58 protein-coding genes, 3 tRNA genes and 1 pseudogene (2 of these 62 cut by a window edge) are annotated in these 57,671 nt (G+C 38.4%); 29 read left to right on the top strand and 33 right to left on the bottom strand.

Annotation, left to right across the window (positions count from 1 at the left end; genetic code table 11):
• Nucleotides 1-595: the 5' portion of an aspartate ammonia-lyase gene (gene aspA, locus F896_RS11190; RefSeq protein ID WP_016163456.1), read on the bottom strand. Its footprint begins 854 nt before the window's first position; only the first 595 of its 1,449 coding nucleotides appear in the window; it begins with the start codon at nt 593-595; the stop codon falls past the left edge of the window.
• Between the two features lie 473 nt (nt 596-1,068).
• Here aspA and putP point away from each other — a divergent pair, with 473 nt between their 5' ends.
• A complete protein-coding gene (gene putP / locus F896_RS11195) occupies nt 1,069-2,565 on the top strand; it encodes a sodium/proline symporter PutP (RefSeq protein ID WP_016163455.1) in 1,497 nt (498 codons plus the stop codon).
• Nucleotides 2,566-2,609: 44 nt separating this feature from the next.
• On the opposite strand, the gene F896_RS11200 is transcribed toward putP, so the two are convergent.
• Complete coding sequence (locus F896_RS11200) at nt 2,610-3,101, bottom strand: Lrp/AsnC ligand binding domain-containing protein (protein WP_004807694.1); 492 nt, start codon at nt 3,099-3,101, stop codon at nt 2,610-2,612.
• A 120-nt stretch (nt 3,102-3,221) separates the two neighbouring features.
• Here F896_RS11200 and putA point away from each other — a divergent pair, with 120 nt between their 5' ends.
• The 4 genes from putA (at nt 3,222) to F896_RS11220 (ending at nt 9,232) form a co-directional block, all read left to right on the top strand.
• Nucleotides 3,222-6,983 carry a trifunctional transcriptional regulator/proline dehydrogenase/L-glutamate gamma-semialdehyde dehydrogenase gene (gene putA, locus F896_RS11205; protein WP_016163454.1) on the top strand — a complete coding sequence of 1,254 codons (3,762 nt, stop codon included), beginning with the start codon at nt 3,222-3,224 and terminating at the stop codon, nt 6,981-6,983.
• A 122-nt stretch (nt 6,984-7,105) separates the two neighbouring features.
• On the top strand, nt 7,106-7,576 hold the full coding sequence (locus tag F896_RS11210) for a GrpB family protein (RefSeq protein WP_016163453.1): 471 nt from the start codon (nt 7,106-7,108) through the stop codon (nt 7,574-7,576).
• 93 nt (nt 7,577-7,669) lie between these two features.
• A complete protein-coding gene (gene trmA, locus F896_RS11215; RefSeq protein WP_016163452.1) occupies nt 7,670-8,755 on the top strand; it encodes a tRNA (uridine(54)-C5)-methyltransferase TrmA in 1,086 nt (361 codons plus the stop codon).
• Between the two features lie 249 nt (nt 8,756-9,004).
• Entirely contained in the window at nt 9,005-9,232 is a 228-nt protein-coding gene (locus F896_RS11220) for a hypothetical protein (RefSeq protein ID WP_004653128.1), read from the top strand.
• Nucleotides 9,233-9,283: 51 nt separating this feature from the next.
• Here the strand turns inward: F896_RS11220 and F896_RS11225 are convergent, their stop codons facing one another.
• Nucleotides 9,284-10,021 (bottom strand): phosphodiester glycosidase family protein, encoded by a 738-nt coding sequence (locus F896_RS11225; RefSeq protein WP_032882170.1) that lies wholly within the window; start codon nt 10,019-10,021, stop codon nt 9,284-9,286.
• A 166-nt stretch (nt 10,022-10,187) separates the two neighbouring features.
• Here F896_RS11225 and F896_RS11230 point away from each other — a divergent pair, with 166 nt between their 5' ends.
• The 3 genes from F896_RS11230 (at nt 10,188) to F896_RS20395 (ending at nt 12,388) form a co-directional block, all read left to right on the top strand.
• Complete coding sequence (locus F896_RS11230) at nt 10,188-10,721, top strand: lecithin retinol acyltransferase family protein (protein ID WP_016163450.1); 534 nt, start codon at nt 10,188-10,190, stop codon at nt 10,719-10,721.
• A 233-nt stretch (nt 10,722-10,954) separates the two neighbouring features.
• Nucleotides 10,955-11,212: a YjhX family toxin gene (locus tag F896_RS11235; protein WP_016163449.1), complete on the top strand. Its 258-nt coding sequence runs from the start codon at nt 10,955-10,957 to the stop codon at nt 11,210-11,212.
• 105 nt (nt 11,213-11,317) lie between these two features.
• Entirely contained in the window at nt 11,318-12,388 is a 1,071-nt protein-coding gene (locus tag F896_RS20395) for a bifunctional HD family hydrolase/N-acetyltransferase (RefSeq protein ID WP_016163448.1), read from the top strand.
• Nucleotides 12,389-12,475: 87 nt separating this feature from the next.
• Here F896_RS20395 and F896_RS11240 read toward each other — a convergent pair whose 3' ends face one another.
• From F896_RS11240 to F896_RS11270, 7 genes are all read right to left on the bottom strand, one after another.
• Nucleotides 12,476-12,895: a hypothetical protein gene (locus tag F896_RS11240; RefSeq protein WP_016163447.1), complete on the bottom strand. Its 420-nt coding sequence runs from the start codon at nt 12,893-12,895 to the stop codon at nt 12,476-12,478.
• A gap of 99 nt (nt 12,896-12,994) precedes the next feature.
• Complete coding sequence (locus F896_RS11245; RefSeq protein ID WP_016163446.1) at nt 12,995-14,032, bottom strand: hypothetical protein; 1,038 nt, start codon at nt 14,030-14,032, stop codon at nt 12,995-12,997.
• A gap of 51 nt (nt 14,033-14,083) precedes the next feature.
• Nucleotides 14,084-14,632, bottom strand: a complete 549-nt coding sequence (locus F896_RS11250; RefSeq protein ID WP_016163445.1) for a hypothetical protein — start codon at nt 14,630-14,632, stop codon at nt 14,084-14,086.
• 60 nt (nt 14,633-14,692) lie between these two features.
• Nucleotides 14,693-15,088 carry a hypothetical protein gene (locus F896_RS11255; RefSeq protein WP_016163444.1) on the bottom strand — a complete coding sequence of 132 codons (396 nt, stop codon included), beginning with the start codon at nt 15,086-15,088 and terminating at the stop codon, nt 14,693-14,695.
• Between the two features lie 116 nt (nt 15,089-15,204).
• Complete coding sequence (locus F896_RS11260; protein ID WP_016163443.1) at nt 15,205-15,957, bottom strand: hypothetical protein; 753 nt, start codon at nt 15,955-15,957, stop codon at nt 15,205-15,207.
• A gap of 225 nt (nt 15,958-16,182) precedes the next feature.
• Nucleotides 16,183-16,734, bottom strand: a complete 552-nt coding sequence (locus tag F896_RS11265) for a hypothetical protein (protein ID WP_016163442.1) — start codon at nt 16,732-16,734, stop codon at nt 16,183-16,185.
• Nucleotides 16,735-16,793: 59 nt separating this feature from the next.
• Nucleotides 16,794-17,201 (bottom strand): hypothetical protein, encoded by a 408-nt coding sequence (locus F896_RS11270; protein WP_016163441.1) that lies wholly within the window; start codon nt 17,199-17,201, stop codon nt 16,794-16,796.
• Nucleotides 17,202-17,335: 134 nt separating this feature from the next.
• Here F896_RS11270 and F896_RS11275 point away from each other — a divergent pair, with 134 nt between their 5' ends.
• Nucleotides 17,336-18,013, top strand: a complete 678-nt coding sequence (locus tag F896_RS11275; RefSeq protein ID WP_016163440.1) for a LexA family protein — start codon at nt 17,336-17,338, stop codon at nt 18,011-18,013.
• 124 nt (nt 18,014-18,137) lie between these two features.
• On the opposite strand, the gene F896_RS11280 is transcribed toward F896_RS11275, so the two are convergent.
• Nucleotides 18,138-18,716: a YceI family protein gene (locus F896_RS11280; RefSeq protein ID WP_016163439.1), complete on the bottom strand. Its 579-nt coding sequence runs from the start codon at nt 18,714-18,716 to the stop codon at nt 18,138-18,140.
• A 227-nt stretch (nt 18,717-18,943) separates the two neighbouring features.
• Here F896_RS11280 and F896_RS11285 point away from each other — a divergent pair, with 227 nt between their 5' ends.
• Nucleotides 18,944-19,354, top strand: coding sequence for an OsmC family protein (locus tag F896_RS11285; protein ID WP_016163438.1), 411 nt, complete (start codon nt 18,944-18,946; stop codon nt 19,352-19,354).
• A gap of 36 nt (nt 19,355-19,390) precedes the next feature.
• On the opposite strand, the gene F896_RS11290 is transcribed toward F896_RS11285, so the two are convergent.
• Complete coding sequence (locus F896_RS11290; RefSeq protein WP_016163437.1) at nt 19,391-20,029, bottom strand: hypothetical protein; 639 nt, start codon at nt 20,027-20,029, stop codon at nt 19,391-19,393.
• Nucleotides 20,030-20,168: 139 nt separating this feature from the next.
• The gene (gene tkt, locus F896_RS11295; RefSeq protein WP_016163436.1) at nt 20,169-22,157 is read right to left on the bottom strand and encodes a transketolase; all 1,989 of its coding nucleotides are present in this window, start codon (nt 22,155-22,157) and stop codon (nt 20,169-20,171) included.
• Nucleotides 22,158-22,539: 382 nt separating this feature from the next.
• Between tkt and metK the strand changes: the two genes are divergently transcribed.
• Entirely contained in the window at nt 22,540-23,706 is a 1,167-nt protein-coding gene (gene metK, locus F896_RS11300) for a methionine adenosyltransferase (protein ID WP_004653111.1), read from the top strand.
• A gap of 59 nt (nt 23,707-23,765) precedes the next feature.
• On the opposite strand, the gene F896_RS11305 is transcribed toward metK, so the two are convergent.
• Nucleotides 23,766-24,023 carry a hypothetical protein gene (locus F896_RS11305; protein WP_004807761.1) on the bottom strand — a complete coding sequence of 86 codons (258 nt, stop codon included), beginning with the start codon at nt 24,021-24,023 and terminating at the stop codon, nt 23,766-23,768.
• A 241-nt stretch (nt 24,024-24,264) separates the two neighbouring features.
• Between F896_RS11305 and F896_RS11310 the strand changes: the two genes are divergently transcribed.
• On the top strand, nt 24,265-24,450 hold the full coding sequence (locus F896_RS11310) for a hypothetical protein (RefSeq protein WP_016163435.1): 186 nt from the start codon (nt 24,265-24,267) through the stop codon (nt 24,448-24,450).
• Between the two features lie 46 nt (nt 24,451-24,496).
• On the opposite strand, the gene F896_RS11315 is transcribed toward F896_RS11310, so the two are convergent.
• The 9 genes from F896_RS11315 to F896_RS11345 all read right to left on the bottom strand — a co-directional run bounded on the left by F896_RS11315 (nt 24,497) and on the right by F896_RS11345 (nt 29,647).
• A complete protein-coding gene (locus tag F896_RS11315; protein WP_016163434.1) occupies nt 24,497-25,057 on the bottom strand; it encodes an FxsA family protein in 561 nt (186 codons plus the stop codon).
• 186 nt (nt 25,058-25,243) lie between these two features.
• Nucleotides 25,244-25,678: a putative hemolysin gene (locus tag F896_RS11320; protein ID WP_016163433.1), complete on the bottom strand. Its 435-nt coding sequence runs from the start codon at nt 25,676-25,678 to the stop codon at nt 25,244-25,246.
• Between the two features lie 155 nt (nt 25,679-25,833).
• Nucleotides 25,834-25,995, bottom strand: coding sequence for a hypothetical protein (locus tag F896_RS21005; RefSeq protein WP_016163432.1), 162 nt, complete (start codon nt 25,993-25,995; stop codon nt 25,834-25,836).
• Nucleotides 25,996-26,162: 167 nt separating this feature from the next.
• Nucleotides 26,163-27,581 (bottom strand): NAD(P)/FAD-dependent oxidoreductase, encoded by a 1,419-nt coding sequence (locus F896_RS11325; RefSeq protein ID WP_016163431.1) that lies wholly within the window; start codon nt 27,579-27,581, stop codon nt 26,163-26,165.
• Nucleotides 27,582-27,803: 222 nt separating this feature from the next.
• Entirely contained in the window at nt 27,804-27,935 is a 132-nt protein-coding gene (locus F896_RS21330) for a hypothetical protein (RefSeq protein ID WP_262758204.1), read from the bottom strand.
• Nucleotides 27,936-28,160: 225 nt separating this feature from the next.
• A complete protein-coding gene (locus F896_RS11330) occupies nt 28,161-28,373 on the bottom strand; it encodes a cold-shock protein (RefSeq protein ID WP_016163430.1) in 213 nt (70 codons plus the stop codon).
• A 458-nt stretch (nt 28,374-28,831) separates the two neighbouring features.
• Nucleotides 28,832-29,041, bottom strand: coding sequence for a cold-shock protein (locus F896_RS11335; RefSeq protein ID WP_004653101.1), 210 nt, complete (start codon nt 29,039-29,041; stop codon nt 28,832-28,834).
• A gap of 110 nt (nt 29,042-29,151) precedes the next feature.
• Nucleotides 29,152-29,385, bottom strand: a complete 234-nt coding sequence (locus tag F896_RS11340; RefSeq protein WP_004807776.1) for a hypothetical protein — start codon at nt 29,383-29,385, stop codon at nt 29,152-29,154.
• Nucleotides 29,386-29,570: 185 nt separating this feature from the next.
• A tRNA-Met gene (locus F896_RS11345) sits at nt 29,571-29,647 on the bottom strand.
• Between the two features lie 297 nt (nt 29,648-29,944).
• Here F896_RS11345 and ruvC point away from each other — a divergent pair.
• Nucleotides 29,945-30,490 (top strand): crossover junction endodeoxyribonuclease RuvC, encoded by a 546-nt coding sequence (gene ruvC / locus F896_RS11350; RefSeq protein ID WP_004807778.1) that lies wholly within the window; start codon nt 29,945-29,947, stop codon nt 30,488-30,490.
• Here ruvC and F896_RS11355 read toward each other — a convergent pair.
• Nucleotides 30,487-31,980 carry a bifunctional ADP-dependent NAD(P)H-hydrate dehydratase/NAD(P)H-hydrate epimerase gene (locus F896_RS11355; RefSeq protein ID WP_016163429.1) on the bottom strand — a complete coding sequence of 498 codons (1,494 nt, stop codon included), beginning with the start codon at nt 31,978-31,980 and terminating at the stop codon, nt 30,487-30,489. The genes ruvC and F896_RS11355 overlap by 4 nt on opposite strands.
• A 23-nt stretch (nt 31,981-32,003) precedes the next feature.
• Between F896_RS11355 and queG the strand changes: the two genes are divergently transcribed.
• Together queG and bioB are read left to right on the top strand one after the other, a co-directional pair.
• Entirely contained in the window at nt 32,004-33,128 is a 1,125-nt protein-coding gene (queG, locus tag F896_RS11360; protein WP_016163428.1) for a tRNA epoxyqueuosine(34) reductase QueG, read from the top strand.
• Nucleotides 33,129-33,219: 91 nt separating this feature from the next.
• A complete protein-coding gene (gene bioB, locus F896_RS11365; protein ID WP_016163427.1) occupies nt 33,220-34,209 on the top strand; it encodes a biotin synthase BioB in 990 nt (329 codons plus the stop codon).
• Nucleotides 34,210-34,252: 43 nt separating this feature from the next.
• On the opposite strand, the gene F896_RS11370 is transcribed toward bioB, so the two are convergent.
• The gene (locus F896_RS11370) at nt 34,253-34,465 is read right to left on the bottom strand and encodes a hypothetical protein (RefSeq protein ID WP_016163426.1); all 213 of its coding nucleotides are present in this window, start codon (nt 34,463-34,465) and stop codon (nt 34,253-34,255) included.
• 131 nt (nt 34,466-34,596) lie between these two features.
• Nucleotides 34,597-34,944 (bottom strand): hypothetical protein, encoded by a 348-nt coding sequence (locus tag F896_RS11375; RefSeq protein ID WP_004807786.1) that lies wholly within the window; start codon nt 34,942-34,944, stop codon nt 34,597-34,599.
• Nucleotides 34,945-35,433: 489 nt separating this feature from the next.
• Between F896_RS11375 and F896_RS11380 the strand changes: the two genes are divergently transcribed.
• The 9 genes and pseudogenes from F896_RS11380 to F896_RS11415 all read left to right on the top strand — a co-directional run bounded on the left by F896_RS11380 (nt 35,434) and on the right by F896_RS11415 (nt 47,878).
• Entirely contained in the window at nt 35,434-35,967 is a 534-nt protein-coding gene (locus F896_RS11380) for a fimbrial protein (RefSeq protein ID WP_004807788.1), read from the top strand.
• Nucleotides 35,968-36,047: 80 nt separating this feature from the next.
• Nucleotides 36,048-36,779 (top strand): fimbrial biogenesis chaperone, encoded by a 732-nt coding sequence (locus F896_RS11385; RefSeq protein WP_004807790.1) that lies wholly within the window; start codon nt 36,048-36,050, stop codon nt 36,777-36,779.
• Nucleotides 36,780-36,845: 66 nt separating this feature from the next.
• Nucleotides 36,846-39,419: a fimbria/pilus outer membrane usher protein gene (locus F896_RS11390; RefSeq protein ID WP_016163425.1), complete on the top strand. Its 2,574-nt coding sequence runs from the start codon at nt 36,846-36,848 to the stop codon at nt 39,417-39,419.
• Nucleotides 39,416-40,444 carry a fimbrial protein gene (locus tag F896_RS11395; RefSeq protein ID WP_016163424.1) on the top strand — a complete coding sequence of 343 codons (1,029 nt, stop codon included), beginning with the start codon at nt 39,416-39,418 and terminating at the stop codon, nt 40,442-40,444. The genes F896_RS11390 and F896_RS11395 overlap by 4 nt, the downstream gene beginning before the upstream one ends.
• Nucleotides 40,445-40,601: 157 nt before the next feature.
• A complete protein-coding gene (locus F896_RS11400; protein WP_016163423.1) occupies nt 40,602-41,504 on the top strand; it encodes a DUF4882 family protein in 903 nt (300 codons plus the stop codon).
• A gap of 359 nt (nt 41,505-41,863) precedes the next feature.
• Nucleotides 41,864-42,157: a hypothetical protein gene (locus F896_RS11405; protein ID WP_016163422.1), complete on the top strand. Its 294-nt coding sequence runs from the start codon at nt 41,864-41,866 to the stop codon at nt 42,155-42,157.
• 319 nt (nt 42,158-42,476) lie between these two features.
• A pseudogene (locus F896_RS0119770) lies at nt 42,477-45,502 on the top strand (LodA/GoxA family CTQ-dependent oxidase).
• A complete protein-coding gene (locus F896_RS11410; protein ID WP_016163418.1) occupies nt 45,503-46,609 on the top strand; it encodes an FAD-dependent monooxygenase in 1,107 nt (368 codons plus the stop codon).
• Between the two features lie 117 nt (nt 46,610-46,726).
• Nucleotides 46,727-47,878 carry a catalase family protein gene (locus tag F896_RS11415; RefSeq protein WP_016163417.1) on the top strand — a complete coding sequence of 384 codons (1,152 nt, stop codon included), beginning with the start codon at nt 46,727-46,729 and terminating at the stop codon, nt 47,876-47,878.
• Between the two features lie 185 nt (nt 47,879-48,063).
• On the opposite strand, the gene F896_RS11420 is transcribed toward F896_RS11415, so the two are convergent.
• From F896_RS11420 to F896_RS11440, 5 genes are all read right to left on the bottom strand, one after another.
• Nucleotides 48,064-48,273, bottom strand: a complete 210-nt coding sequence (locus tag F896_RS11420; RefSeq protein ID WP_004807805.1) for a cold-shock protein — start codon at nt 48,271-48,273, stop codon at nt 48,064-48,066.
• 98 nt (nt 48,274-48,371) lie between these two features.
• Nucleotides 48,372-48,605 carry a hypothetical protein gene (locus F896_RS11425; protein ID WP_004807806.1) on the bottom strand — a complete coding sequence of 78 codons (234 nt, stop codon included), beginning with the start codon at nt 48,603-48,605 and terminating at the stop codon, nt 48,372-48,374.
• A gap of 185 nt (nt 48,606-48,790) precedes the next feature.
• Nucleotides 48,791-48,867 (bottom strand) — tRNA-Met (locus F896_RS11430).
• A 285-nt stretch (nt 48,868-49,152) separates the two neighbouring features.
• A complete protein-coding gene (locus F896_RS11435; RefSeq protein ID WP_016163416.1) occupies nt 49,153-49,551 on the bottom strand; it encodes a hypothetical protein in 399 nt (132 codons plus the stop codon).
• A gap of 679 nt (nt 49,552-50,230) precedes the next feature.
• Nucleotides 50,231-50,307, bottom strand: a tRNA-Ile gene (locus F896_RS11440).
• Between the two features lie 277 nt (nt 50,308-50,584).
• Here F896_RS11440 and F896_RS11445 point away from each other — a divergent pair.
• Together F896_RS11445 and F896_RS11450 are read left to right on the top strand one after the other, a co-directional pair.
• Nucleotides 50,585-51,130 carry a 1-acyl-sn-glycerol-3-phosphate acyltransferase gene (locus tag F896_RS11445; RefSeq protein ID WP_032882164.1) on the top strand — a complete coding sequence of 182 codons (546 nt, stop codon included), beginning with the start codon at nt 50,585-50,587 and terminating at the stop codon, nt 51,128-51,130.
• 142 nt (nt 51,131-51,272) lie between these two features.
• A complete protein-coding gene (locus F896_RS11450; RefSeq protein ID WP_004807814.1) occupies nt 51,273-52,022 on the top strand; it encodes a YebC/PmpR family DNA-binding transcriptional regulator in 750 nt (249 codons plus the stop codon).
• Nucleotides 52,023-52,064: 42 nt separating this feature from the next.
• Here the strand turns inward: F896_RS11450 and F896_RS11455 are convergent, their stop codons facing one another.
• A complete protein-coding gene (locus F896_RS11455; RefSeq protein ID WP_004661600.1) occupies nt 52,065-52,535 on the bottom strand; it encodes an Lrp/AsnC family transcriptional regulator in 471 nt (156 codons plus the stop codon).
• 456 nt (nt 52,536-52,991) lie between these two features.
• Nucleotides 52,992-53,762: a glutathione S-transferase family protein gene (locus F896_RS11460; protein WP_016163414.1), complete on the bottom strand. Its 771-nt coding sequence runs from the start codon at nt 53,760-53,762 to the stop codon at nt 52,992-52,994.
• 358 nt (nt 53,763-54,120) lie between these two features.
• Here F896_RS11460 and F896_RS11465 point away from each other — a divergent pair, with 358 nt between their 5' ends.
• The 3 genes in view from F896_RS11465 to F896_RS11475 are tightly spaced (at most 13 nt apart) and all read left to right on the top strand, a layout consistent with a single transcriptional unit that may run on beyond the window.
• Entirely contained in the window at nt 54,121-55,332 is a 1,212-nt protein-coding gene (locus F896_RS11465; RefSeq protein WP_016163413.1) for an SfnB family sulfur acquisition oxidoreductase, read from the top strand.
• A gap of 13 nt (nt 55,333-55,345) precedes the next feature.
• Nucleotides 55,346-56,569, top strand: coding sequence for an SfnB family sulfur acquisition oxidoreductase (locus F896_RS11470; protein WP_016163412.1), 1,224 nt, complete (start codon nt 55,346-55,348; stop codon nt 56,567-56,569).
• Nucleotides 56,569-57,671, top strand: partial view of an LLM class flavin-dependent oxidoreductase gene (locus F896_RS11475; protein ID WP_016163411.1) — the 5' portion only. Its footprint extends 310 nt past the window's final position; the window shows 1,103 of its 1,413 coding nt (coding positions 1-1,103); it begins with the start codon at nt 56,569-56,571; the stop codon falls past the right edge of the window. The genes F896_RS11470 and F896_RS11475 overlap by 1 nt, the downstream gene beginning before the upstream one ends.

Below are 57,671 nucleotides of genomic sequence, written 5' to 3'. Positions count from 1 at the left end.
GCTGAGTACGCCCCATCTTTAATACATAGCGGAATTCAATTGCTTTATTTTCAAATGACGTGATTAACTTGTCCATCTGCGTGAATAAAGCATCCAAAGAACAGTAAGTTGATAGACGGATCGCTGTTGGATAGACATCATTGGTAGACTGAGATTTATTGACATGGTCATTCGGATGGATCACCTCATATTTCCCTTTTTGATGGCCTAATGACTCAAGTGCAATGTTGGCAATCACTTCATTAGTATTCATATTAATTGAAGTGCCTGCTCCACCTTGATAAACATCAATTGGAAATGAGTCTTGCCATTTTTCTGCTTCATTGATTAAAGCATCACATGCGTGTTGAATCACCAAGCTTTGTGTTTCAGTGAGTTTACCAAAACTTAAGTTCGCTTGTGCCGAGGCTTTTTTTACCTGTGCTAAAGCACGAATAAAATAGCTATTTTGTCCAACCTTTTGTGAAGAAATCCTAAAATTTTCAATGGCGCGTAAAGTATGAATTCCATAATAACAATCTGCTGGAACTTCTTTCGCACCGAGCAAATCATGCTCTATTCTTATCGTTGCCGTTTGAACCGTTTCCACTTCCATTTCTCTCAGACAATGCACCCTTATAGTGCAATAAACTAATATGAGAGATTCAACGCAATTTTTCATTAGCAAAAGCGCTTAACATTATATTTTTTTATAATCAAATTTCGCTGAATTGTTGCCAGTGTAACATTATGTGTCATAAATTCTGCTTAGTTTTTAGCTCAAAAATCTTAATCTACAGATGTACATTTTATAAATTGTAACTTTTAAATACATTTTGAGGTTTTTTTGAGCACAAGAACCTTGTCTTTTGATGGAAAAAAAACCTATTTTTTAGATTAAAAAATTAATATTCATATACTTATTTTAAATTACACAAAATAAACAATAATAATACACAAACATAACAGTGTTTTAAAAATCATTTGTGCTTGAATCTGTGACCTTATCAATCCCAAGAATAGTAAATCATTTTTTTGGCTATTCAGGTGTGATTGCAAATTATGGATATGTAAGGACAGGCATCCATTATGAATTTTTCTAATCCCACAGTTGTTGTATTCGTGGTATATATCCTGGCCATGCTTGGCATCGGTTTATACGCCTATTTTTCTACCAAAAACCTTGACGATTATATTCTTGGAGGCCGAAGTCTAGGCAGTTTTGTAACCGCTTTATCTGCGGGCGCATCAGACATGAGTGGTTGGTTACTCATGGGTTTACCTGGCGCTATTTACTTAACTGGCTTATCTGAATCGTGGATTGCCATCGGTTTAATTATTGGTGCATGGCTAAACTGGTATTTGGTCGCAGGACGTTTACGTGTACATACTGAAGTACAAAACAATGCCCTCACCTTACCGGATTATTTTACTGGCCGTTTTGACGATCAGAAGAAAATCTTACGCGTCACATCTGCATTGATTATTCTTGTATTCTTTGCAATCTATTGTGCTTCTGGCATGGTCGCTGGTGCACGTTTGTTTGAAACGCTATTTCATTTGCCTTATCAAACTGCATTATGGCTAGGTGCATTTGCAACGATTGGTTATGTTTGTATTGGTGGTTTCCTTGCAATTAGCTGGACCGACACCTTCCAAGCAGGCTTGATGATTTTCGCGTTATTACTGCTTCCTATCGTAACGTACATGTCTCTAGGCATTGGTATGGAAGAGTTTACCGCAGTGGTTGAATCTGTTCGCCCACACGCTTTTGATTTTGCGACAAACTTAAGTGTTGTTGCGATTCTTTCAGCAGCAGCTTGGGGTTTAGGCTATTTCGGTCAACCTCATATCCTTGTCCGCTTCATGGCAGCTGACTCTGTAAAATCAATTCCAGCAGCTCGCCGTATCGGTATGACATGGATGGTTTTATGTTTGGCAGGTGCAGTCGGTTCAGGCTTTATCGGTATTGCTTATTTCCAAATGCATCCTGAGTTTGCTGCTGCAGTAACGGCTAACCCTGAAACTGTATTTATGGAACTCACCAAAATCCTATTCAACCCTTGGGTTGTTGGTGTGATCCTTGCTGCAATTCTATCTGCAGTTATGAGTACACTAAGCTGCCAGCTTCTGGTTTGTTCTAGTGCTTTGACAGAAGATTTGTACAAAGGCTTTATCCGCAAAAATGCATCTCAAAAAGAACTTGTTTGGATTGGACGTGGAATGGTACTTGCTGTTGCAATGCTTGCCCTCTCTCTTGCTCAAAATCCAGAGAGTAAAGTTCTTGGCTTAGTTGCTTATGCTTGGGCTGGTTTTGGTGCGGCATTTGGCCCATTGATTATTCTTTCATTGTTCTGGAAACGTATGACGTTAAACGGTGCATTGGTGGGTATGGTTGTTGGTGCTTTGACTGTAATCCTATGGAAAAACTTCTTCGGTTACACTGGCATCTATGAAATTATTCCTGGCTTCATTTTTGCCTTGATCAGTATTGTGGTGGTGAGCTTACTTGGTAAAGCACCAAATGCAGCGGTGACAAGTCGCTTCGAACAAGCTGATGAAATCTATGCACGTGAAATGAAATAATTCTGATAAAAATTCAAGGGGCTTTCGAGCCCCTTTTCTTTTGCTTAAAATTTTGTTTTTGATTTAATTTTTATTTTAGAGCTATCTTTTACCACCTGCATGACTGGGTAGCTTCGTGTTTCCTTCACACCAGGGAGCTGCCATAAAATCTGCCCCGCAATCCTGCGAAACTCCTCCATCCCCGCACTCCGCAGTTTAATCAAGAAATCAAAGCCACCACTGACCATATGGCATTCCACGATCTCAGGATATTGCGTCACTGCATCGATAAAATCATCCAGTACATGTGGTGTAGTCTTATCGAGCAACACTTCCACAAAGACCAAAAAACTGGCATTGAGCTTATTTGGATTGAGTTTTGCCTCATATCCCAAGATAAACTCATCCTTGGTCAGCTTCTGGACGCGGGCCATCACCGCAGTCGGTGATAGGTTCACTAATTCTGCTAATTTACTATTAGAAATTCTCCCATCTGCTTGAAGAATATCCAGAATTTTCAGATCAGTTCGATCTAATGTATAAATAGGGCCATTCAACTGAATTTTCCTCTAAAAAATAAGTAAATTATAGTGAGTTACTCGGGATTCATTCTGTAATCATAAATTATCTAAACCTCTCTACTCAATATGTTCTAGAGATTGTTATTGGAATTTAGTATGAATACATTGGATACTCCCGCACAAATGGAAACAGCTCACATCGACGGTTATATTACCGAATTTAAAGAAAAAAGTGAGTTTGAGCAACGCATTAATACAGCATGGCGACGTGCTGAGCCTGAAGCAGTCGCTGTACTTGCTGAAGCCGCAAACATTTCCCCTGATCTTGACCACAAAATTTATGAACTTGCATTTAGCCTAGCGCATAATTTACGTGAACGTAAAAGCTCGGCTGGTAAAGCAGGTATTGTTCAAGGTCTTCTACAAGAATTCTCACTTTCTTCACAGGAAGGTGTAGCGTTGATGTGTTTGGCAGAAGCTTTGCTTCGTATTCCAGATACAGCAACTCGTGATTTATTGATTCGCGACAAAATCAACCAAGGTAACTGGAAAGATCACGTCGGTCAAAGCAACCTGATGTTCGTAAATGCTGCTGCATGGGGCTTAATGTTAACTGGCAAGTTAATGGAAACACCGAAGCAAACCAGCTTATCGAGTGTCTTGACTGGTCTTTTGGCGCGTAGCGGTCGCGGCATCATCCGTAAAGCGGTCGATGTTGCAATGCGTATGATGGGTGAGCAATTCGTTACGGGTGAAACCATCGAAGAAGCACTTGATCATGCAAAACCATTTGAACACAAAGGTTTCCGCTACTCATACGATATGTTGGGTGAAGCTGCGCTGACTGACCATGATGCTGAGCGTTATTATAACGACTACACGCAAGCGATCCATGCCATTGGTAAAGCATCAAATGGTCGTGGTGTTTATGATGGCCCTGGTATTTCAATCAAGCTATCTGCTTTACACCCACGCTATCAACGTGCACAAATTGATCGTGTTCATCACGAACTTTACAACAAAGTCTTCGAACTCGCGTGCTTGGCAAAACAATATGACATCGGTTTAAACATCGATGCTGAAGAATCTGAACGTTTAGAAATTTCCCTCGAGTTGCTTGAGCGTTTATGTTTCGAGCCAAAGCTTGCGGACTGGAAAGGTATTGGCTTCGTTATTCAGGCTTATCAAAAACGTTGTTTCTACGTTGTTGATTATATCGTTGATCTTGCAAAACGCAGTAACAAACGTCTCATGATCCGTTTGGTGAAAGGTGCGTATTGGGATAGCGAAATCAAGAAAGCGCAAATTGATGGTATGACTGACTACCCTGTGTTTACTCGTAAAGTTCACACTGACTTGTCATACATTGCTTGTGCGAAGAAACTTCTTGCTGCACCAGATCAAGTCTATCCGCAATTTGCAACACACAATGCGCAATCACTTGCAACAATCTATACTTTGGCTGATCCAAGCAAATATTACCCAGGTCAATATGAATTCCAATGCTTGCACGGTATGGGCGAACCATTGTACGAACAAGTGGTTGGATCTAAAGAAGATGGCAAGTTAGGCGTACCATGTCGTGTTTACGCACCTGTGGGTAACCATGAAACTTTATTGGCTTATTTAGTCCGTCGTTTACTTGAAAATGGTGCAAACACCTCATTCGTAAACCGTATTGCTGATAAAACATTAAAAGTTGAAGACTTGATTCAGTCTCCAATCAAAGATATTCAAACTTCTGCGAAAGACGAAGGTCAGCTTGGCTTAAAACACCCTGCGATTCCACTTCCGCATGACCTTTATCCATTACACCCCAACTCAAATGGCTTTGATCTAAATAACGATCAACCATTAACAGACTTAGATGCAACTGCACAAAAACTTCGTAACCACGTGTGGAAAAGTACACCATTGCTTGGTTTTGAATCGACAGTTCATGATGAAAGTAATGCACTTGCAATTACAAACCCTGCACAGAACAGTGAAGTTGTAGGCTATGTCAATGAAGCAACTAGTGCGGATGTACAACTTGCACTTGAAGCAGCAGTACAAGCACAACAAAGCTGGGCTGCGACAGATAAAGCAGAACGTGCAGCTTGCTTAAAACGCGCTGCAGATTTGATGGAAGCTCGCATTCAAGAGTTGATGGTATTACTTTGCCGTGAAAGTGGTAAAACCTATGCCAATGCGATTGCAGAAGTTCGTGAAGCCGTCGATTTCTTGCGTTACTACGCGACACAAATCGAAAACTTGCCTGCAAATGCACAAGTAAAGCCACTGGGTACCGTATTGTGTATTAGCCCATGGAACTTCCCTCTTGCGATTTTCTCTGGTCAGATTGCAGCAGCATTGGTCAGTGGAAACTGTGTGATTGCCAAACCTGCTGAACAAACACCATTGATTGCAGCACAAGCGGTTCAAATGCTTTGGGAAGCTGGCGTGCCACATGGCGTTGTTCAACTTCTTCCTGGTCGTGGTGAAACCGTTGGTGCGCAATTGAGCCAAGATGATCGCGTTCAAGGCATCATGTTTACTGGTTCGACTGAAGTTGCAAAAATTTTGCAAAAGACTGTCGCAAAACGCTTGTCTCCAAACGGTCAACCAATTCCGTTAATCGCGGAAACGGGTGGTCAAAACGCGATGATCGTAGATTCTTCTGCGCTAACTGAACAAGTGGTTCTCGATGTCGTCAGCTCTGCATTTGACAGTGCGGGTCAACGTTGTTCTGCACTTCGTATCTTATGTGTGCAAGAAGACAGCGCTGCAACAGTCATCAAAATGTTGAAAGGCGCAATGCAACAGTTGATCGTAGGCAACCCTGCAATCTTAAAAACTGACATTGGTCCTGTAATTGATACTGAAGCAAAACAAACCATCGATACGCATATTCAAAAGATGAAATCTAAGGGCTACCCTGTTCATCAATTGATGTTTAACGATGCGGTAAGCCAACAAGCGCTTGCACAAGGTACATTTGTTCCGCCAACAGCGATTGAATTACCAAACCTTGACGACCTAGAACGTGAAGTCTTTGGTCCTGTATTGCACATCATCACTTATAAATATGGTGAGCTTGAGCAATTGATCGATCGTATCAATGCTAAAGGCTATGGCTTAACCATGGGTCTACACACACGTATTGATGAAACCATTAATACAGTGATCCAACGTGCTGAGGTGGGTAACTTATATATCAACCGCAACATCGTGGGTGCAGTTGTAGGCGTGCAACCATTTGGTGGTGAAGGCTTATCGGGTACTGGTCCTAAAGCGGGTGGTCCGCTTTATATGTACCGTTTGATGGAGCATTGTTCAGAGAAAGTATTGGCAACCCCATTTGCGGTGAAAGCTGAAATCTCTAACTTTGATGCAGTATCAAATGTTGCTTATCAAAGCTTATTGGCTTGGGCAAACCAAAATATGCCTCAAGCAATTCCAACGATTCCAGCATTTGGTGTAGGTAAGTTCTACGAGTTGCAAGGCCCTACTGGTGAAAGCAACCAATACATTATCTTGCCTCGTCATCGTGTGCTTTCGATTGCGAATGATGAAGCAAGCCAGCTTCAACAATTACTTGCAATTTTCTCCGTCAGCAGTACTGCGGCTGTGTTGAAAGATAATGTGTTCTTAGTAAAACACAAAGCGTCTTTACCAAAAGATGTTTTAGATGCAATCACTGTGATTTCAAGTGTTGAAAAAGATGCGTTTGATGCAGTGCTTCATCACGGTTCTGTTGAACAGTTGCAAGACTTGCAAACTAAAGTTGCGAATCGTTCAGGTGCGATTGTCGGGATTACCCAGTTACAAGCAAATGAACAAATTCCTTTAGAACGCCTAGTCATTGAACGAGCAATTAGCGTAAACACTGCTGCTGCAGGTGGTAATGCGAGTTTAATGACTTTATCTGAAGACTAATTTTCCGTCTCTTGCGGAACTTCAAACGTTCCTCATCCTAGCCCGAATCATGTTTACATGGTTCGGGTTTTTTATTATTTTTTAGATCACCTTATTCCTATTATAAAAATGAGACCATTTAGATGCATTTTTTCTCGGCTCCTGAATATCAACCCAACTGCGCTCAGCTTTTTGAGGATTATAAAAATAAGATCCAGCAGCTTGTTCCTTATGCCATTATTGAGCATATTGGTTCATCCGCCATTCCCAATGCAATTTCAAAAGGTGACCTAGATATTTATATTGAAGTACCCGCCCATCAATCTTTAGATTCAATTGAAAAATTACAACAGCTTAATTTTAAAGAAAAACTTGATACACTACGTACTCATGAACTTTGTATGCTGGAATCAAAACAACATAATGTGGCATTGCAAATCGTGGTGACAGGTTCAGAATTTTGCAATTTCATCACCTTTCGGGATCGATTAAGAAACTCACCCAGCCTGACCCAGCAATATAATCAGCTCAAACAAAGATGTGTTGGCTTATCTCAAGACCAATATCGGCAAATTAAAGCAGACTTTATCCAATCTGTACTCGCCTTAGGCTAAGCATATAAATAAGTGAATATCATAATTTCCTGCACCTTAGCGCGCTTTTTTGATACCATTCCCGTTTAGATTTCACCTGTAGTTTTCTTTTTTATGACCGTATCTTACCAACAGCAACTTCAAGAGAAAGTTGAACGTATTACCACACAGTTTGCATCGTTCAATCCACCTGCTTTAGAAGTGTTTCAATCGCCTGAACAACATTTCCGTATGCGTGCAGAATTTCGTATCTGGCATACCGAAGATGATTTGTTCTATGCCATGTTTGAACGTGCTGGAGATGGAAAACAAAAAGAAGTTATCCGCGTGGATGCGTTTCCGATTGCGGATCAAAGCATCAATGACTTGATGCCACGTCTATTAGATGAATTAAAAGCAGTTCCTATTTTATCGCAACGTGTTTTTGAAGCAGACTTTCTCTCAACCTTAAGTGGAGAGATGTTGGTCACCCTGATTTACCACCGTAAATTAGATGCTGAATGGGAAACAGCGGCTAAAGCACTAGCTGAAAAACTGAATATTAAAATCATGGGACGTAGCCGTGGCCAGAAAGTGATTATTGGCGATGACTACGTGGTTGAACAACTTAATGTTCAAGGTCGCACGTTTAAATACAAACAAATTGAAAGCAGCTTTACCCAGCCTAATGCGCAAGTGTGTCAACATATGTTGGAGTGGGCTTGTGATGCTGCACAAAAGTCCGAAAAAGACCTTTTAGAATTGTATTGTGGTAACGGTAACTTTACTTTGCCACTCTCTTTGAAATTTAAGCGTGTTCTCGCAACTGAACTTGCTAAATCTTCAGTCTACGCAGCGCAATGGAACATTGAGCAAAACCAGATTGAGAATATTCAGGTGGCACGTTTATCTGCCGAAGAGTTTACTCAGGCATATCAAGGTGAACGTGAATTTAGGCGTTTACAAGAAGCTGAAATCGACATGCAAAGCTACGATTTTGACACGGTTTTTGTTGATCCACCGCGTGCAGGCATCGATGATGAAACGCTCAAACTATTACAAGGTTTTGAACGTATTCTCTATATTTCATGTAACCCAGATACCCTACATGACAACTTAAAAACACTTAGCCAAACCCATCGAATTGTGAAGTTTGCAATGTTCGATCAATTCCCTTTTACCCATCATGTGGAATCAGGTGTTTTGCTTGAAAAGATTTAAACAAATTATTTCAACGTAACAGTAATTTATAAAGGGTTCGAGTAACCCTTTATTTTTGCTCAAAGTATATTTATAAAAAAATGATATTTTTCAAAGGTCAAGTCATTCAAATGTCATAATTTCGTTAAATTTTAAAAGGCTAATCGAAAAAATTGAAGTTTAACTGCTGCTTTTATCACTTAAGCTGACTTGTATTTTATTTTAAAGCGGCTATATTTCGAGCTATGTTAGGTTGTATATGAAGGCTCTATGAGTTTTTGGCAAAAACTGTTCAATGCAGATGAACAATATAACGAACACAAGAACCAAACTTCTTGCGTTGAAAATGATTGTTCATGCAAAACCAATGAACAACTGTTGGATGCTTTAGTTAAAGCAACAGATGAAGATGTCATTAAAGGCATTAAGAAAGTACTGATTTCTCGAGGTTACAGCCGCAAAGAATTACTTGCGATGATCAAGCCACCAATCCAATAAAAATAAGCTCACCCCTGATCTCTTTTTATTAAGAGATTAGGGTCATCAGCATTATATGCACTTCTCTCTATTCACTTCTGCGACAATTGGCCCTAAATTAAAAGTTTTATCATGGCGTTTGGTTTGTGCTGAATACACACTGGAAATTGAACCATCTAAATACAATGCATTGTCTATTTTCAACTGCTGCTTAAAAAACTGGGCAAATTGATAAAAACTGACACGTTGCTGTGAAATCACAAAATATAACTGATTAGCTTTAACCCCAACCCCATTTCTAATTTTTAATGAATTCGAGTCAGCGAGAAACTGGCTGTTGATTTTACCTTGATAGACCAACATTGGTCCTGACTGCGTTGCAAACTCAGCTTTAAATTGATCATGCTTATAATCAGCAGTGGTTTTAATCACAGCATGATGATCATTCCAAGCAACTACGCCATTGGGCTGCATAAAGAAATTACCAAAGCCCTTCGCGACATTAAGCTTAGCTAGCTCCTTGCCATTTTCGATATACAAACCCACGGGTTGAAAATCAGCATGATACATTCCCGCATTCATTGCAAAATTGAGTTTCTCACAAGCAGGTAGCGCTTTTTGGATAGCTGCAAACTTCTGATAATAACGATTGCTCTGAGGTTGCTTTAAAAATAGTTGCAACTGATTTAGATGCTCGACTTTAATCACATCATATTTCTGCTGATTCAATTGCAAGGTTTCATGCTGCATCGCATGCACAGCCGAGCTCGCTAAAAATGCAGATGTTAGGAAAAACCATTTTTTCATCATAAATACGAAGTTTAAGCATAGATTTGCGTCATTGTCCCATAGCAAGGCATACCGCAAAAATAGCAGATACAAACGCCACACATAATCATGAACTTGGTGCTGCAAATAGGCTCGATTGATTCACATTTTTTCACTAAAATACCAGTGTAAACATCATAGTATCGACATGCAGCAAAAACACCCACGCTATTCAATTGGCGCTCACCTCATCGTAAAAAACTTTGGCTATAGCCATCATGGTATCTATGCAGGTCGTGGACGGGTTATTCATTATTCTGGGTTTGCTCATATTTTTAAAAAGCATCCGATTGAAATGACGTCTATCCAGCGTTTTGCCCGTGGTAAACCAATTTATACGAGACATTATCAATCCCCACGCTACAAAGCCAAAGCTGTTGTACGGCGTATGCGCTCACGCATGCATGAAAATCACTACCACCTCATTATTAATAACTGCGAGCATTTATGCACATGGGCAATCACTGGGATTGAATCAAGTACACAAGTTGAACGTATGCAGCGTCGTCTAGCAACCATAGGCTACGTTAGCTCAGTCATGAGCTATATGAACAGCCTGATGCTCACCGTTGCCACCGCATGTTTTGCCATCGTGTTATACATTAAAGTTATGCTACGTCGGCAAGCAAAGAAATCTGTACCGGCCTACTTGCGACTCAAAGAAAAACGACCGAAAAAATAAGACTTGACTCTGCGTCAAAATGTTATTTTTAACGCAATTATTGCTTTTTAATTTATCTTGCTTTAGTATTTCTAGCGATACACATCGTATCCCATCCATATTGAGGGTTTTATGTTGGAGATAGCAGTAATCTGGTAACTACATTTCAATCACATATTGAAATTGGTTATCTTCGCGAATTTTTTGGCTTCAAGCCTAACTTTGCTTCTGATTACTTATATCTGGATAACAACATGAACTTATCTAAGTCCGAACAACGGACACTTCACGTCTTGGCTAAAGGCGGAAAAATCGTAAAACTTCGCAATAATGCTGGTCAAACCATCGCTGTAGAATGCTATAGCCGAGAAGGTTTCTTGCTGTCTGATTGCAACCTCGAAGTTTTTAATAAGCTAAGAAAGAAAAAACTAATCAAATCCTGTAATGGGCAGCCCTATCAAATTAATCTACATGGGCTTAGATCTGTACGCCCTCAGTTAGACAATCGTTAACAATCATAGGTTTGGATAAACCCATGATTGTTAACGATTGTCTATCCTACTGTTGGATCAATCAGGTCTATCCAAATTACATATGGTTTATTTTTGAGAAAGAAAATGGAACTAAACGTAATTCAAAATCGCTTAACATTTTTACGTGAAGCGGAAAAATTAAAAAACGTGACTCGCTTTTCACATACATCAAATGGCCGTCAGGAAAGTACCGCAGAACACAGCTGGCGTTTATGCTTAATGGCGGTGATTTTTGCAGATCAATTTAAAGACATTGATTTTGAGAAGTTACTGAAAATATGTTTAATTCATGATCTTGGCGAAGCCATTCATGGGGATATTCCAGCCATTCTGAAAGATCAGTTTCCAGCTAAGAATCAGCAGGAAAAACAGGATCTTTATCAATTAACCGAATGTTTAGATGATCAACCTCAAATGTTGATTCGATCACTTTGGCAAGAATATGAAGATGCAACAACACCAGAAGCAAAAATCGTTAAGGCATTAGATAAGTTAGAAACCATCCTTCAACACAATCAAGGAATCAACTCACCTGATTTTGATTATGAATTTAACTTAAGTTATGGAGAAAAATATACAAATGACTCTCCGTTACTCAAACAAATTCGAGCAATTTTAGATGAGGAAACGCAAGAGAGAATTAAGATGAATATACATATTCGCGATGAAAATCCATCCGACATTGAGCGTATTTTTAATTTAACCAAAGCCGCTTTTGCGACAGAACAACATTCAAGCCATACCGAGCAATTTATTGTGAATGCACTACGTAATTCCAATCAGCTTACGCTTTCCCTAGTCGCGGCTTGTAACAATAAGATTATTGGTCATATTGCCTTTTCGCCCGTACAGATTTCTGATGGTACAACAACAGGTTGGTATGGACTTGGTCCGATCTCGGTACTCCCAGAATATCAAGGTCAAGGAGTAGGTTCTAAACTGATGTATGCTGGTATCGAAGCGCTTAAAGATTTGGATGCTGTGGGTTGTGTTTTATTAGGTGAGCCAGAATACTATGGTCGATTCGGTTTTAAAGCAGACTCAAGACTGGTATTAGCAGGCGTCCCTGCCGAATATTTCCAGATCTTGCCTTTTACTGAATATGTACCAACAGGTGAAGTGGTTTATAGTGATGCATTTAATGCGACTGAGTAAGGAAGTCTAACTAAGGACTCACGCTGATTCAGCGTGAGTTTTGCCTGATTTAATTAGCCACAATAATAATGCCTTCAACGTAGCAGCTTAAAGCAAAAATTGACACCAAGCCCCAGCTTTTCTTAAAAAATACGTATCATTCTTTGTATCAATCCATTTACTACCATTTGATGCCGTTGGTCCAAACGTACCAAAAAAAGGACCGGTGACATTAACGACAAACTCACCAGAGTTTTGAGATAAACGTAAAGGTGGTAATAAATTCTCAGTAGCTATAATGGCTTTAAACTCTACATCAATATTTATGTTTTCATAACGACCTGAAGTTACACTCGTTGAATAAGCTACAAAGTTATGCTTTATATTTCTTGCAACTATATGCACATCACTCACTTTAACAGCTTGACCTGAAAAAAATATTACAGCCGCTGTCTGATTCGACTGTGTACCATCATGCTGTAAATCAGATAGTCTAATATTCTTGATCGTATCAAGTTCAGACATCATAGGATCTTCATTCGTATAAAATAGAACTGCATTTCCCTCTAGTTTATCGTAACTTTGTGATCCAATAGTAACATCCTCACATGAAGCTAAGTGAATTCCTCATTTTGCACTATATGTACTATGTACAGCACTAACAATATGTTTATTGATATGAATATGCTTAACATGTGAAATAATTAATGCTGCAAAATTATTTAACCCTTTTGTCGTTGAACAGTCTTCATTAATTAAAGTACCGATACTAATATTAGTATGATAGTTAAAAGCTCCTGTCCGATTACCGCCAAGTATTTTTAGGCCTCCACCACCTGTTGCTGCTGAACCTGCTCCTGTATTTCTTGTTTTAATATAATTCATATGAACATTATCAATTGCATAAACTCCACCAAAACGAATACCATGCTCAGCTGAATCCTCAATATCGATAACATTAAAGGATAAGTTTTTAGTTGCATTATTATCTAATGTCGATTCTAGCAGAACTCCATTTTGACCAGCACTGCCAATGCCACTTGTCATCAGACCTCGGGCATAAATATACCCAAATTTACTATCTTGACAGTCTCGAAAATATAATCCTGTAACATAGTTATTCATCCATACGATATCAATCTTAGATTTTAAGACTTTATATATTAAGATATGTGAACTAAAGTTTTTAGTATAAATTGATCCAATCTCTATATTTGAAACAAAAGAATTCGTTAGGTTTGAACTAAGCATACACCCTATATTTAATGATTCATTTAAAGATTCTATAAATATAGATTCACATTTTACATTTGATTCAAGGATTCTTAAACCATGGCCACTTTGAATCGTTAAATTTATACCATCAATAATATATGTATTTGCATAAACTAAAACTGACCAATCTTGATGTGCTTCTAGATTCAACAACTTCGATGAATTAAATAAAATTGTATTACCTTTAAGCGTAAGACTTCCTTTAAAACAATAGGTTTTATTTTTCTCAAATACAATTAAACTATTAGTATTCTGCAACAAAGCATGTAGTTTTAAAGTCTCATCTGAACCGTCTCCCAACAAACCATAATCTTTAGAATGAATTATGTCTTTATTCTTACTTTCTTGGGTACGGCCTACCCATGTTGTAACCTCTGTGTCTGTTATCATATTATTAACCTCTAATTTTAATTAAAATTTTTTTATAAGAAAAATAATCAATTAAGCAAAGTTGATTTCCTTTGACAATTTCAAAGCTTTTTCAAATATCTCTGCATAGCCTGCAATCAACTCTGCTTTATCCGTTCCATTTATAATTCGTCGCGCATTGATATAATCTTTTCCATCCTGATTGATGTAATCCGCGAGTTTTTTACCTGTGAACATGCCTTTTTTCATACCGACAATCATGACACGGGCTGCAATATCTGCTTGTAAAGCAAGCTTTGGATTTTTCACTAAATCAATTTTTAAGTAATCTCCCATTCGCTTATAGTTTGCCAACCAGGTCAGTTGCACATAGCCATAGCCGATATAGGGATAATATTGCTTAGACTTTAGATATTTTTCTGAACCATATTCAATCACTGGTTGCATGGTTTTAGCCGTTTCATGCCAAGCCGTTGCCAAGATATAAGCAGCTTGAGTGGGGATAATCGTCTTATCTTCGCCCAGTAAAGAAATGAGGAAGTTGATGCCATCGACTTGAGATTGACTCAACTTGCCAAATTTTTTGCGTAAAATATCGAAACCGTCTTGTGTTATTGTCATGTCATTTTCCTTTTTATAATAAAAAACCGCCCGAAGGCGGCATTGGATTGAATCTATTATTTAAAATTTGTCTTTAAAGTCTTTCACCTCTTTTGCTACATCTAAAATGGTTGAATTTTCTCTGGCATTAATATAGTTAAAGCTCCAGCGGATAATCGCCCAAACGGGTAATCCACACAGAAAATACAAACCGCCTAATGCGAATGCGCCATAAGCATTTTCACTCCATGCTTGCAAGCCAAAATGCTGGATCACAAAAGCACCACCCGCAATACTGCCGACTGCGGTTGAAATGAGTGAAACCACCCATTCACGTCGAGACTTGGGTAGTCGAGTCATAATCACAACCATCCAAGCCAAAAACATAAAGCTCAGTGCCATGAAGACAATAAAAAATACTCCATACGATTTAATCACGGCTGCAATCCCTGCACCCGCTGAAACAACCTCTGTCATTTTGTCCTCCATAAATAAAAAGGCCTCAACTTGTTTAAAGATAAGGCCTGGTTTGAGTAGATTGATCTTTCAGTTTCCAACCATCATCACTCCCATGGTTCTTGAAAAAATTTAATTTAGACAGATTGTGGATAATGCATCATCCAACTTTGCTGATCATGGAACTGCACAAAGTCCCCGACCTTGACTTCTGAACCCAAGATTTCACCATGACTGGTTAAGTGGTAATAGACGCCATCTTCAAGTTCAGCGGGCATTTTATAATCCAAACTGGCATAGGCTTCACGCAAATCAAAATCAAGCTGAGTTAAACCCTCCTGTGCAACGACTTGATAATACTTTGGCAATTTCAATGCATTACTTGAATGCCATGCTCCGACAAACTCATAATCAATATAAACATTCATCGATTGAGAACTGGTAATTTCAAAAGTCACAATTGGGTTTTCAGATGGATTATCTTGGGTGTAAGTGACATTATTTAAGCTATTAAAATCACCCAATACCACCACGAATTTACCAGCGTCAAAGTGACTATAAATAACAAAGCCCTGCTCAATATTGTTCACTGTTACTTTATTTTTAGGCTCATAATCCACACCCAAAATCACAACTGACTGGTTAGTAGTATTTGAATGGGTAAATGAAAATCGACCTTTTTGTGCTTGAAAATAAGCTGAAATAGCTAAAGATCCATCGACCACTTCTCTTATTTTTATAGAACCTAATTGATTATTTCCGTGTATATAAGTCATACCTACTAGGTCAGCTGTGGTTCGCATGACGGCAGGTACAATGTCTGCATAAGAAAGAATGTCTAAGTGTTTAATTGAAAAAGAACCCAACATCATATGATTGACACAATTCATTTTAATCACCTTGAGTTATTTATTGGCTTTTAAAGCATCCACTTAATAAAGTTAAAATGGACGATTGCATTTCTACGGATATAAAAAAACTCGGCTCCTGACGGATACCGAGTTTTAGGCAATAAAAAAGCCCGCGAGATGCGAGCTTTTTACTTTTGGTCGAAGTCAAATGTAATACGACCAGTATATAAAAACTATAGCCTAGTTTCCGAAATAATGGAATCCCTATGCGTGCATATTTTTGTAAGTATTTTTTCGATATTGTTCAATCGTAGTCTCAGCCTCAAGGATAGCCGTTTCAATCGTCTGAATCATTAAGCTTTCATAACCCTTCCATGTCTTTCTATAACTATCAACATTCATCTGATGGCGACTAATACCTGCATAAGCAAGACGCCCCTTGGCTGTATAGTTTTCCTCTAAATCAGGATCTAACACAAAATCTAATACCATCCGTGCTATCAATCCCGCCAAATGGTACATCGCAATACGTTCTGGCTCTCGTTTTTTATCTCGTACTGCTTGTTCAATAAATACTTTAGCCAAATGCTGACGGACATCGTCATAGTCTTGCTTGCTTTTATGTTCGAACACAATCAATGCCGTGACCGACTTTGCCAGTGGTGTAGACATTGATGCAATTGCACCTAAACGATCTTCGTAACTCAATGTTCTCTCGCCTGTACCACGCACAAAAGGCTCGAAATTTGGCGAACGCAAGCTTAGCCCCTGCATTAACCATTCAAATTTTTCAAACTTTGCTACATTTGCATTCATAACGTCACCTCTTACTGATTATATATTTTGTGATTTAGCGATCATTGTATTTGTTGCGGTTAGTGATACTTTTCTCTCGCTTCAACAATATTCATTGCCTGATGAATTTCTTCAAACCGTGTTTTAGTACAAGGTCTGGTTGCACTTTTGATTTGAGAAATATAACTATGAGCACAGCCTAGAACGTTCACTAAAGCTTTAGCTCGCCCCTTTTGCTCATCCAACCAAGTACTGAACATATGGATCTGATCTTCTGTGGCCTGATTCGCAATTCTTTCGAGTCGCTTTAATTCTTTTTGTGTTTTTTCTTGAGATACAAATTTTACAACATGGCTTGGTCTTGCTTTCAATCTTTGTTCATAGCTATTTTGGATTGTTGTGATTGCATTACCTTGAGCCAGCCATGCTTCAATTTCTGCATTTAAGTTCTGCTTAATATGCATATTTGGGTTGATTGACTTGTTCATACCGCACCTCTAGCATTTAACCTAATCGACAGACCAATTATATTAGCAAACTAATATTAATTCAATAAGAATACTAATTTGACTTCACATTAGCTTGCTAATATTCTTAATTCATTGATTTAAGGTGCATTAAAATGCTTAAAGATCGGCTCAAAGAAGCAAGAAAAAAAGCCAAGAAGTCTCAAAAAGATGTGGTTGCTGCTGTTGGCATTACCCAATCTGCACTTAGCCAGCTTGAAACAGGGCTGGTAAGCTCATCATCACATTTGCCTTCGATTGCTAATTTTCTAGGTGTAGATGCCTATTGGCTGCAAACAGGTCTCGGCAGTGCTACGCCAAAAGAATCAGGTCATGATGATATTTTGAACATCACCCCGGTAAAGGCCAATATGGCGCCCGTATTGTCTTGGGTGCAAGCTGGTGTGTTTACCAATGTTGAATCGGTTGATATCACACAGATTGAGGAATGGCTGCCACTACCCGATGATTGTGATGACTGCTTTTATTTAAAGGTACAAGGTTTAAGTAATTATCCTGTCTTTCATGAAGGTGATTACATTTTAGTTGACCCTACTGTGCAATATAGCGATATGCAATCGGGTGACATGATTGTGGTGAGAAAACATGAAGATGCGACATTTAAGCGCCTTGTTATCGAAACCGATAATTCACGATACTTACAAGCACTAAATCCGGAATTCAAGCCCAACATCATTCCCTTAGATGAAGAATGTATTTTTGTCGGAGAAGTCGTCGATTCCATTCGCTATATCTACCAATCCAAACGTAGATCCAAAATAAAACATAGCTAATTTTTCAAGGATTTACTTATTAGTATTCTTATTTAAATCTAATATTAGTATCTTAATTATTTATACCAGAAAACTGATATTAAAAAGCCTAGATGATGATCTAGGCTTTTTATTCAATGTAATATTACTTCGCAGCAGTTGCTTCAGTTGTAATATTCACAGTGATCTTATCACCAACATTTGGTACGTAGTTGCCAATACCAAATGCTGAACGATCAAAGCTGGTTGTTGCATTAAAACCAATTGCAGGTACTTTCGCCATTGGGTGCTCACCTTGTTTATTCAGCACAGCATCCAACACCACTGGTTTAGTCACGCCTTTAACCGTTAAATCGCCTGTAATTTTAAAGTGCTTCTTGTCTTTAGTTTCTACTTTGGTACTTTTAAAAGTAATGTTTGGATATTTCGCAGCATTAAACCAAGCTTCTTCTTGGAACTCTTTGTCTAAAGCAGTAACATTAGTATTTACACTGCTTAAAGGAATCGTCACTTCCACAGATGAATTTGCAGGTTTTGCATTATCAACTTTAATTGTCCCTTGAATATCAGTGAAATTTGCACTTGGTGTAGAGAAACCAAAGTGATTCCAGCTGAATACTGTTGCAGTATGCGTTGGGTCAATTTTATAGTCGACTGGCGCAGCCAATGCTACCGAACTAGCTAAAGCGACTGCTAAACCGAGGCTTAATGTTTTAAATTGCATTTTTCGTATCCTTGTTTGATATAGTGATTAGTGTATAGATCAAGTATTTTTATTCACTAGTCTTTATAAAACGATATGTTTCACCAGTGCAACAATAAAAGCGTTACAGCACTTATCAAAAATCAATATCATAAGACCATTCGATACTGGACAATTGATCGGCAAGATCACATGATCAATCGGTATATTTTGATTTAGATACTTCACGATAAACAACAAGGTAAAACATGACACATACAGCACAAGCACTCAGTACAACAACACCTTATCGCGTTACATTGACGGATCCTGCTGGCCATACATGGTATGCAGATGAGCCTACCGATAAAGGCGGTCAAGATACTGCACCTAACCCAGTTCAGCTTTTGCTTTCAGCTTTAGGTGCCTGTACTACTATTACTTTAGAAATGTACGCCAATCACAAAGGGATTAAGCTTGATCATGTTCAGGTTGATTTAGCCTTAAATCCCAATGGTGAACCGGAATCAGGACACAACAATATTGAACGTAAAATTATCTTAAAAGGTGAATTTACCGAGGATCAGCATAAGCGTTTATTAAAAGTCGCAGAAAGCTGCCCGATTCATAAGTTATTAACATCAAATATTTCGATTCAGAGTGAATTAAGTATCGGATGAGTAATATAAATATGGTCTTTATGTTAAAGACCATATTTATAAAAAATTAATCTTGAACTGACAATTCAGTTCCTGAGAGTCAAATTCTTCCAACATATGCTGAGGCTGAGGAATGATCTTTTTTGCTTCTGGGCTTATAATCATATAAATTAAGTCATACCAATTCACTTCACTTTTGTCATCTGGGCAGTAGAAAAGCCCCTGTTTCTGGTCCAATTTAATATATTTTTCGTCGATACTTCTTAACTCATAACCACATTTATTGGTTATGAGCATGTTAACCAGTTCTATAATTTTGGTCTTATACTGCGGAAAAAACTCTGGTTTTTCAAAATTATGAACCATATCCAAGCTTGCCATCTTCAAAAACCGTGTTTCATACTCATCAATACAATCAATTCCAAATAATCGCCAAGTGGATAAATTTTCGATTTCGTTTAAACTTTGAATTAAACTGTCTGTATATTTAAATAATTGATATTTACATAGATTTTGTTTTGGATCTTCTGTGCAAAGAATTTCTGTATCAAAACCTATATCGAGATCAGCCATGGTACTTTGTTCGAATAAAGCTTCTCTAAGTTTTAAACGCCAGTCATCACTCTCAAAATAATAAGTCTGGTTAGCAGCGATTCGACAAATTATTGAAAATAAATGTGGTGGTATATAAGTCATAATCGTTGTTATTTAACCTATTGAATAAGAAAATCTTTAATAATTTTTTAAGTATATATCAACATTGATTTGAGATGCTCAATTTACATACGTAAAAAAGCGCTCAAATCAGAGCGCTTTTTTATACCACTTAATTTGATTAAGCAGTCAATTCTTTAACCGCAGCAACAACCGCTTCAGTAGTAATACCGAAGAATTGGAACAGGTCTTTCGCTGGTGCAGATTCGCCGTAAGTGGTCATACCGATCACTTTGCCGTCTAAACCAACAAACTTCCACCAGTAATCCACATGAGCTGCTTCAACCGCTACACGTGCACGAATATGTGCAGGTAATATAGCTTCACGATATGCAGCATCTTGCTTCATAAACTCTTCAGCACATGGCATAGACACTACACGCACACCTTCAAGTTGTGCATATGCTTCCATTGCCAATGAAACTTCTGAACCTGTTGCAATGATGATTGCTTTTAACTCGCCTTTCTCTTCAGCAAGTACATAGCCACCTTTTGCAGCATTTTGAATTTGAGCTTCATTACGTGCTTGGAATGGTAAGTTTTGACGAGAGAAAATAAGTGCAGATGGACCATCTTTACGTTGTAGCGCAGATTTCCAAGAAATAGCTGCTTCAACTGTGTCACATGGACGCCAAGTATTTAAGTTTGGTGTACCACGTAATGATGCAATTTGTTCGATTGGTTGGTGCGTAGGACCATCTTCACCTAAACCGATCGAGTCATGTGTATAAACATGAATCACACGTTGCTTCATTAATGCAGACATACGTACTGCATTACGTGCATATTCCATAAACATCAAGAATGTTGCAACGTAAGGAACGAAACCACCGTGTAAAGCCACACCGTTCGCAATTGCAGTCATACCGAATTCGCGAACGCCGTAATACACGTAGTTACCCGCTGGGTTTTCTTGTACGCCTTGGCAACCTTTCCAAAGTGTTAAGTTAGAACCCGCTAAGTCAGCAGAACCACCTAATAATTCAGGAAGTAATGGACCGAATGCCTGTAAAGTATTTTGGCTTGCTTTACGTGTTGCAATTGTTTCTGCTTTTGCATTGGTTTCAGCAATAAATGCATCTGCTTGTGCAGCAAATTCAGCAGGTAAATCACCATTGATACGGCGCAATAATTCAGCTGCTTCAGTTGGATATTTTGCTTGGTATTGAGCAAATAATTCATTCCAAGCTGCTTCAGACGTTTGACCTTTTGCTTTTGCATCCCAAGCTGTATAAACATCTTCAGGGATAACAAATGAATCTTCTTTCCAGCCTAATGCTTCACGGGTTAAAACGATTTCGTCTTTACCCAATGGCGCACCGTGGCAATCTTCTTTACCTTGTTTATTTGGTGAACCTAAACCAATAATCGTTTTACAGATGATGATGGTTGGTTTATTGGTTTCAGCTTTCGCTTCCACAGTCGCTTGACGGATTGCATCAGCATCATGACCGTCTACACGAAGGACTTGCCAACCATAAGCTTTAAAGCGTTGTTCAGTATCATCACTGAACCAACCTTCAACTTCACCATCAATCGAAATACCATTGTCGTCGTAGTAGGCAATCAACTTACCTAGACCCAAAGTACCTGCAAGTGAACATACTTCGTGAGAAATACCTTCCATCAAGCAGCCATCACCTAAGAAACAGTAAGTGAAATGATCAACAACATTTAAACCGTCTTTGTTGAACTGCGCTGCTAAAGTTTTTTCAGCTAATGCAAAACCAACTGCATTTGCAATACCCTGACCTAATGGGCCAGTTGTTGTTTCAATACCAGGCGCATAGCCATATTCTGGGTGACCTGGTGTTTTAGAATGTAATTGACGGAATTGTTTTAAATCTTCAATAGATAACTCATAACCAGTCAAATGCAATAATGCATATTGCAACATTGAACCATGGCCATTCGATAATACGAAACGGTCGCGGTTCGCCCATTGTGGGTTCGTCGGGTTATGATTTAAAAATTCACGCCAAACAACATCAGCGATATCTGCCATCCCCATTGGTGCACCTGGATGCCCTGAGTTTGCTTGTTGCACAGCATCCATTGCCAAGACACGAATTGCATTTGCAATACGACGTTCATTTAAAGGGGTTGTCATAAGTCAGAATCCGATTAAATCAAATAAGATGAGAGAAGATGAGAAACCATCTTTCAAAAGATGCGACTATTGTCTTAAAAAAACGCCAGTGGGTAAAGTCCAATACACGATATTTCTTATTTTTCGCTGATTCATCTGTCATTCTGTGGGTAAATGCTCATGTGATAAACAGAATGTAAATTAGAGGCGAACAATTTCGACCCTAAATTACAGATTTATTCATATAAAAGGACATTAATATCAGTTTCCCTGATACACATATCAATAAAAACATAATGAAAATGAAATAAATTCATGCTTTTTAGTCAGCTTGTGCTAGTCCTATGCGTCAAGTCGATGTAACATACTCTGTCTTTTTGAAAATACCAATGATAGGACGTTCATGCGCGAGTATGCTGTTTTTACTTCAGAATCTGTAAGCGAAGGTCATCCAGACAAAATGGCTGACCAAATTAGCGATGCAATTTTAGATGCAATCCTAAAAGAAGACCCGTATGCGCGTGTCGCTTGTGAAACATTAGTAAAAACAGGTGCGGTTGTTCTTGCTGGTGAAATCACAACAACAGCAAATGTGGACTTTGAAGCGATTGTACGTCAAACCGTAAATGGTATTGGCTATCACCACTCAGACTTAGGTTTTGATGGTTCAACTTGTGCCGTCATCAACATGATCGGTAAACAATCTCCAGAGATTGCACAAGGTGTTGACCGCCAAAAGCCAGAAGATCAAGGTGCTGGCGACCAAGGTTTAATGTTTGGTTATGCAAGCCGTGAGACTGATGTGCTCATGCCTGCTCCTATCTCTTATGCGCACCGTTTAATGGAGCGTCAAGCAGAATTACGCCGTTCAGGTACATTACCTTGGTTACGCCCAGATGCGAAAAGCCAAGTGACATTTGCCTATGAAAATGGCAAACCTGTTCGTTTAGATGCAGTTGTATTATCAACACAGCACGATCCTGAGATCTCTCAAATCCAGCTTAAAGAAGCGATTATTGAAGAGATTGTTAAGCCGATCATCCCTGCTGAAATGTTCCATGCAGGCACTAAATTCCATATTAACCCAACAGGTATGTTTGTAATTGGCGGCCCTGTAGGTGACTGTGGTTTAACAGGTCGTAAAATTATTGTAGATACTTATGGCGGTATGGCACGTCATGGTGGTGGTGCTTTCTCTGGTAAAGATCCATCGAAAGTTGACCGTTCTGCTGCTTATGCTGGTCGTTACGTGGCAAAAAACATTGTTGCCGCTGGTTTAGCAGATAAATGTGAAATCCAAGTGAGTTATGCAATCGGTGTTGCAGAGCCAACATCGATCTCTATTAATACGTTCAATACAGGTAAAGTATCAGATGAGTTGATTATTCAACTTGTACGTGAACACTTTGACTTACGCCCATATGGCATCACACGTATGCTCAACCTGATTCAACCGATGTATAAGCAAACTGCAGCTTACGGTCACTTTGGCCGCGAAGGTTCAGACTCTGCCTTTACTTGGGAAAAAACAGATAAAGTTGAAATCCTTAAAGATGCAGCTGGATTGTAATCCACACTGCTCTTCTATAAAAAAGCTCGCAAATGCGAGCTTTTTTATTTACCCCAAAATTATTTAGCAGAATCTGTATTATCTTGCTTAAACATCTCAAATAGTGAATTGCTTTGAACGGGCTGATCTTCTTGATGATGTTGCGTATACAAATGTGCAAGCTTAATAACAACGACAACGGCTAGACACGCCGCTACACAGAACATCCATAGACCATACGGACTACGAATATGGTGAGAACCACAATGTGGACACTCTTTATCAGTTGATGCAACAACCTTGTCACAACATGCACAATGATATTGATATAACATCATTAATTCCTCCTACCACTTATTTTTTATTTTCTTTTTACAACAATTTTAAATGTCGCACTTTTATCCTATGAAAAAAAAACCGAGAATTCAATCTCGTTTTCTGACCTATTCATTCAAATTAACAATTTTTTATGACAATTTGATTAGAATCTCGATTTTAAACAAATCTTTAAGTTCTTAATATTATTTTGATCTTTCACATAATTTGATAAAATAATCTTTTGAAACTGTGGAATACATCATGACCGAATTAATTAACAAAGGTGGATTTCGAGAACGAGCAAATCGCAGTCGTAAATACAAACAGTCAGAAAATGAGATAACAACCCTTCAACCAAGCCACTATCAGCCACAAAACAAAGAAGCCGATCTGCCTGCTACTCCAGAACCAACTCAGAATCCGCAAGAACAAAAAGATAAGCCATAAAAAAGCACACGCTATTGGTGTGCCTTTTTATCTACATTGAACTGAATCAGTTCACGTCTTTAAACTCAATTTTCTTTTGGTCAGGTTTTACTTCACGTGCTTCACCATCAATAATGGTTGAATCTCGATATTGACCACCACCTTGTTGGTCTTGCATATCCTGCATTTGACGCATTAGATCCGCAAATGGATTCTGACCAGCTGCACCACCGCCCATACCACCCATCATTTTATCCATCATGGCTTGCTGACGCTTGGCCATGGTTTTCATCAAGGCATTACGGAATGCCGTTTGAACAGGTGCAATTAAAACCAACACTGCCAATACATCAGAAATTAAACCGGGAACCATCAATAGAAAACCAGACATCGCCAACGCTAATTTCTTGGTGACCGCTGGATCACCACCCAGTTGGCCTGTCATCTGCATTTGCTGCAATTGAGGCATGATGCTCGATGTACTTGAACGAACCATATTCAAGCCAATAAAGAATGCGATAATGAACCAGAAAAAGACATACCACATACTTCCAACGAGGTCACCCACGCCAATCCAAACTAAAACTTCGGCAATTGTGCCAAACACCACGATAAGAAGTAGATTCATGTCAAATCTCGAAAATTAAAACCTTGTGCAATCTTGAAGAATCAATCCTGACACAACAAATAAAATAAACTCAATAAACTAATTGATGGGTACATTTTTCAATTTATCAAGTCTGAAGTGATAGCTTGTATAAAAAAGCTCCCAATTAAATTTGATCTAATTGAGAGCTTAGATAATTTCTATCGATTAGCCACAAGTCGCTTGGATAATCTTCTTAGACTGCGGATCAATTGTTACTGTTACACGATTTTCACGATAATCCATAGTTACAGGTTGATTTGGTCCAACACTGCGAACAATCTCAGACTTGGTTTTTTGTTTGATTTGATCTTCGCTTAATCCAGACTGGCCAATTAACTTTGTCGCTTCATCAGCCACACATTTCGGTTGACTAGCGCGGAACAACTCCCACTCTTCAACTACTTGACCATTTGGTAACTTACAGTATCCAACCTGACCATTGGCTTCATTTTTAATTTCCAACTGGCCGCCTTGCTCTACGCAATATTTGCTTGCTGGGTTTGCCATACCAATTTTTGGTGGGGTCATATCTTTATTTGGTGTTGCTGAACACGCTGCCAATGAGGCCACAATTGCACCTAAAAGTAAGATCTTTTTCATAATTTGAATTCTGATAAAGTAAAAAGGCAAAGATAGCAAAATAATGTAGATTATTATGTCTATGATTTGAAACAAAAAGAACTTAGTCAATAAGAAAGTATGAACTGCATAACGTGGTCATACTTTTTCATTCGCAAGCTTATCAAAAGATATGCTTATTGGATAATGATGTATTCCAATCGAATAGCCTGATCAATCAAGTAATGCTCTTTGATGATATAAAAGTAAGGTCGTGTATCCACCCACTCATCCATTGCCATAATAGCTTGTGTATACCCCGTTACCGCTGAAAAATCTTTAACTTGTATAATATCCATGGAATTCATCCTTTTTTATTTAGCCTAACATATTATATTTATTCATATATAGAGAAAATTGAAGTCGAATAAGTCACATATACACCACCCATATTTCAAGCTTAAGAAACATAAAAAATGTCTCACAATGTGGAGACATTTTTATTAGAAATGAAGATAAACGAATATTAAAACGATACCATTTTTCCAGGATTGAGCATTCCAGTAACACCATACCAACCTTTTGACATTGGAATCGCCAACGGCGCCAATAAACGACCAAATAAAATATCGTTGTGCTGAATTTTGGTGAGCATTGCGTAATCGGTATTCTTACTTGAAAAATCATCTGCAATTGCTTTACCTATACGGACGGTTTGCGCCACACCATGCCCACTCCAGCCATGTACCGCATAAATTGGAAATTTATTGCCAAATTTTCGATTATCTGTTGCGCCATTCATAGTCAAATCACTAACACCACTCCAGCAGAAGTCCATTTCGACATTTTTAAGCTGCGGAAAAACTTTATTAATTCGACCTAATAAATATTGATTCATTCTGCCCACTGCCCAACTTGTACCTGTTCCTTGCCCACCAAAAAGCAATCTATTCTTAGAAACACCGCGATAATAATCAATCTGTAATTGCGTATCGTAAACAGGATGATCGTGTGGTAATAATTCAGTAATTGGCACGTCTAATGGTGCCGTAACTGCGATATAGGTATGAAATGGAATTGCTGTTTGTTTCTTTTCAGGAAGTAACTTAAAGGCATTGTGATGTACTGCGATCACGATACTTTTACGCGCTTTAATCAAACCTGAAGCTGTCTGCACATAAATACCATCGGCTTGTTCAGAAAGCGATAGCACTTCAGTTTGTTCAAAGACTTGACCACCGTTTTTACAAAAGCCATATATCAAAGCACGATTGAGTGCTAATGGATGAATATGACCACCTAAATCATCCACCAAGCCACCTTTATATAGGTCAGACTTGATCAACTCTTTTAATTCATACTCACCTACCACTTTAGTGTGATCCTCACCCAAATACTTTCTAGCATCTGCACCTTGAGTCAAGGCAATCAAATGTCCCTCATGTACCGCAGCGGTAATATGTCCACGTTTACGCGCTAAGTTGACATTATATTTTGCTGCAATTCGATCAATTAAAGACATCGCCTCAGTAGAAGTAAAATGCCAAAGTTTTTTAGCATCGTCATAACTCAAACGTTTAATCATTTCTTCAGCTTCCCAACGCGCCAGACCAGGGGTAAGCTGTCCACCATTTCGACCTGACGCTGCGGAGCCAATGCGATTCTTTTCAACCAGAATCGTATCAACACCCTGCTCAGCCAAATGCAATGCTGTTGAAGCACCTAACAATCCACCACCGATCACAACAACATCACATTCTTGATCTGCTGATAAAGTATCAAAACAATGCCAGTCCTCTAAAGAACTCTCGTAATAGTTTGCAGGATGATCAAATTGACCGTGCTTCGGATTTACCCAACTCCATTCATTAGAATTTTTATATGCTTTACTTTCTTTAAAAACAACATCATTGAAATGCGCTGGTTTCTTTATATCACCAAACATTCTAAATTCACCTAAAACAATTACTTACCGATTAATGCAAGCAGCTTATCGCAGAAAAATTGAGGAACAAAACCAGAATCTTTCAATAGTTTTGATAGGTATATAAGTAGTCGTATATTCCATCAATATACCCAGATCTTCAAACATCAACGATAAAAATGAGGTGATTCAATAAAAATTAACAATAGAAATTAAAAAAGCACCCGAAGGTGCTTTTCTCTCTTATAGGCTAGTCGCAATCAATACCACAAAGCTGAATAACAACGTACCTAAAGATCTCTTGCAATGTACATGAACTTCTTGCTCAAACCCTTGAGCATACGGCTCCAAGTTTTCCATAACTTTAACGCTCATTAAATGTACTACACTTATTAATTTGCCTAACAAATCAATAGAAATAAATTAGCAAAAAGTCGTATATCTAGCTAGTGCAATTTTTCAACCAAATGGTGAATTTATGACAAAAATCGACACTTAATACAAAATAATTTAAAAAAAGAGTGTGTTTTAAGAAAACAAAACATCAAGACATAAAAAAAGCCCACCAAAGTGAGCTTTTTTTAGATATCGCGCTTAGTTTTAAGCAACGACAGTAATACCACTTGCTTGAGGGCCTTTTTTACCTTCAGTAATTGTAAAAGACACGCGTTGACCTTCATGTAGCACTTTGAAACCACTGTTTTGGATTTCGCTGAAATGAGCAAAAACGTCTTGTCCAGAGTCTGCATGAATAAAGCCAAAACCCTTAGTTTCGTTGAACCACTTAACTGTACCAGTCACAGTATTAGACATATATTTAAACCTATTTTAAAAAATTTGGGGCGCTTAGCAGCGAGCAACTTGGAATCATAAACTCTGAGAGGAAATCTGATAAAACGAAAGGTTTATCTACAACTATATGAGATGCAAGATTTTCTGAATCAACAGCGTTATTCTTCTAGTTAGCTTTTACTATACACGACTTTACATTTTTCACGCAATCTCTATCTATCAATCCTACCTCCTATGCTGTTTTCCAGCATGCTATTCAGAATTAAAAACAAATAGAAAATAATTTTTTTAATTAATTTTCATGGATTTAAATTTAAATCTTTTCATCCAAATTCTAAATTATGATTTTTATATAAATTTTTAACATATTATTTCATTTTCTTTTACTCTCAAATATTCACTCTTTCACTAAGTTCAAATTATTTTAGCCACAAAAAAAGCCCACTGTTGTGAGCTTTTTTTTCACTGGTCTAAAGTAATTAGATAACAGTAATTAGAGTTGCTTGTGGGCCTTTTTTACCTTGACCAAGAACAAACGAAACGCGTTGGCCTTCATTCAATACTTTGAAGCCCTTGCTTTGGATTTCGCTGAAATGAGCAAAAACATCTTCGCCAGAGTCAGCTTGAATAAAACCAAAACCTTTAGTTTCGTTGAACCACTTAACAGTACCAGTAACTGTATCAGACATACCTTTAAACCTTTTAAACTTTGTTCATTTATGAATTAAATCAAAATTTTTACATCATGATTTAATACAATCTATCCTTATTGAATAGATACTACAAGTATGTGAACCATTTATGTCAATCGATAAAGTTGATTAACATCCGTATAAAAGCTTTTCCCGTCCAAATTAAAGTCAATTTCTTGACCTGATTCCAACAGGATCTTCTTTCCTACTTCTACCCATTTAAAACCATTCAGCGTATTTTGCTGACGCTTTAAAGGGATGATTCTCACACAAATTTCATTGCCATTGCTGGCTTTGGCTACACGCCATTCATTAATAATTTTCAACACAAAATCACTCATTTCTGAGCTCAAGTGATCGATTTTGATTTACTATAACACTAGATAGATGAGAGAGGATAGCTACATTTCTAGAATCTAATAATTTTTAGCTTTATTTAGGGTTATTTCAGCTAACTTTATTACTGTCTATTCTTTTTAGACAGTAATCTTAAATACATCACAGAGCATAACTAATTTAATTCGGTTGGTAGCGGGAGCTGGATTTGAACCAACGACCTTCGGGTTATGAGCCCGACGAGCTACCAGACTGCTCCATCCCGCACCGACGAGTTAGCTTTATACGCACATCTTACTCACAATGCAAATTATTTTTATAAAAATCGCTTAATTTATCAATTAATGTCTAAATTACACACAAAACGATCAAAACTCACTCTTATTCAATATGGCTGAGTTAAACTTACAAATGAGTTCTAAATTTTCAGATATTGAGTAAATCAATCAAGATTCGTTCAATAAAACGACTATTTCTTTATAATTCAAAATTCTACAAAAATATTATGCAGTAAAAAGCCCATTATGTAACAATATCATCACCCTTTCATTTATATAGTGCTTCATGTCATTAATTATTGGTATTGACCCTGGTTCACGCTTAACAGGTTATGGAATTATCGAAAAAGATGGCAATAAGCTGCGGTTTGTTGATGCAGGAACCATTCGTACTGAAACACAAGAAATGCCTGAACGTTTGAAACGAATTTTTGCGGGTGTCGAACGTATCGTTAAATTTCATGGTCCAACAGAAGCAGCGGTCGAACAAGTGTTCATGGCACAAAACCCCGATTCAGCTCTAAAGCTCGGTCAGGCCCGTGGTGCGGCAATTGCTGCACTGGTGAATCTAGATTTACAAGTCGCAGAATACACAGCACGTCAAATCAAGCAATCTGTTGTCGGTTACGGCGCTGCAGAAAAAGAACAAGTACAGCTCATGGTGATGCGTTTGCTTAATTTAACCATCCAACCTCAAGCGGATGCAGCAGATGCGCTTGCCGCAGCAATTTGTCATGCTCATGCGTCAGGTAGTATGAGTAAAATGGCAGTACTCAATGCCTTAGGCGGTATGGCACGCGGTCGTAGCCGTTCGAGTAGTAGACGCCGTTAAACGTCTTGATTCACGACCTTATATATCATTTTCCCCATGTCATGCGCTTGTAATCCTCTCATACCCTTTTCAGCTAGCAAATCGCCTGCCTGTGCATGTAGACTGACGATCTCATGCAATCCTATCTGTTGATGAAATTGGGCTTTTAAACTGGCGATCATACCCGCCAATACATCACCCATTCCACCTGTGCCCATCCCTGCATTGCCTAGCCTACAAATAAATAATTGTTCTTCTAAAATTAAGCTACCCGCTCCTTTTAACACCCATTGTCCTGCATATTTTTGTTGTAACTGTTGAATGGCAGCAATACGATCTTGTTCTATATCCGCAGCAGTACACCCCAAGAGTGTTGCTGCCTCACCTGAATGTGGCGTTGCGTAAAGATGGTGGTTTAATTGTTGCGGATACTTGGTCAGAAACCACAAGCCATCTGCATCAAGTACAACCTCTAAATGGGAATTATGATTAAGTAAATTAAACCATTGCAGATAAATTGCCTCAGCCCATTCATCTCGACCTAAGCCCATACCAAAACACACTGCATCCACTTGGGTTAATAGCTGTTGAATGGCTTCTTGATCTAAGACATTAATATCTCGCACCATAATATTGGGTGAACGTGCCAAAATAGCTTGATGATGTTTTGCATGACAAATGACACTTACTTTACCAGCCCCTGCATGGAAGGCAGCTTCAGCGGACATGATCACGGCACCGCCCATGTCTGCATGTCCACCAACAACCAGCACATGCCCATAACTGCCCTTGTGACCAAAAGCTTGACGCTTGGGTAAGACAATTTTTTCAGGTGATAGATAGGCAAGTGATTTTAATTCTGAATCAGTTGGGATCAGACTGACTAAATGTAGTTTTCCTACATATTCCTTAGCTTGACCAGTAAATAAACCTGCTTTGTAGCCCAAGATCGTAAAAGTTTGATCAGCTTGTACCGCGCAAGGCAAAGCTTGTCCAGTATTGGCCTGTAACCCACTGGGGATATCGATTGAGACTTTTAAACCTGTTTGTGCATTCAATAGTTGAATAATATCCTGCCAGTTTTGATCAAGTACTCGGTTTAACCCAATACCTAACAAAGCATCAATATGGCAATCAAAAGTTGGAATTTCTTGATGGACTGCTTTTTCTGACAATAAGTAATCGACGGTTTGAATATCAACTTGATGAGACTGTGCATAATCTGCGGCTTGTTTTAAATCCGATGATTGTCCAAGTTCTGTTGCAAACACAGTGATACTAAATCCCTGTTGCTTTAGAAACGCAGCAATATAATAGCCATCGCCAGCATTATTGCCTTGCCCACACCAAACTGCGATCTTTTGAATTTTATTTTGCTGAAATTGTTGAATTAACTGTTGTGTAATTGTCCAAGCCGCTTGCTGCATGAGCCCTAAAGATGAGTTTTGCTGAGCAAACCAACGTTGCTCCCATGCTTGGATACTTCGGCTATGGTAAACTACAGCTTGCATGTTTTTCTCCTTATTATCGTTTTATGGCTTCAAGCACATCATCTCAAACAAAGTCTCAGAAAACGCCTGATAAAATCAAGTTACAACAGCTTGACCCGCAAGCGTTAAAAGACTGGATCAAAGTACAGGCTTTAGACTTGGGCTTTGCTGATTGTGTCATTGCCAAACCAGATGCTCAAGATCAAATGCCACGTTTTAAGGAATATTTAGAACGTGGTTATCATGCAGATATGCACTATTTAGAAGAAAACTTAGAAAAGCGTGCTGATCCAACCTTGCTCGTTCCTGGTACAAAAAGCATTATTTGTGTGCGCATGAACTATCTTGTAGCATCACCTAAGCCCCGTTATGTACCATTCGAACCAAATTCTGCCATTATTGCTCGTTATGCGCGTGGCCGTGACTATCATAAAGTCATGCGTGGACGTCTTAAAACCTTAGCAACTCGTATTAAAGAAAAAGTTGGTGATTTTGAATCACGTCCCTTTGCTGATTCAGCCCCTATTTTTGAAAAATCTTTGGCAGAAAGTGCAGGCATGGGATGGACAGGCAAACATACTTTACTGATCCATAAAAAATCGGGCTCTTTTTTCGTTTTAGGTGAACTATTTACTTCTCTTGAATTACCCTTTGATCAACCTGCGACTGCACATTGCGGTTCATGTACTGCCTGTATCGATATTTGTCCAACACAGGCGATTGTTGAACCTTATATGCTGGATGCCAGAAAGTGTATTGCTTATCTAACCATTGAATATAAAGGCATCATTCCTGAGGAATTACGCTCAGGTATTGGCAACCGTATCTTTGGCTGTGATGATTGCCAATTGATTTGCCCATGGAATAGCTTTGCTAAAAAAGCTTCGATTCCAGACTTTGATCCAAGACATAACTTAGATGACATCAGCTTATTAGAGATTTGGCAATGGGATGAGGCAACATTCTTAGCCAATACAGAAGGTAGCCCAATCCGCCGTACAGGCTACCAATCCTTTAAGCGTAATATTGCAATCGGCCTAGGAAATGCTCCATACTCAGCCGAGATCGTGACGCAATTGCAAGATGCAAAAACACTGCACGATGAGATCGTCAATGTACATATTGATTGGGCAATTCAACAGCAATTGCAGCAAATAAAAGTACACTGAATAGAAAAATGATGTTTTTTGCCCTTTGGCTTTGGCACGATTTCTGTATGATGAATCTCAATGTCTGTAATCAATCATCATGGATATAACAATGACTTTACGTAATGACTGGACTCGTGATGAAATCCAAGCTTTATATGACCAACCTTTTCTAGACTTAGTATTTCAAGCACAAGGCGTTCATCGTCAGCATTTCCAAGCAAATGCGATTCAGGTCAGCACGCTACTTTCAATCAAAACAGGTAAATGTCCTGAAGACTGTAAGTATTGCTCACAATCTGCTCGTTATGACTCTAAGTTAGAAGCAGAAAAGCGTATTGCCGTTGATAAAGTTATTCGTGAAGCACTTGCAGCAAAAGAATCTGGTTCATCGCGTTTCTGTATGGGAGCTGCTTGGCGCAATCCGCATGAGCGTGATATGCCTTACGTGCTTGAAATGGTGCGTGAAGTGAAATCATTGGGCTTAGAAACCTGTATGACTTTAGGTATGCTCAACCAATCTCAAGCGGAACGCTTAAAAGATGCAGGTCTAGACTATTACAACCACAACCTAGACACTTCTCGTGAATATTATTCACATATTATTAGCACACGTACTTTTGACGACCGTCTGGATACACTAGATCATGTGCGTCAAGCAGGTATGAAAGTATGTAGTGGTGGTATTGTTGGCTTAGGTGAAAGCCGTAATGACCGCATTGGTTTATTACATGAACTTGCAACCATGCCAGTACATCCTGAATCTGTGCCAATTAACATGCTGGTTCCAATTGAAGGCACACCTTTGGCTGATGTTGAAAAACTTGATGTGACTGAATGGATCCGTACCATTGCTGTAGCACGTATTATCATGCCACACAGTTATGTTCGTCTCTCTGCTGGTCGTGAATCATTAAGTGATTCTGACCAAGCACTTGCCTTTATGGCTGGTGCAAACTCACTCTTCTCTGGTGAAAAATTACTTACGACGCCAAATGCGGGTGAAGGCAAAGATCAGGTTCTATTTGCTAAATTAGGTTTAACTGCGGAAAAACCAAAACCAACGATTGCAGAACTCTCTGTCGATGCCATGAGTGCATAAACAAAAAAGCCTTGTCATTTGACAAGGCTTTTTTTAGATATGATTAAATTGATGTCACCAAAATGCCATATTTAGCATTTAAAAACATTCCAACACGGATGATATCAACACCTGCTGCATGGGTTACTGACAATTCTTGGCTATGCACATCAAAATGAAATGAATCAAAAATGTCTTGATGTTGCATCAACCATGCAATCGTATCAGCAATATACCCATCAACAGTATATGTTTCTGATTTAAAGTCCTTACTCATAACACTATGTTATCTTCACCTGATCTTTCCATCATAACGGATAGATAACATTCGTGCAGCTTGTTAAAAAAACACTTAGTAAAGGACATTACTCACTAAGTGTATTAACTTAAAAAAATATTTTGAATTGCTTAAGCCGCTTGTGGACTCAGAATATTTTGCCCCGCCTTTAAGCTTGCGACAGCTTTGGCATTAAATTCTAAAGTCAGCACATGATTGTCTAAATGAACATGATAAGACTGTATCAATGACTGCTGCCCCTCATCTGTTTCAAGCACATATTCATCTGCAATATTTAAAATACCTTCTAAATTGGTTGTACTAGAAGCACGATCATGACTGAATAAATCATAGATCGTCTGCAGATTAAAGCTTGTTTGCTGTTCCGTAGCATGGCTTTTTAAATAACTTTCTAGGAATAAAACAAACTTGTGTGCGAAGAAATAGTAGTTTGGTTTGTGGGTATAAAGCATGTTCATTGAAAGCTCCTTTACGGTGTTTTTTTCATCTAATCATGACTAAAAAACTAAGGATTTAACCTTAAAAGATTCTTAAAAGAACTTTGAGCTTTTTGTTAATAAACTTAATAATCACGCTAAAAACTTGATTATTCATCTAAATTATTTTTTTATTTTTGCAATATAGGTCACAAAAAAATGTGTATTCTTGCACCTATTGATCAAAAAATAACCAAATAGGCCTTTTTTATGAAAGGAAAAAACAATCAGTCTTAAGCAATATTAAACAAACAGGCTAAAAAAGCTGTTTTTACTAGAAATAAAAATACTTTATATCAACAACTTATTTATGATCGGAATTTTAGATCGAAATACATCATAAAAATGTGATGCAGTTTGCATTTCCAAAACCTAGTGATATATATTTCGCACATTACTTGTTCAGCGCAAAAATCCAACTGAGAAGTAATTTTAATTCAAACTTTTAGCCGATGTGTTCGAGAAATTATTATGAAAAAACTTGCTTTGATCGCTGCTCTTTCAGTTGTAGGTATTGCTAACGCTCAAGCTGCTGACGGAACGATTACAATTAATGGTCTAGTAACAGACAAAACTTGTGACATCGTGACTCCAGCTGGTAAAGACTTTACAGTAACACTTCCAACTGTATCTAAACAAACTCTTGCTAATGCAGGTGATGTTGCTGGTCGTACTCCATTCCAAATCAACTTAGGTAACTGTTCAGAAGGTAAAGTTGCAACTTACTTCGAACCAGGTGCTACTGTTGATTTCAATACTGGTCGTTTACTTAACCAAAACGCTGGTGGCGCTAAAAACGTTGATGTTCAATTATTAGGTAACAACAACCAAGTAATCCCAGTTCTTGCTGCTGGTAGCAACGGTGCTCAATCTAACTCTCAATGGGTTGACGTTGTAGAAGGCGGTACTGCTGACCTTAACTACTATGCTGAATACTATGCAACTGGCGCGTCTACTGCTGGTGAAGTAAATACTTCAGTTCAGTACACTATTATTTATCAATAATCTATTGATAAACTATGCGAATTTCTAGGTTTCTAGAAATTCGCAGTTGTACACTTCACGCAATCATAGAGAAAATTTAAATGGCACTGAACGGTTACAATTTTTTGCTTGGTTTAACGATGTCGTCGGCTTTGATCGCAAGTCATACACATGCAGAAATTATTTTGCATGGAACTCGCGTTATTTATCCATCTGACGCTCGTGAAGTGACTTTGCAAGTCAGTAACAATGGTTCTAAGCCATCGCTTGTTCAAGCATGGATTGATGAAGGTGATGCTAAAAGTACACCCGACCAGTCTAAAGTTCCATTTATGATTACACCACCTATTTCGCGTGTAGATCCAACGAAGAGCCAATCGCTTCGTATTACAGCATTACCTAATGCAGCTCAGTTAAATCAAAAACAAGAAACTGTTTTTTGGTTGAATGTTTTGGATATTCCACCAAGACCAACCGCAAACAGTAAAGATGCTATTCCTGATAATTTTTTACAACTTGCAATCCGCTCACGCATTAAATTTTTCTATCGTCCAGCAAGCATTAAGGCTGATGCCAATCTCGCTGGTGAAAAATTACAATGGGCGAAAAGCGGACAAACCTTGATTGTAAAAAACCCAACACCATTTCACGTCACCATGACTGCGGTGTACCAACAAAATGCAGGAAAGCCAGTTGACCTACTGCCTAAAGGTCTAATGCTCTCACCTTTTTCAGAGGACAAAATCCAATTGAAAACTGGGAGTACTGAAAAGCTTAGCTATGTGAGCATCAACGATTACGGTGGTCGTATCGAACACCAGATCAAGCTTTAATAATAAACAAATTTATTTCCAATCAGTAAATGATTTTGTACCTATCATTGAATAGGCGAACCGATTATGTCAAAGAAAAATGCAACAGCTAAATTCTTGAAGCGTCGTATATGTTATTACCTTACTTCTGGGGTAGTCACAATCACGATGCCTATGGCTGTTTATGCAGTAGAACAGACAGCAGAAAAAGCTGCACCAATGGAAGCAGAATTTGACTCTGTTTTTTTAATCGGTGACGCCCAAAAAGTAGATATTTCTCGTTTTAAATATGGGAACCCAGTTTTACCTGGTGAATATAACGTTGATGTTTATATCAATGGCAACTGGTTTGGCAAAAGAAGAATGATGTTTCGTTCGGCAGAACAAAATCAAAATGCCTTTACCTGTTTCACCTCAAGCTCATTGCTTGAATACGGCGTAAAACAAGAAGTTCTGGTTAACCGCACAGAATCTGCTGCACCGAATGGTTGTTACAAAATCGAAGAATGGATCGAAAATGCATTTTATGATTTCGATACCTCGCGCCTGCGTGTAGATATTTCTATTCCACAAATCGCATTACAAAAAAATGCGCAAGGCTATGTTGATCCAAGTATTTGGGATCGTGGTGTCAATGCTGGATTTTTATCTTATAGCGGAAGTGCCTATAAAACCTATAACCGCTTAAATGACAATAAAGAAACCACCAATGCCTTTATGGCAATTACTGCTGGTGCAAACATTGCTGGCTGGCAACTTCGCCATAACGGACAGTGGCAATGGCAAGATGGCGCTCAAAGTGAACTAGATCCAAATAACAAAAAGAAATCGAACTACGAGTCTACTAGCACTTATTTACAGCGTGCTTTTCCACAATATCGTGGCGTTTTAACCTTAGGTGATAGCTTTACCAATGGTGAGTTATTTGACTCATTTGGCTATCGCGGTTTAGATTTTTCTAGCGATGATCGCATGCTACCAAATAGTATGCTTGGCTATGCACCACGTATTCGTGGGAATGCAAAAACCAACGCTAAGGTAGAAGTTCGCCAACAAGGTCAATTGATTTACCAAACTACGGTTGCACCGGGTAGCTTTGAAATTAATGACCTCTACCCTACAGGTTTTGGTGGCGAACTTGAAGTTTCGATTATTGAATCGAATGGTGAAATTCAGAAGCTTGCTGTTCCTTATGCATCTGTTGTGCAAATGCTGCGTCCCGGACTTAGCCGTTACTCAGTCACTGCGGGTGAATTTCGCGACCGTGATATTGATTTAACGCCTTGGGTAACGCAGGGTAAATACCAACGTGGTCTGAATAACTATCTAACGGGTTATACGGGCTTCCAATTGGCTGAAGACTATAGTGCCTTATTATTAGGTGCTGCCGTTGCAACGCCAATTGGTGCTGTGTCATTTGACATTACCCAATCAAATACTGACTTTGATAAGCAAGGTTCACAATCTGGACAAAGTTTCCGTTTAAGTTATAGCAAACTTATTTCACCGACCAATACTAACTTAACCTTGGCAGCGTATCGTTATTCGACAGAAAACTATTATAAGCTACGTGATGCCCTACTCATTCGTGATCTTGAAGATAAAGGTGTAAATACCTTTGCTGTAGGTAAGCAACGCAGTGAATTCCAAATTACCTTGAACCAAGGTTTACCTGAGGGTTGGGGTAATATTTATATGGTTGGTTCTTGGAACGATTACTGGAACCGTAATGAGACCAGCCGCCAATACCAAGTGGGTTATAGCAATAACTATCATGGCTTAACCTATGGTCTTTCTGCGACCAATCGTCAGATCGAATACGGTTCAAATAACCAGACCCGTGATACAGAATATTTGATGACCCTCTCTTTCCCTATGAATTTCAGAAAGAGCTCTGTCAATGTCAATGCAAACGTATCTGAAAATAACCGCACAGTCGGTATGAGCGGTATGGTGGGTGATCGCTTTAACTACGGTGCATCTGTATCTCATCAAGACAGACAGAACCCAAGCTTCAACGTGAACAGCCGTTATCGTACTAACTTTGCCACAGTGGGTGGCTCTTATAGTATTGCTGATTCATATCAACAAGCGATGCTCAGTGTCAGCGGTAGCGTTGTTGCTCATTCAGATGGCATCCTGTTTGGTCCAGAACAAGGTCAAACGATGGTGTTGGTTTATGCACCAGATGCGGCTGGCGCCAAAGTTAATAATACGACCGGTCTGAGTGTAAATAAATCTGGTTATGCTGTGATTCCATATGTAACACCATATCGTTTAAATGACATCACACTTGACCCACAAGAAATGTCAACCAATGTTGAATTAGAAGAAACTAGCCAACGTATTGCTCCTTTTGCTGGCGCGATTGCTAAAGTTGATTTCTCAACCAAGAAAGGCTATGCCATCTACATCAACACCAAAACAGCAGCGGGTGAAAGCTTACCATTTGCAGCACAAGTCTTTAATACCAAAGATGAGTCTGTTGGTATTGTTGCGCAAGGCAGCATGGTGTATTTACGTACGCAAGAGCCAAAAGGTGATTTGTATGTAAAATGGGGCGATGAAGCCAATGAACAGTGCCACTTCAGTTATGATGTTACAGCACAAATTTCTAACGATCAGCAAAGCATGATCATGACTGAGGCAGTATGCAAATGAAAAAATTACTCTTAAACAGTGTTTTGCTTACCGCAGGTCTTGGCATCTACACTGAAGCAAATGCAGCTTGTACTCCCGAAACAGATAGGGGTAAAGAGTTTAAAACAGTCGATATTTCAATGGCTGTTGGTCGTGTTGTTGTGAGACCAAGTGATGAAGTTGGTAAAATTTTACGTAAAGCAACATTCCCTATTACACCTAATGGTTCAACTTATTGGTGTGATAGAAATGGAGGAACTTTAGAAGCAAATCTTTCTCAAAGTTATGCTCTTAGTCCTTTGGGGAATAATATCTATTCTACCAATATTGAAGGTATTGGGATTCGTCTTTACCGTGAAGCTGAAAATGCAACAAACTTCTCTGGCTACTATCCATATCGAGCGGCCACACAAAGAAGTACAAGATATACTCTAGCAAATGGTTATTTTGTTGTTGAAATTGTTAAAACAGCAAACCAAACTGGATCTGGTGCTCTAGTACCTGGTCGGTATAGTGCCTATCATGCTAGCGGCTATGGAGTTACTCCTTGGTTAACAAGTACCGTGTATGGTAATGCAATTACTATTGCCTCTTCCTCTTGTGAATTACAAGGTAATATTAATAAAGTGGTTCAACTTCCTACTGTGATGAAATCAGGCTTTAGTGGTGTTGGTTCAACCCAAGGTGAGCAGGCCTTTGACTTAAATATCCTATGTAATGGTGGTAAAAACCCAACGGGATATGAGGAAAAGAACCAAGTCAGTTTAGATTTTGATTTTCCACAAGATGGTACCAATAACCAAGTGATGGCCAATACAGCACCAAACTCAACCAAAGCCAATGGTGTTGGTGTACAACTGCTTTGGAAATATCAAAATAAAAATCAAGTAATCCGCAAAGGCGACAAATTGGATGTTGGTTCAGTTAGCTCAAACCAAACTGTACAATATAATATCCCGCTGTCTGCTCGTTATTATCAAACAGCGACCAATGTTACTGCAGGTACTGTTCGTGCAATGGCAACCGTAACAATCCAATACGATTAAACCTTTTATAAGACCTCTTCCCAAACGAGAGGTCTTTTTTTTATAAAATTCAAAACAGAATATTCCTAATCAATTATTTTTTAAAATTTATTTCTTAAAAAGTCGCATTTTTTATTTTTGATAATAAGCCGTAAACAATAAACCAGAGGAACAATCAATGAAAAAACTCAGCATTTTTGCACTTAGCCTAGCCTTGCTCGGCTGTGGTGAAAATCAGAATAGTTCGCAAAACAGTACTAGCACTCAACCAACACCAGCAGCAGCATCTACCAGCTTTAGTTTACGTAGTTTTAGCCAACCACAAACATGCCAGTATAATTTTGATGCAACACAGCAAGATTATGATACTTGGAACTTACAAAACCCTGGATACACACCTATCACACAATTTCCTGAAATTAATGGTCAAAAGTTCGGTTTCATCGTTAGCTCTGCACCTATAGATGAAGATGCATACATTAACTACGTTGCAACAAGTAAAGCCCAGCTTAACTCAATCAATGAAAATGGTGATTTCCCTCTCCCTCAAACAGGTATTATTGCATTTGAAATGCAACTAAAAATTCCAGCACCGCCACCTACAGGTGATTCTACTTATTTGTCCTCATTTTTGCTTACAGGAGTCACAAATAATGGCTATGCAATTCGCTCAGACTTCGGCTTTCAGTCTGGTACATATGATCCAGACTTTGGGGAAAACCCACCTGATTTAACTTACTCTTTAAGATATCAACTTAGCGATGGTACTGGACCTACCACAGTTGAGCATTACCAGAATACCAAAGTGACTACTAATACAAATAATTATCAACGTTTAGGTATCTATATCAACCAGTTAACAAAACAGGTCGGATTTATCTTCAATGGCGTTGATCAAGGCTATCAATCCACCCTACCTGCAGCACTTGAAAATCTCAGTTTTAACATCTCTAGCAGTGCTTGGATATTTTCTCACGATCTAGATGGACAAGAACTATCTTCAGAACTCATCACTGACCGAAATGCTCTGCAATTCAGTTATCCACAAGGTACAACAGATATCTGTGGCAATGTAATTTAGCTCAGCTAGAATCAAAAAAGCCTAATCGACGATTAGGCTTTTTTGTCTTACAAAAACAGTAATAACATAATTTCTCAAGAGTAATTATATACCTAAGTTCCATATTTGTATTTTAAAAATATGCTACGGCGACCATATAATGTATACCAGACAGGTCAGGTTTTTAAATTCTCATTAAAGCAAAAATATGTGACACAATTAACAAATCAAAATAAACATATTAATTATCAATTTAAAACCAAAATTTTAAATACATCACACTTTAAATAACTATTTAATCAATATCTAATTTTAATATTGCCTTAATAATAATACTTATGTTAATTAATACTTAATACATCTTATAAAAGGCAATAAACATGTATAACAATATCTATAAATCTGCCCTACTTTTATCATTAATGGCGTTTGCTTCGGTGGGTTATTCTGCAAGCACAATCCAAATGAATGGAAGTATTGTAGAGGATACTTGCTCTCAGCAACATAACAATAGTGACTGTCAGCAGTTGAATCAAATCAGAGATAAGATTGATTCTCAATCAATTTCTCTCAGTGACTTAAATACTCACACACAAAAGAATACAACCACTGACATTAGCTTCGAACAGCTACCAGATCAAAAGAATGCTGTTATTATTGCAAGTTACTACTAGTTAATAGAATACACATTAATATGTGAACTAATTAACATTTAAATCATTGGTTCACATATTTCCAATTATAAAACTCACCTAATAAATAACCAGCTTTATTTAGATTTCATTAAAACAAGATTCGTTCAAACAAAAAATCACCTACTGTTTAGTTTTGATAAAATATTTTCAATAAGAAAAACTTAAAGATAATTTAATTAAAAACAGTCGATCAAATTATTTTATTTATTCCATAGTACACATATTGACCACCCACAATATTTTCTATAATTTCATAAACGATGAAAATAAAAACACTTTAAAATAATAAGGAAAAGAAATGGATCACTTAAAATCCGACTCACCCAACAATTCGCCATGTGTTGATTGTACAAAAGACCCAATTGAATCTCTGAAAGCCATGTTTGTAGATATGGTACAAGCTGGGAGAATTCGCAAAGGTCAATGCCCTGCCATGCGACCAGTATTTCTTAAACCACACGGAATAGCCGCTGCTGAATTCAAAATCCGTGATGATTTACCCGAGAAGTTCCGTATCGGCTTATTTTCAAATTTAGGCAAAAGTTACCCGACTTGGGTTCGCTTTTCATCCGACACCACACCAACAAATACAGACTTCAAATCTACCCTTGGTATTGGAATCAAACTATTTGATGTTGAGGGGGAAAAATACTCGGCAACCCTGATGCGAGTACATTTGATTTCCTTATGCAGAATTTTGATGCATTTTTTGTCGACACTGCAAAAGATATGTGTGAATTTACCAAAGCTGGTGTAGTCGATGGGAACTACGATCCTTACCTAAAAGCTCATCCCAAAACTTCAGAATTGCTGGATGCGATGGCAAAACCGGTTGCCAGTGTTTTAGCTTCCGCTTACTGGAGTGGCTTGCCTTTTCAATTCGGTCAGAATGAATATGTAAAATATAAATTAGAACCTGTTTTTTATCTTGACCCACCAAACCATTCGCCTAATGACCCTTCTTATTTAGCCAACGACTTAATCTCAAGATTAAAAGTCTCTGAAGCACGATTCCGTTTCATGATCCAACTCAGAACAGATCCTGAACGTATGCCATTAGACGAAGCAACTGTTGTCTGGCCGGAAGATTTAAGTCCACCTATTCATGTCGCAGATATTGTGATACCGATTCAAGATATCTCTGCTCGAGGACAAGCCCAGTACGGTGAGAACTTAGCAATGAATATTTGGCGCGTCACCGCTGAACATGCCCCTGTGGGTTCTATCGCAGACGCTAGACGTGTTGTTTACGCAGCTTCAGCAGAGTTACGCCGTAATGTAAATGGTGTGCCTTTAGGTGAACCTGATACTCCTCGCGCTGTTATTTCACCTGCAGCGGGTATTGATACCCGAATTGTTCGTGCAGCAATCCATCCGGCAATTGGGGTCGCTCGTGTAGGTGATAGTGAAAATGAGTTTTTTATTGGCCCTGAGCTTGTCGATGCCCCAGCTGACCCAACCCAGCAACCCAATAATTATCGAGATAAGACGGGCGCAATCAAAAGGCAAGCAGCTCGATTCCGTATCTATGGCTACAATGCTGCTGGTGACGTAGTTCGTGAGCTGAATCCTGACAATGCAGATATTGTCTGGACTGTCCATGTTGCCAACCGTAAAGCTGAATGGTATCAATTTCAGTATGCACTGGACATACCAGAAGCCGTCAATGCTCCCGATAATGCGTTCACGCTACGTAATCCCAAAGTCAAACCAGCCAATCGACATAAATTAGCCATTGATCCAGGTCCACGCAGTATTTTTGGTCGTAATGTTTCTGGTGGTGCTGAACATCGTTTTGATACTGGAACTTTTCAAGCAGCAGCGGAACAAGCTGTGACGGTGCCTTTAGGTGAAATTCAAACAGATGAAAATGGACACTTATTATTCCTAGGTGGACATGGTAAATCAGCATCTCCAACCCATGCACCTGTTTATGATCCAGACCATCCGCCAAGCTTTAATAATGCTGATGATTGGTATTATGACACATCCGATGGCCCAGTCACTGCAACAGTTTCCATAAATGGAATCGAGATACCCGTTGAATCTGCGTGGGTTGTTGTTGCTCCACCCAACTATGCACCAGATGTTGTGAGCTGGCGAACCATGTACGACCTTATGTGTGATGTCTACGTCAATGCAGGTTGGATGGTTATGCCAGAGAAGCCATCCTTTACTAAAGACATTTGGCCACTCTTGAAACGTCTAGGCGGTTTACAGTGGGTAAATAAAGGTTTTGCAGCCTATTTTGGCAAAGGCTGTCCAATGGATTTTAATAACCCTGCACTGCTGGCTAAACTTTCATTCCAATCAAAGAATAAAAATTTAGCTGATCCATATAGTGAATTACGCCGTGCCATCTTGCATAGTTTCAGACCATCCAAACCTAGCGTAGCTGAGCCAGTACAATGGCCACATATCTGGCCTTGGATTTATGGCGATGCATTTGGAAGCTTTCCAGAAAATGGGCCCGGCAATATGCTGACTATGACGGGTTTACAAGAAGGTCTACTCCGAAACTGGGTAGACGGAAATTTTATCGATGATTGGTCTAATGAAGAAATTAAGCCTCCTTCATCCTTAGATCAAGTTCCACTACAAGATCAACCTCATACATTAGATCAGGCAGCCTTGCATTATTGTCTGGCAGATACCTTCCATCCCGGTTGTGAAATGACATGGCCGATGCGTCATGCCAGTATGTATAGTTCACCATTCAGAATCAGATTACGCGCAGCTACAAATCCCGAACCAGACTATGGCTCAACAATGACACCAATCAAAGTTCAGCAAGTTGATGGTCCCTTATATGCTCAAGTCGCAGGCAGTATTACCCGCTGGATGGCAGTCCCATGGCAAGGAGATACTGCATTCTGCCGCTCTGGATACGATCCAGATTTCGATCCCTATCTTCCATCATTTTGGGCAGCCCGTGTTCCAAACCACGTTCTCACAGAACAAGACTACCAGAAAGTTATAAATCCTGAGCTGCCTAGAGAAGAACGTATCACCGCCTTTAATTAACGTCACAGTTGGCTACGTGCAATCCAGAATGCAGATACTGCCGAAGTGATGAAACGTATGATTGCTCAATTTAATGAACTTGGTATTGTTGAAGTTCGCGCAGGTGTAAAAGACGATCCAGATATTCCTGAATATATCTATGTTGAAACACTGATTGCTGGTCAATTAAAAACGGCTGCCGAACATGCAACCAACTTGTTAGAAAGTAAGATTGAACCACTTACTGACTTAGAAAAAGCAGGTTGGGCAAGTCATGAACAGTTATTGGCATTCCGCTCTGTTCGTGTACAAAAACGCTAAATGAATAACTTAAGTGTAGATGTATGTATAGCGGGTTGTGGGCCTGCTGGACTTATAGCTGCAAGACAACTTGCTTTGGCTGGGTTATCGGTGTGTACCATTGATAACCCAAGCCATAAAGTACATAAATTTGGTGAAACACTCCCCGGATCGGCAATTCGTTTATTAACCAAACTCGGCCTTCAATCAATTGTTGAGCGTTTACAAACAGAGCAACATGCCAATGGCTACTATTCACCTCGTGTCGGTGGAAATATGTCTTTTTGGGGAAGCGAGTCTCCCATAATTTCTGATGCCCTACATGATCCCTATGGGTTTGGGCTTCGAATTGATCGGCAGAAATTCGATCTGCTTTTATCGCTGCATGCTCATGTTGAGGGAATCGTACAATTTAGTGCAAACATTTTGGATTTAAAAAAAGATCATAATATTTGGAACATTCAATTGGAATGTGGCAAATCCATTGCAACAAAATGGATCGTTGATGCAACAGGCCGCAGCGCTAAAATCATCCGCCTACTCGGTATTCAGCGCCATCGTGGTGTACCATTGGTTGCGCTATATCGAACATTTAAACCTGAGAAAAGTATTTCACTCAGTAAAACCATCATTTCATCGCATAAAAATGGATGGTTATATGCAGGGAAGATTTCAGAACAAAAATGGGTTCTTGGCTATCACACAATCCCGAAAACCGCAGCAGCACTTCACAACCACCCTATTCACTGGGACGAAATAATTAAAACAAATACGATCATACCTGAGCTTTTTGGTGAATTAGATTTTGGAAAAAATATCTTTTGTCATGACGTTCGAAGTGTTTGGTTAAAACAGGGTTTGGGTGAAGGCTGGATTGCTTGCGGTGATGCATTATTGGCATTTGATCCAATTGCAGGACAAGGTTTGTTTAATGCAATTTATACAGGAATGAAAGCCGCAGAAACGATTGTACAATACGATCAAAATAATGATGCCCATCAACACTATTTAGCTGAAACTCATCAAATTATTAAAATCTATGAAAATCGAAGATATTCATTATATAGGCAAGAACAAAGATGGTTGAATAGTCCATTTTGGAAAGCACATCAAATGACCACTGGCTAAGCTAGACCAAACGATGAGCGCAAATATAAAAATCATTAGATCAGCGTATTTCTTCTACTCGTGATCTTTTAATTCATAGGCATGTTGCTAAACTGATTTATGTTAGGGAGCAGATATATGTTAGATCTGATAGCTTTGGTACGTTTTGGTTTATTTTTCACAATCACCCCTATACTGATCAGTATGAGTGGATGCGCTTATCATCCTCAAAAATCAAACATTTTGGCCAATACACATAAAATCCCTTATCCAACAATTGATACGGAATTAGGTGAAAAGTTACAGCCGAACGAGAATATTTTGGCTGCACAAATTTCTGAGCAAATTGGACAAAATATCCGTAAACAGTACGCAGCAGGCCATGTGTTACGTGATGCACATCCTAAAGCACATGGCTGTGTTCGGGCAGAATTCCATGTCTCGAAATCATTACCATCAAATCTAGCGAAGGGAATTTTCATTCCTGATAAAACATATTCAGCCTGGATTCGGTTTTCTAATGCTTCAGGAGATGCCACACAAGCTGACAGTAAAAAAGATGCTCGCGGCATGGCAATCAAAATTCTAGGCGTTACTGGAAAAAAGATCATGGAAAATGATGATCAAGCAATGACTCAAGATTTTATTATGATTAATCATCCCGTATTTTTTGTAGATCAACCTGATCGCTATTTATCCTTTATACAGAATATAAATAGTGGAAGTACGCTCAAAAAATTGCAGATCCCTTTTGTGTTGGGTTTGCAGGGAACCATGAATGCTCTTAGAGCGAGAAATTCAAGAATTTCCAATCCAATACAAGCCCGATATTGGTCAATGGTACCCTATCAATTAGGATTAGGCACTGACCGTCAGGCAGTTAAATATTCAGCAAGGTCTTGTTCTCAAAACACAACACTAGTGCCAGATCACCCCAATCATGACTTCTTGAGAGAAGCGCTTCGAAATAGCTTACAAAAAGGTGATGCATGTATGGAGTTTCTGATCCAACCGAGAACATCAAATAAAATGCTCGTAGAAGATTCGATGACTGAGTGGAAAGAAGCTCAAGCTCCATTTTATAAAGTTGCAACAATCCAAATACCTCAACAAACTTTTGATACAACTGATCAAAATGAATTTTGTGAGAATCTTTCATTTACCCCATGGCATTCACTGCCTGAGCATAAACCCTTAGGTGCTATAAATAGATTGCGTAAAGTGATTTACGAAAATATTAGTACAATCCGACATGAAATGAATTCTACTCAAAGAAAAGAACCACTATAAACGCTTTTGTAGATATTCAATTGAGTGGACCATTCATGATCTTATATTAACTTGATAGTAACTTGGCGTTGTTATAAGACTTGTGGAACAGATTAGAATTTATCATTGTATTTAATTAAGCGATTGAATTAAATAAACATAAAAAAGCCCATCTATCGATAGGCTTTTTTCACTGCTCTAATTTATTAGATCACAGTGATAAGTGTCGCTTGTGGTCCTTTTTTACCTTGACCAGGAACATAAGAAACACGTTGACCTTCATTCAAAACCTTGAAGCCATTGCTTTGAATTTCGCTGAAATGAGCAAATAGATCTTCGCCAGAATCAGCTTGAATGAAACCAAAACCTTTAGTTTCGTTGAACCACTTAACAGTACCAGTAGCTTTATCAGACATACTTTTAAACCTTTTAAACTTTGTTTATTAATGGATCAAACTTTAATTTTGATCCAATCTATCTTTACTAAAAAAGATACTACCATTGTGTGAATTATCTATGTCAAACGATAAAGCTGGTTAACATCAGTGTAGAAACTTTTTCCATCTAAATTAAAGTCAATCTCTTGACCAGACTCTAGAAGTACTCTCTTTCCAACTTCAACCCATTTAAAACCTAGCAACGTATTCTGTTGACGTTTAAGTGGGATAATTTGCACACAAATTTCATTGCCATTACTGGCTTTGGCCATACGCCATTCATTAATAATTTTTAACACAAAATCACTCATTTCTGAGCTCGTGTGATTGATTCGATTTACTATAACGCTAGACAGATGAGAAGAAGATAACTGCATTTCTAGAATCTAATAATTTTTAGCTTTATTTAGGATTATGTAAGCTAATTCAATTGCTATTTGTTCTTTCCAGAATAGCAACTATAAATACATCACAGAGCAAAATTAATTAAGTCGGTTGGTAGCGGGAGCTGGATTTGAACCAACGACCTTCGGGTTATGAGCCCGACGAGCTACCAGACTGCTCCATCCCGCACCGACGAGTTAGCTTTATAGGCGCTTTAACTTAATTATGCAAGTTTAATATTAATTAATAGCAACAAGAGCTCAATTTACAGTCGATTCACCAATATTTTGGAGTTTAACGACACTTTTACTTGAATTTGGGTTGTATCAGTTTTTCACAGATGTTAGATAAAAATAAGAAGAAAGTGAAAAAAGTAATATGTGGTACTACTCTCCTCAAAGCATACCTACATAAATATGCCTAATTTTTTAGAAGCTTAGCTCTTTTCATTCAGAGCGGATAAATTAGTATCAATTATTCAAAAATATTTACTTGAGTCTGCCCATCTATAGAAAATATACACTTCCCTTTGAATTCTTGCGCATTCCCCAACTCATTTTCGGCGCAGAACTCTAAGTAAATATATACGTCTCCACTTTTTTGATTTATATAGTAATTACCACGTAAATTATCATTAAAACTCACCGTCTTTTTCTTTATTACATTAGAAAGTACCAGTTTTTTGCACTTTTCAATCATTTTTTCTTTATTTAAATTAATTTCGGATTTCCGAATATAAGCAGAGCTTTTACTCAAATCTCTAATATTTTTTTGATTATCATTCTCAATTATATAAGAATCAAATTCTGTAATAACATTAGAGTCTTTGCTCTTATAATCTTCAAAACTTTCACACCCCAATAAACCTAACATGATGGTGAAAGCTAAGATATTTTTCACTTTAGTAATCTATATAATCAAAAATAACAATATAACAAAAATAATCAATTATGACAAAATTAAAGATCCTTCATAGTCCCATAATTTATTTTATTGATTAATTTTACACCTTAAGTTGAATTTAAAAATTCATTTCAAAAAACCACTACCTTAAGTTTTTGATATATATTAATTTTATAGAAACATAATTTTCATTCCAACCATAAACGACTTAGAGCTTAATTAGTTTTAAGCTTATTTTATGATATAAAAATTAAAATATTCCTAATAAAAACTTTTCAACTTATTAACGCACCTTCTATTTTAAGTTTATAGAATAGATTTCATTTTTCACTTTATTATTCAAATTTTTATTGTGAAAATAATTCATACTAAGCATGTCGGGAGTATAAATAGCTATTTCCCTATCATCCTCCAATCATAGCTTACTTAGGCTAGAAACATATTTAGATCATCAAATCATTTAAAAAGTCTTGTTCTCTAATTTCGATCTACATTGAATTGATTTAGTAAAGCTATAAATGATATTCAGCGTCTTCCAAACCTAGATAGATCTTGTTTTTCACTTTTACTTATTAATTACATAGCGCTTACATAAATTCAGCCAATAAAAAAGCACTTACAATTAATGCATGTAAGTGCTTGATATATATGGTGGGCCCACCGTGACTTGAACACGGGACCAACGGATTATGAGTCCGCTGCTCTAACCAACTGAGCTATAGGCCCTAAACTTAAATCATATTTTATGTATGATTAATGCTGCCTGATCTTAGTCAAATTTAACTTAAATTACAAGCAGATGATTTTATCAAATTACGAAAATAATGTTAAAAATCATAAACTGCGCTGATTCTATCTGATCTGTGCAGCTTGAGTAAAGATCATATTGCACTATTTTGATCATTAATAAGACATCCAATTTTTTTCATCTGGTGTTTTAGGATATGTATTTTCCTGAAAACTCGTATTACACTGCTGCGACTCAAAGCCTATGATGATAAACATGAAAAAATTTTTAGGAAAATCTATTTTTAAAGCAACAGGTTGGGAATATAACGTTGACCCAAGTATTTTAGAAAAGAAACAAGTCATTATCGGCTTCGAGCATACCTCCAACTTAGACACCATCCTTTCTCTCGCTTTATTTGAAATTTTAGAACTCAAAATTCATACTCTGATCAAAAAAGAACTATTCAAAGGTCCGTTAAAACCAATTTTAGAACGTTTAGGTGGCATTCCTGTCGACCGTAAAGCCAATAAAGATATCGTGACGCAAATGGTTGAGCTGTTTAATCAAAATGACAGCTTTAATCTAGTGATTGCGCCTGAGGCAACACGTGCAAAAGATGGTGAAGAACGCAAAGCAATTCGTACTGGTTTTTGGCATATCGCTAAAGCTGCCAATGTGCCAATTATTTTGATGTATGCCAATGCTCGTACTAAGCAAGGTGGCATTCTAGGTAAAATTTATCCAAGCGATTTACAGTCAGATCTAGAAAAGATCAAAGAACTTTATGCTGAATACGACATAGACGTAAAAATTAGCTAATTGATCTCATCTATTTGATCAATCTTTGACGCTTGATCAAGATTTTCAAGTTTGAATATGAGCGATGCTAGTTTTCAACAAAACCATCGCTATGCTAATATTCCTGCACTTTTTTTAAGTTTTATTTTTTGGAGTTACTTCCATGGCGGGTCATTCTAAATGGGCCAATATTAAGCATCGTAAAGCTAAACAAGATGCAAGTCGCGGTAAGGTTTTTACTAAATACATCCGTGAAATCGTAACCGCTGCACGTTTGGGCGGGCCAGATGCGGCGAGTAACCCTCGTTTGCGTGCTGTTGTTGAAAAAGCACTTTCAGTAAATATGACACGTGACACGATTAATCGTGCAATTCAACGTGGTGCTGGCGGTGAAGATAATGATGATTTAAAAGAAATCACCTATGAAGGTTACGGTGTTGGTGGTGTTGCAGTTATTGTTGAAACAATGACAGACAACTTAAACCGTACTGTTCCAGATGTGCGTCACTGTTTCAGCAAAACCAACGGTAATTTGGGGACCAATGGTTCTGTTGCCTACTTGTTTACCAAGCGTGGCGAAATCTCTTTTGAAGATGTTTCTTTAGAAGACAAAATCATGGATATCGCATTAGAAGCGGGTGCAGATGATATCGAGATTGATGAAGACAGTATCTTGGTGATCACTAGCCCAGAAAGCTTTGGTGATGTTCAGGATGCCCTTACAGCAGCAGGTTTAAAATCTGACAATGCTGAAGTTGTGATGAGCCCATCGACTAAAGCTGAGATCACCGATATCGATCAAGCAAAACAAATCTTGAAAATGATTGATATGCTTGAAGATCTTGATGATGTTCAAAACGTCTATACCAACGTTGAATTCTCTGAAGAAGTTTTAGCGCAACTTGATGCTTAATTCTTTCAGATGATAAAAGATGCATCTTTTTAGATGCATTTTTTATAGCTTATTTAAAAGTTTATAGCAGTTAAAGACATTATATTCTTTGATCACGAAGCTTGAATGTAGTGCGACGACACTATCAATCTTACCAATACGGCGTAATAGAATTTCACTATAGTCATCCATATTGCGTGCTACCAATTCCAAAATAAAATCTGCGCTCTGCCCAGTCACTAAAAAGGCATTGGTCACTTCAGGAATATCTTCAATTTCTTGTAGGAATTTATCAAAAGTTTCACTGTCATGTTTGCTCAATGAGACCTGTAAAAGAATATGTAAACTAAAGCCTAGTTTATTAAAATTGATTTCTCGTTTGAGCTGTCCCATCACTTGGGATTCAATCAGGTTTTTAATGCGTCGATGTACTGAACTAACCGAAAGGTTAATACGTTCTGATAGCTCATTCAGATTGACATCTTCATGGGTCAAAATTTCAAGAATTTGTTTATCAAAACGATCTAATTCCATTCTACAGTCCTCACTTTCAATCGATGTTTTTATCGGAACTGCTCACAGTAATTTTTAAGGGTCAAGGGAAAACATTCGTTTAACTTTTGACAATGCTGCATGGATAACGCAAACATGATTCCGATAAATTTTTGGTTTATCTTTGTCTCAAAGCCGAAACAAGACCTTTTGAGCAACTGTTCAACTGATCTCCCAATAGTTGAACAACTCGTTTCGATCCCCATCACACCCTGAAACATAAGATAACAAAGCCTTTTTATAATTATTTCCCTCTTTTCAGTTTTTTTAAAGTAAATTTGGCAATAATTTCTAATATTTTCTGCTTAAAACGAATTTTCTTTTAAAAATTAATTTTATTCCCTGATTATTTTTTGCTTTATCAACAATTTTTCAATTTTCTTTCTCATAAAAAAGCCCCGATTTTATTAATCAGGGCTTTTTTATGGAAAATTTGATTTACAAACCACGCCAATCGACTCGTGCATTACGCTCAGTAGCATAAATACGCTGTACATACTGTCCAATCGGCAGATCTGATAAATAGTCATAATATTGCTTCAGTTCACCATCAAACTGTTCAATATCGTCATTCTCGAGTTCCCAAGGCGTACCTTTGATCACCAATAATGGTGCAAGAATAGAACAGACTGAAATGTCCGCTAAACCAAGCCGATCACCGACCATGTAACGCCCTTGATTATCAATCAAACGCTGGTTGAGATCAGTAATCAACTCGGTCATACGTAGTTTGGACTGTGCTACTTTTTCAGGGCTCAATTTATAGTTCGTCGAAACCAGACTTTTTAATATTGGTTTAGAAATCTTCTCAAACTGACGTAAATAGCCTTGTTCACCCATCATGATTTCAAGCGGATGATCACCCACTGACAGTGCGTGTGCCAATGACCAGCGACGAACATGTACACCAAGTTCATCAGTCAATTTGTCGATTTCTAAAGCTTGCTCGCGTAACTGCTCATCACGTCTCAATAACGCATGTTCAGGATATGTCGTATCAAGATATAAAGCGATTTGTGTTGAATCAGCAACCCACCGCTTATCATCTTTCAGCATCGGCAATAAATATTGCCCAGACTTTAGATAAGTAAACGCACGATGGAAACCTGGAATTAAATTATGTGCCACATAGTCCAATTCCTTATGATCTAACAACCAGCGAGCTTTTTCACAATAGTGAGACAAAGGAAATTGGTATAAAACCCGCATAAACTCTCCAAATTTATTTTTCTACTCGATCAAACATAAGGTTTTCCCTACTTTAGAAGTAAAAGTTAATGAATACAATGTCCTTTTCGTTCGATCTTTTTTAATTTTGGCGAAGTCGCTTTATAAATTTTCATGGTGAGAATATTCCTCTCATTCATAGAAAACGAATTTTCATACTGTTTAATAAATCAGCAATAAATTCAAATTATTGTTTTATATGTATATTTAATATTAATTTTTCTGTTATTTTTCTCATAAAAAATGCTTAGGAATTATTGTGATATACAAGCCATAACTGATGGTTTAGTTGAAAAGTAAAACTTTTGTAAAGTGTCTCTTATCTATTAGAGGTGCTCACATGTCCAGTAATCAATCAGTGATTCAAGTTCAAACACAACTGATTTCAAATGATCAGCAGGCCATCAATGCTGCCTATCAAGTTGCTGACTTTGCATTAGAAGATCGAAATAATCGAGATCAAAATCGTGTTTTACCCACTGAACAAATCATTCAGTTTAGCCAAAAAGGTCTCGGGGGAATCCGTGTACCACAACAATATGGTGGTGCTTTTGTCTCCAATAAAACCTTAGCCCATGTGTTTCGTATTTTAAGTAAAGCCGATGCCAATGTTGGACAAATTCCACAAAACCAATTTGGCCTTTTAAATTTTATTAATATCACAGGTTCCGATGCGCAAAAGCAGTTTATCTACGCTGAAATTCTGGCAGGCAAACGTATTGCCAATGGTGGACCAGAAAAGAATTCTAAGGATACCAAAGCCATTCAAACCACTTTAAGGTTGGAAAATGGTCAATACTTTTTATACGGGGAAAAGTTTTACTCTACAGGTACCAGCTTTGCAGATTGGTTAGCGATTCGTGCCTTGCATCCAGATGGCTACACCGTACTGGCGATCGTTGATCGACATGCTGCTGGTGTTGAAGTGATTAATGACTGGAATGGCTTTGGTCAACGTACTACAGCCAGTGGAACGGTAAAACTACACAATGTCGTTGTTGATCCTACACTATTTTTTGATGAGCGTATTATTGCCGATACCCCAAATGTTCGCGGTGCTTATTCTCAACTTTTACAGGTTGCCATTGATGTTGGCATTGCCGAAGCTGCCTTTGATGACACCTTATCCAGCATTCGTAAAGCACGTCCCATTATTGATGCAGGCGTAGAAAAAGCCAGTGAAGAACATTACACCTTACAAGAAGTTGGCAAACTCAATATCCTGCTCGATGCAGCCATTTTATTACTGGATGATGCAGCAGAATATCTAGATGAACTGGATCAACTTACAGAAATTTCTGCGGAACAAGCCGCTCGTGCTTCTATTCTAGTGGCAGAAGCAAAGATCTATGCCAATGATGCTGCCCTGCATATCTCAGAAAAATTACTCGAACTTGGTGGAAGCCGTGCCAGCCTGAGCCAACATAATCTTGATCAGCATTGGCGCAATGCTCGCGTACATACCTTACATGATCCTGTGCGTTGGAAATTCCATGCCATCGGTGATTATTACCTCAATGGTACACACCCTGCCCGCCATGCCTGGATTTAAGGAGCAAATCATCATGACCTCTTATCAAGAATTACAAGGTTTTGCCAAAACCAATTTTAAAGCAGCCCATATTATCCAAAGCGATGCTGAAGCGCTAGAAATTGCGACCCAGCTCAGTCAACAGTTTAAACAAACGTCCGTTGAACGCGATGCCAATCGGAACTTGCCGTTTACTGAAATCGAAAGCTATAGCCAGTCTGGGTTGTGGGCAATTACTGTACCTAAGCAGTATGGTGGTGCAGAGGTTTCCAGCTTAACCGTTGCTAAAGTGATTGCGCTGTTTAGTGGTGCGGATGGTTCAATCGGTCAGATTCCACAAAACCATTTTTATGCACTGGAAGTATTGCGCAATACTGGTACAGACGCGCAAAAGAAACGCCTCTATCAAGAAGTGTTACAAGGTGCGCGTTTTGGTAATGCGCTGGCTGAATTTAAAACACGTACCTCTGCACATAAACAAACTACCTTAATTCCAAGCAAAAATGGTTATCTGATTCAGGGAGAAAAGTTTTATTGCACCGGTAGCCTGTTTGCACATCGTATTCCAACCCTAGTGGTGGATGAAACAGGCAATGAATTTTTGGCTTTTGTACAAAGAGACAGCCAAGGATTAGAACTAATTGATGACTGGTCTGGCTTTGGGCAACGGACTACGGGCAGCGGTACAGTCAAATTTAATCAGGTGTTTGTTGCCAAAGAGGATGTGATTGCTTTTGATACCGCCTTTAAGCAACTGTCTTTGGTTGGCCCCTTTGCTCAAATCATGCATGCCGCGATTGAAGTCGGGATTGCTCGTGCTGCTTTTGAAGAAACACTGGAGCGTGTGCGTGTCGCCCGCCCTTGGATTGATGCCAATATTGATTCCGCCACTCAAGACCCACTAACCCTATCTGAGCTAGGTCATGTAGCAACCGATGTCAAAGCCAGCGAGTTATTACTCAAACAAGCAGCTCGATCTGTCGATGCTGCCAAACAGGAGTTGAATGCTGAGACCTTAGCCAAAGCCTCAATTGATGTCGCCAAAGTTCGTGCGCATAGTACTGAAACTGCATTAAAGGCATCATCAAAATTGATTGAATTAGCAGGTAGTCGTGGCAGTCAACGTGCTGATGGTCTTGATCGTCATTGGCGTAATGCACGTGTACACACCTTGCATGATGCTGCACGCTGGAAATATTACTTTATCGGTAATTATGTGTTGAATGGCGTTCTGCCTCCACGTCGGGGGACTTTGTAATGAGTCAAACGACTGCTAAAAAAATCTTGTTAAATGCCTTTGATATGAACTGTGTCGGTCATATCAATCATGGTTTATGGACGCATCCGTGTGATCAATCACATCGCTTTAATGAACTGAGTTATTGGACTGAACTCGCACAAACTTTAGAACAAGGTTTGTTTGATGGCTTATTCCTCGCGGATATTACCGGAGTTTATGATGTCTATCAAAATGGGATCGAGCTGACTTTAAAAGAATCGATTCAACTGCCAAGCCATGACCCTTCCACCCTGATTTCGGCAATGGCTTTGGTCACGCAGAATTTAAGCTTTGGCGTCACGGTCAATCTAAGCTATGAACAGCCCTATCAATTTGCACGGCGCTTTGCCAGTCTTGATCATTTAACTCAAGGTCGTTTGGGCTGGAATATTGTCACAGGCTATTTAGACAGTGCTGAACGCTTGATTGGGCAAAAAGGTTTAAAAGATCATGATGCACGTTATGATCAGGCCGAGGAGTTCTTACAGCTTTGTTATAAATATTGGGAAGGTTCTTGGGAAAATGATGCCCTAAAGAAAAATAAGCAACAGCGCATTTTTACTGATCCAAATAAAGTCCATACTATTCATCACCAAGGGCAATATTACCAAAGCCAAGGGGTATTTCAGGTTGCGCCTTCGGTTCAACGTACGCCAACACTCTTCCAAGCAGGTGCTTCACCGAAAGGACTACAGTTTGCTACGCGCCATGCCGAATGTATTTTTATTGGTGGTGATCAACCAGAAAAGATTCGTCAACAGGTCAATAAAATACGACTACAAGCACAGCAACAAGGTCGTGATGAAAATGCGATTAAAATCTTTGTCGGCATCACCGTGGTTGTGGCTGAAACACATGAACTTGCCCAGCAAAAACTGGCTGAATATCGTCAATATGCCAGCCCTGAAGCAGGTTTAGCACATTATGCCAGTTCAGTCGGAATTGATCTTGCCAAGTTTGCAGATGATGAAGCGATTCCTTATCAAAAGAGCAATAGCATTGCTTCGGTCAATGAGAAGTTTAAAGAACAACGTATCAGTAAAAATGACCTGAAAGCACAGCATGTGCTAGGTGGGCGTTA

This window comes from Acinetobacter genomosp. 15BJ, from assembly GCF_000400715.1.
GTDB lineage: Bacteria > Pseudomonadota > Gammaproteobacteria > Pseudomonadales > Moraxellaceae > Acinetobacter.
Note: the sequence above shows the minus strand (reverse complement) of the source record. Positions and strands in the feature narration are given on the sequence as shown.

Excerpts from the sequence above, each read along its gene's own strand:
- putP (WP_016163455.1), top strand. The coding sequence starts at position 1,069 with ATGAATTTTTCTAATCCCACAGTTGTTGTATTCGTGGTATATATCCTG.
- putA (WP_016163454.1), top strand. The coding sequence starts at position 3,222 with ATGAATACATTGGATACTCCCGCACAAATGGAAACAGCTCACATCGAC.
- F896_RS11210 (WP_016163453.1), top strand. The coding sequence starts at position 7,106 with ATGCATTTTTTCTCGGCTCCTGAATATCAACCCAACTGCGCTCAGCTT.
- trmA (WP_016163452.1), top strand. The coding sequence starts at position 7,670 with ATGACCGTATCTTACCAACAGCAACTTCAAGAGAAAGTTGAACGTATT.
- F896_RS11220 (WP_004653128.1), top strand. The coding sequence starts at position 9,005 with ATGAGTTTTTGGCAAAAACTGTTCAATGCAGATGAACAATATAACGAA.
- F896_RS11225 (WP_032882170.1), bottom strand. The coding sequence starts at position 10,021 with ATGATGAAAAAATGGTTTTTCCTAACATCTGCATTTTTAGCGAGCTCG.
- F896_RS11230 (WP_016163450.1), top strand. The coding sequence starts at position 10,188 with ATGCAGCAAAAACACCCACGCTATTCAATTGGCGCTCACCTCATCGTA.
- F896_RS11235 (WP_016163449.1), top strand. The coding sequence starts at position 10,955 with ATGAACTTATCTAAGTCCGAACAACGGACACTTCACGTCTTGGCTAAA.
- F896_RS20395 (WP_016163448.1), top strand. The coding sequence starts at position 11,318 with ATGGAACTAAACGTAATTCAAAATCGCTTAACATTTTTACGTGAAGCG.
- F896_RS11240 (WP_016163447.1), bottom strand. The coding sequence starts at position 12,895 with ATGATGTCTGAACTTGATACGATCAAGAATATTAGACTATCTGATTTA.
- F896_RS11245 (WP_016163446.1), bottom strand. The coding sequence starts at position 14,032 with ATGATAACAGACACAGAGGTTACAACATGGGTAGGCCGTACCCAAGAA.
- F896_RS11250 (WP_016163445.1), bottom strand. The coding sequence starts at position 14,632 with ATGACAATAACACAAGACGGTTTCGATATTTTACGCAAAAAATTTGGC.
- F896_RS11255 (WP_016163444.1), bottom strand. The coding sequence starts at position 15,088 with ATGACAGAGGTTGTTTCAGCGGGTGCAGGGATTGCAGCCGTGATTAAA.
- F896_RS11260 (WP_016163443.1), bottom strand. The coding sequence starts at position 15,957 with ATGAATTGTGTCAATCATATGATGTTGGGTTCTTTTTCAATTAAACAC.
- F896_RS11265 (WP_016163442.1), bottom strand. The coding sequence starts at position 16,734 with ATGAATGCAAATGTAGCAAAGTTTGAAAAATTTGAATGGTTAATGCAG.
- F896_RS11270 (WP_016163441.1), bottom strand. The coding sequence starts at position 17,201 with ATGAACAAGTCAATCAACCCAAATATGCATATTAAGCAGAACTTAAAT.
- F896_RS11275 (WP_016163440.1), top strand. The coding sequence starts at position 17,336 with ATGCTTAAAGATCGGCTCAAAGAAGCAAGAAAAAAAGCCAAGAAGTCT.
- F896_RS11280 (WP_016163439.1), bottom strand. The coding sequence starts at position 18,716 with ATGCAATTTAAAACATTAAGCCTCGGTTTAGCAGTCGCTTTAGCTAGT.
- F896_RS11285 (WP_016163438.1), top strand. The coding sequence starts at position 18,944 with ATGACACATACAGCACAAGCACTCAGTACAACAACACCTTATCGCGTT.
- F896_RS11290 (WP_016163437.1), bottom strand. The coding sequence starts at position 20,029 with ATGACTTATATACCACCACATTTATTTTCAATAATTTGTCGAATCGCT.
- tkt (WP_016163436.1), bottom strand. The coding sequence starts at position 22,157 with ATGACAACCCCTTTAAATGAACGTCGTATTGCAAATGCAATTCGTGTC.
- metK (WP_004653111.1), top strand. The coding sequence starts at position 22,540 with ATGCGCGAGTATGCTGTTTTTACTTCAGAATCTGTAAGCGAAGGTCAT.
- F896_RS11305 (WP_004807761.1), bottom strand. The coding sequence starts at position 24,023 with ATGATGTTATATCAATATCATTGTGCATGTTGTGACAAGGTTGTTGCA.
- F896_RS11310 (WP_016163435.1), top strand. The coding sequence starts at position 24,265 with ATGACCGAATTAATTAACAAAGGTGGATTTCGAGAACGAGCAAATCGC.
- F896_RS11315 (WP_016163434.1), bottom strand. The coding sequence starts at position 25,057 with ATGAATCTACTTCTTATCGTGGTGTTTGGCACAATTGCCGAAGTTTTA.
- F896_RS11320 (WP_016163433.1), bottom strand. The coding sequence starts at position 25,678 with ATGAAAAAGATCTTACTTTTAGGTGCAATTGTGGCCTCATTGGCAGCG.
- F896_RS21005 (WP_016163432.1), bottom strand. The coding sequence starts at position 25,995 with ATGGATATTATACAAGTTAAAGATTTTTCAGCGGTAACGGGGTATACA.
- F896_RS11325 (WP_016163431.1), bottom strand. The coding sequence starts at position 27,581 with ATGTTTGGTGATATAAAGAAACCAGCGCATTTCAATGATGTTGTTTTT.
- F896_RS21330 (WP_262758204.1), bottom strand. The coding sequence starts at position 27,935 with ATGAGCGTTAAAGTTATGGAAAACTTGGAGCCGTATGCTCAAGGGTTT.
- F896_RS11330 (WP_016163430.1), bottom strand. The coding sequence starts at position 28,373 with ATGTCTAATACTGTGACTGGTACAGTTAAGTGGTTCAACGAAACTAAG.
- F896_RS11335 (WP_004653101.1), bottom strand. The coding sequence starts at position 29,041 with ATGTCTGATACAGTTACTGGTACTGTTAAGTGGTTCAACGAAACTAAA.
- F896_RS11340 (WP_004807776.1), bottom strand. The coding sequence starts at position 29,385 with ATGAGTGATTTTGTGTTGAAAATTATTAATGAATGGCGTGTAGCCAAA.
- ruvC (WP_004807778.1), top strand. The coding sequence starts at position 29,945 with ATGTCATTAATTATTGGTATTGACCCTGGTTCACGCTTAACAGGTTAT.
- F896_RS11355 (WP_016163429.1), bottom strand. The coding sequence starts at position 31,980 with ATGCAAGCTGTAGTTTACCATAGCCGAAGTATCCAAGCATGGGAGCAA.
- queG (WP_016163428.1), top strand. The coding sequence starts at position 32,004 with ATGGCTTCAAGCACATCATCTCAAACAAAGTCTCAGAAAACGCCTGAT.
- bioB (WP_016163427.1), top strand. The coding sequence starts at position 33,220 with ATGACTTTACGTAATGACTGGACTCGTGATGAAATCCAAGCTTTATAT.
- F896_RS11370 (WP_016163426.1), bottom strand. The coding sequence starts at position 34,465 with ATGAGTAAGGACTTTAAATCAGAAACATATACTGTTGATGGGTATATT.
- F896_RS11375 (WP_004807786.1), bottom strand. The coding sequence starts at position 34,944 with ATGAACATGCTTTATACCCACAAACCAAACTACTATTTCTTCGCACAC.
- F896_RS11380 (WP_004807788.1), top strand. The coding sequence starts at position 35,434 with ATGAAAAAACTTGCTTTGATCGCTGCTCTTTCAGTTGTAGGTATTGCT.
- F896_RS11385 (WP_004807790.1), top strand. The coding sequence starts at position 36,048 with ATGGCACTGAACGGTTACAATTTTTTGCTTGGTTTAACGATGTCGTCG.
- F896_RS11390 (WP_016163425.1), top strand. The coding sequence starts at position 36,846 with ATGTCAAAGAAAAATGCAACAGCTAAATTCTTGAAGCGTCGTATATGT.
- F896_RS11395 (WP_016163424.1), top strand. The coding sequence starts at position 39,416 with ATGAAAAAATTACTCTTAAACAGTGTTTTGCTTACCGCAGGTCTTGGC.
- F896_RS11400 (WP_016163423.1), top strand. The coding sequence starts at position 40,602 with ATGAAAAAACTCAGCATTTTTGCACTTAGCCTAGCCTTGCTCGGCTGT.
- F896_RS11405 (WP_016163422.1), top strand. The coding sequence starts at position 41,864 with ATGTATAACAATATCTATAAATCTGCCCTACTTTTATCATTAATGGCG.
- F896_RS11410 (WP_016163418.1), top strand. The coding sequence starts at position 45,503 with ATGAATAACTTAAGTGTAGATGTATGTATAGCGGGTTGTGGGCCTGCT.
- F896_RS11415 (WP_016163417.1), top strand. The coding sequence starts at position 46,727 with ATGTTAGATCTGATAGCTTTGGTACGTTTTGGTTTATTTTTCACAATC.
- F896_RS11420 (WP_004807805.1), bottom strand. The coding sequence starts at position 48,273 with ATGTCTGATAAAGCTACTGGTACTGTTAAGTGGTTCAACGAAACTAAA.
- F896_RS11425 (WP_004807806.1), bottom strand. The coding sequence starts at position 48,605 with ATGAGTGATTTTGTGTTAAAAATTATTAATGAATGGCGTATGGCCAAA.
- F896_RS11435 (WP_016163416.1), bottom strand. The coding sequence starts at position 49,551 with ATGTTAGGTTTATTGGGGTGTGAAAGTTTTGAAGATTATAAGAGCAAA.
- F896_RS11445 (WP_032882164.1), top strand. The coding sequence starts at position 50,585 with ATGAAAAAATTTTTAGGAAAATCTATTTTTAAAGCAACAGGTTGGGAA.
- F896_RS11450 (WP_004807814.1), top strand. The coding sequence starts at position 51,273 with ATGGCGGGTCATTCTAAATGGGCCAATATTAAGCATCGTAAAGCTAAA.
- F896_RS11455 (WP_004661600.1), bottom strand. The coding sequence starts at position 52,535 with ATGGAATTAGATCGTTTTGATAAACAAATTCTTGAAATTTTGACCCAT.
- F896_RS11460 (WP_016163414.1), bottom strand. The coding sequence starts at position 53,762 with ATGCGGGTTTTATACCAATTTCCTTTGTCTCACTATTGTGAAAAAGCT.
- F896_RS11465 (WP_016163413.1), top strand. The coding sequence starts at position 54,121 with ATGTCCAGTAATCAATCAGTGATTCAAGTTCAAACACAACTGATTTCA.
- F896_RS11470 (WP_016163412.1), top strand. The coding sequence starts at position 55,346 with ATGACCTCTTATCAAGAATTACAAGGTTTTGCCAAAACCAATTTTAAA.